At 54.7% G+C, this 57,671-nt stretch carries 51 protein-coding genes, 4 tRNA genes and 1 riboswitch (2 of these 56 running past the window's edge); of the genes, 17 read left to right on the forward strand and 38 right to left on the reverse strand.

Going from position 1 to position 57,671, the window contains the following annotated elements; genetic code table 11:
• The 19 genes from rpoB to LVJ83_RS12980 form a co-directional block, all read right to left on the reverse strand.
• On the reverse strand, positions 1–3,539 hold the 5' portion of the coding sequence (gene rpoB / locus LVJ83_RS12890; RefSeq protein ID WP_244785055.1) for a DNA-directed RNA polymerase subunit beta. Its footprint begins 643 nt before the window's first position; only the first 3,539 of its 4,182 coding nucleotides appear in the window; its start codon is at positions 3,537–3,539; its stop codon lies off the left edge, out of view.
• 163 nt (positions 3,540–3,702) lie between these two features.
• On the reverse strand, positions 3,703–4,077 hold the full coding sequence (gene rplL / locus LVJ83_RS12895; RefSeq protein ID WP_244785056.1) for a 50S ribosomal protein L7/L12: 375 nt from the start codon (positions 4,075–4,077) through the stop codon (positions 3,703–3,705).
• 59 nt (positions 4,078–4,136) lie between these two features.
• Positions 4,137–4,637 (reverse strand): 50S ribosomal protein L10, encoded by a 501-nt coding sequence (rplJ, locus tag LVJ83_RS12900; protein ID WP_244785057.1) that lies wholly within the window; start codon positions 4,635–4,637, stop codon positions 4,137–4,139.
• Positions 4,638–4,870: 233 nt separating this feature from the next.
• Positions 4,871–5,566, reverse strand: coding sequence for a 50S ribosomal protein L1 (rplA, locus tag LVJ83_RS12905; protein ID WP_244785058.1), 696 nt, complete (start codon positions 5,564–5,566; stop codon positions 4,871–4,873).
• Positions 5,566–5,997 (reverse strand): 50S ribosomal protein L11, encoded by a 432-nt coding sequence (rplK, locus tag LVJ83_RS12910; protein ID WP_244785059.1) that lies wholly within the window; start codon positions 5,995–5,997, stop codon positions 5,566–5,568. Before rplK ends, rplA begins: the two co-directional genes overlap by 1 nt.
• Positions 5,998–6,121: 124 nt before the next feature.
• Positions 6,122–6,655, reverse strand: a complete 534-nt coding sequence (gene nusG, locus LVJ83_RS12915; RefSeq protein ID WP_244785060.1) for a transcription termination/antitermination protein NusG — start codon at positions 6,653–6,655, stop codon at positions 6,122–6,124.
• A gap of 2 nt (positions 6,656–6,657) precedes the next feature.
• Complete coding sequence (gene secE, locus LVJ83_RS13670; RefSeq protein WP_342345078.1) at positions 6,658–7,107, reverse strand: preprotein translocase subunit SecE; 450 nt, start codon at positions 7,105–7,107, stop codon at positions 6,658–6,660.
• A gap of 67 nt (positions 7,108–7,174) precedes the next feature.
• Positions 7,175–7,250 (reverse strand) — tRNA-Trp (locus tag LVJ83_RS12925).
• Positions 7,251–7,256: 6 nt separating this feature from the next.
• On the reverse strand, positions 7,257–8,447 hold the full coding sequence (gene tuf / locus LVJ83_RS12930) for an elongation factor Tu (protein WP_244785051.1): 1,191 nt from the start codon (positions 8,445–8,447) through the stop codon (positions 7,257–7,259).
• Between the two features lie 49 nt (positions 8,448–8,496).
• A tRNA-Thr gene (locus LVJ83_RS12935) sits at positions 8,497–8,571 on the reverse strand.
• Between the two features lie 19 nt (positions 8,572–8,590).
• A tRNA-Gly gene (locus LVJ83_RS12940) sits at positions 8,591–8,664 on the reverse strand.
• Between the two features lie 37 nt (positions 8,665–8,701).
• Positions 8,702–8,785, reverse strand: a tRNA-Tyr gene (locus LVJ83_RS12945).
• Between the two features lie 99 nt (positions 8,786–8,884).
• Positions 8,885–9,136 carry a YfhL family 4Fe-4S dicluster ferredoxin gene (locus LVJ83_RS12950; RefSeq protein WP_244785061.1) on the reverse strand — a complete coding sequence of 84 codons (252 nt, stop codon included), beginning with the start codon at positions 9,134–9,136 and terminating at the stop codon, positions 8,885–8,887.
• 118 nt (positions 9,137–9,254) lie between these two features.
• Positions 9,255–9,818: a 16S rRNA (guanine(966)-N(2))-methyltransferase RsmD gene (gene rsmD, locus LVJ83_RS12955; protein WP_244785062.1), complete on the reverse strand. Its 564-nt coding sequence runs from the start codon at positions 9,816–9,818 to the stop codon at positions 9,255–9,257.
• 74 nt (positions 9,819–9,892) lie between these two features.
• A complete protein-coding gene (locus LVJ83_RS12960; protein WP_244787787.1) occupies positions 9,893–10,273 on the reverse strand; it encodes a helix-turn-helix domain-containing protein in 381 nt (126 codons plus the stop codon).
• A gap of 113 nt (positions 10,274–10,386) precedes the next feature.
• Complete coding sequence (gene topA / locus LVJ83_RS12965) at positions 10,387–12,696, reverse strand: type I DNA topoisomerase (RefSeq protein ID WP_244785063.1); 2,310 nt, start codon at positions 12,694–12,696, stop codon at positions 10,387–10,389.
• Between the two features lie 196 nt (positions 12,697–12,892).
• On the reverse strand, positions 12,893–13,348 hold the full coding sequence (locus tag LVJ83_RS12970) for a Smg family protein (protein WP_244787788.1): 456 nt from the start codon (positions 13,346–13,348) through the stop codon (positions 12,893–12,895).
• Positions 13,349–13,376: 28 nt separating this feature from the next.
• Positions 13,377–14,534, reverse strand: coding sequence for a DNA-processing protein DprA (gene dprA, locus LVJ83_RS12975; RefSeq protein WP_244785064.1), 1,158 nt, complete (start codon positions 14,532–14,534; stop codon positions 13,377–13,379).
• A 268-nt stretch (positions 14,535–14,802) separates the two neighbouring features.
• On the reverse strand, positions 14,803–16,083 hold the full coding sequence (locus LVJ83_RS12980; protein WP_244785065.1) for a LysM peptidoglycan-binding domain-containing protein: 1,281 nt from the start codon (positions 16,081–16,083) through the stop codon (positions 14,803–14,805).
• A gap of 166 nt (positions 16,084–16,249) precedes the next feature.
• On the opposite strand from LVJ83_RS12980, the gene def reads away from it, so the two are divergent.
• Genes def through LVJ83_RS13010 form a run of 6 tightly spaced genes read left to right on the forward strand, consistent with a single transcriptional unit; the run spans position 16,250 to position 22,917 of the window.
• A complete protein-coding gene (def, locus tag LVJ83_RS12985) occupies positions 16,250–16,753 on the forward strand; it encodes a peptide deformylase (RefSeq protein WP_244785066.1) in 504 nt (167 codons plus the stop codon).
• A gap of 22 nt (positions 16,754–16,775) precedes the next feature.
• Positions 16,776–17,699 (forward strand): methionyl-tRNA formyltransferase, encoded by a 924-nt coding sequence (gene fmt, locus LVJ83_RS12990; protein ID WP_244785067.1) that lies wholly within the window; start codon positions 16,776–16,778, stop codon positions 17,697–17,699.
• Entirely contained in the window at positions 17,696–18,955 is a 1,260-nt protein-coding gene (gene rsmB / locus LVJ83_RS12995; RefSeq protein ID WP_244785068.1) for a 16S rRNA (cytosine(967)-C(5))-methyltransferase RsmB, read from the forward strand. The genes fmt and rsmB overlap by 4 nt, the downstream gene beginning before the upstream one ends.
• On the forward strand, positions 18,921–19,514 hold the full coding sequence (locus LVJ83_RS13000; protein ID WP_244785069.1) for a DUF4390 domain-containing protein: 594 nt from the start codon (positions 18,921–18,923) through the stop codon (positions 19,512–19,514). Before rsmB ends, LVJ83_RS13000 begins: the two co-directional genes overlap by 35 nt.
• Positions 19,515–19,517: 3 nt before the next feature.
• On the forward strand, positions 19,518–21,650 hold the full coding sequence (locus LVJ83_RS13005; protein ID WP_244785070.1) for a sensor histidine kinase: 2,133 nt from the start codon (positions 19,518–19,520) through the stop codon (positions 21,648–21,650).
• Positions 21,637–22,917 (forward strand): sigma-54-dependent transcriptional regulator, encoded by a 1,281-nt coding sequence (locus LVJ83_RS13010; protein ID WP_244785071.1) that lies wholly within the window; start codon positions 21,637–21,639, stop codon positions 22,915–22,917. Before LVJ83_RS13005 ends, LVJ83_RS13010 begins: the two co-directional genes overlap by 14 nt.
• A gap of 950 nt (positions 22,918–23,867) precedes the next feature.
• Here LVJ83_RS13010 and LVJ83_RS13015 read toward each other — a convergent pair.
• On the reverse strand, positions 23,868–25,559 hold the full coding sequence (locus tag LVJ83_RS13015; protein WP_244785072.1) for a choline/carnitine O-acyltransferase: 1,692 nt from the start codon (positions 25,557–25,559) through the stop codon (positions 23,868–23,870).
• A 564-nt stretch (positions 25,560–26,123) separates the two neighbouring features.
• Positions 26,124–26,218, forward strand: a riboswitch (TPP riboswitch).
• A gap of 98 nt (positions 26,219–26,316) precedes the next feature.
• On the opposite strand from LVJ83_RS13015, the gene thiC reads away from it, so the two are divergent.
• Complete coding sequence (gene thiC / locus LVJ83_RS13020) at positions 26,317–28,185, forward strand: phosphomethylpyrimidine synthase ThiC (protein ID WP_244785073.1); 1,869 nt, start codon at positions 26,317–26,319, stop codon at positions 28,183–28,185.
• Between the two features lie 124 nt (positions 28,186–28,309).
• Here thiC and LVJ83_RS13025 read toward each other — a convergent pair whose 3' ends face one another.
• Together LVJ83_RS13025 and LVJ83_RS13030 are read right to left on the reverse strand one after the other, a co-directional pair.
• Positions 28,310–28,981, reverse strand: a complete 672-nt coding sequence (locus tag LVJ83_RS13025; protein WP_244785074.1) for a nitroreductase — start codon at positions 28,979–28,981, stop codon at positions 28,310–28,312.
• A 181-nt stretch (positions 28,982–29,162) separates the two neighbouring features.
• Entirely contained in the window at positions 29,163–29,615 is a 453-nt protein-coding gene (locus LVJ83_RS13030) for a YiiD C-terminal domain-containing protein (protein WP_244785075.1), read from the reverse strand.
• A gap of 341 nt (positions 29,616–29,956) precedes the next feature.
• Between LVJ83_RS13030 and LVJ83_RS13035 the strand changes: the two genes are divergently transcribed.
• A complete protein-coding gene (locus tag LVJ83_RS13035; RefSeq protein WP_244785076.1) occupies positions 29,957–31,381 on the forward strand; it encodes a cryptochrome/photolyase family protein in 1,425 nt (474 codons plus the stop codon).
• 73 nt (positions 31,382–31,454) lie between these two features.
• Positions 31,455–31,742 (forward strand): hypothetical protein, encoded by a 288-nt coding sequence (locus LVJ83_RS13040; protein ID WP_244785077.1) that lies wholly within the window; start codon positions 31,455–31,457, stop codon positions 31,740–31,742.
• 276 nt (positions 31,743–32,018) lie between these two features.
• On the opposite strand, the gene rpmE is transcribed toward LVJ83_RS13040, so the two are convergent.
• From rpmE to LVJ83_RS13100, 12 genes are all read right to left on the reverse strand, one after another.
• Positions 32,019–32,234, reverse strand: a complete 216-nt coding sequence (rpmE, locus tag LVJ83_RS13045) for a 50S ribosomal protein L31 (RefSeq protein WP_244785078.1) — start codon at positions 32,232–32,234, stop codon at positions 32,019–32,021.
• A gap of 353 nt (positions 32,235–32,587) precedes the next feature.
• Positions 32,588–33,118 (reverse strand): superoxide dismutase family protein, encoded by a 531-nt coding sequence (locus LVJ83_RS13050; RefSeq protein ID WP_244785079.1) that lies wholly within the window; start codon positions 33,116–33,118, stop codon positions 32,588–32,590.
• A 416-nt stretch (positions 33,119–33,534) separates the two neighbouring features.
• The gene (cysS, locus tag LVJ83_RS13055) at positions 33,535–34,941 is read right to left on the reverse strand and encodes a cysteine--tRNA ligase (protein WP_244785080.1); all 1,407 of its coding nucleotides are present in this window, start codon (positions 34,939–34,941) and stop codon (positions 33,535–33,537) included.
• A 20-nt stretch (positions 34,942–34,961) separates the two neighbouring features.
• Entirely contained in the window at positions 34,962–35,126 is a 165-nt protein-coding gene (locus LVJ83_RS13060; protein ID WP_244785081.1) for a hypothetical protein, read from the reverse strand.
• Between the two features lie 30 nt (positions 35,127–35,156).
• On the reverse strand, positions 35,157–35,528 hold the full coding sequence (locus LVJ83_RS13065; protein WP_244785082.1) for a hypothetical protein: 372 nt from the start codon (positions 35,526–35,528) through the stop codon (positions 35,157–35,159).
• Between the two features lie 11 nt (positions 35,529–35,539).
• On the reverse strand, positions 35,540–36,691 hold the full coding sequence (obgE, locus tag LVJ83_RS13070; RefSeq protein ID WP_244785083.1) for a GTPase ObgE: 1,152 nt from the start codon (positions 36,689–36,691) through the stop codon (positions 35,540–35,542).
• 295 nt (positions 36,692–36,986) lie between these two features.
• Positions 36,987–37,400 carry a L,D-transpeptidase gene (locus LVJ83_RS13075; RefSeq protein ID WP_244785084.1) on the reverse strand — a complete coding sequence of 138 codons (414 nt, stop codon included), beginning with the start codon at positions 37,398–37,400 and terminating at the stop codon, positions 36,987–36,989.
• Positions 37,400–37,861: an outer membrane protein assembly factor BamE gene (locus LVJ83_RS13080; protein WP_244787789.1), complete on the reverse strand. Its 462-nt coding sequence runs from the start codon at positions 37,859–37,861 to the stop codon at positions 37,400–37,402. The genes LVJ83_RS13075 and LVJ83_RS13080 overlap by 1 nt, the downstream gene beginning before the upstream one ends.
• A gap of 68 nt (positions 37,862–37,929) precedes the next feature.
• Positions 37,930–39,369 carry a YadA family autotransporter adhesin gene (locus tag LVJ83_RS13085; RefSeq protein ID WP_244785085.1) on the reverse strand — a complete coding sequence of 480 codons (1,440 nt, stop codon included), beginning with the start codon at positions 39,367–39,369 and terminating at the stop codon, positions 37,930–37,932.
• A gap of 454 nt (positions 39,370–39,823) precedes the next feature.
• Entirely contained in the window at positions 39,824–40,513 is a 690-nt protein-coding gene (locus LVJ83_RS13090; RefSeq protein ID WP_244785086.1) for a histidine phosphatase family protein, read from the reverse strand.
• A 119-nt stretch (positions 40,514–40,632) separates the two neighbouring features.
• Positions 40,633–42,330, reverse strand: coding sequence for a single-stranded-DNA-specific exonuclease RecJ (gene recJ, locus LVJ83_RS13095; RefSeq protein ID WP_244785087.1), 1,698 nt, complete (start codon positions 42,328–42,330; stop codon positions 40,633–40,635).
• A gap of 419 nt (positions 42,331–42,749) precedes the next feature.
• Positions 42,750–43,736: a hypothetical protein gene (locus tag LVJ83_RS13100; protein WP_244785088.1), complete on the reverse strand. Its 987-nt coding sequence runs from the start codon at positions 43,734–43,736 to the stop codon at positions 42,750–42,752.
• Positions 43,737–44,029: 293 nt separating this feature from the next.
• Here LVJ83_RS13100 and LVJ83_RS13105 point away from each other — a divergent pair, with 293 nt between their 5' ends.
• Positions 44,030–45,343: a M23 family metallopeptidase gene (locus LVJ83_RS13105; RefSeq protein ID WP_244785089.1), complete on the forward strand. Its 1,314-nt coding sequence runs from the start codon at positions 44,030–44,032 to the stop codon at positions 45,341–45,343.
• Positions 45,344–45,898: 555 nt separating this feature from the next.
• Complete coding sequence (locus LVJ83_RS13110) at positions 45,899–47,038, forward strand: FUSC family protein (protein WP_244787790.1); 1,140 nt, start codon at positions 45,899–45,901, stop codon at positions 47,036–47,038.
• A 69-nt stretch (positions 47,039–47,107) separates the two neighbouring features.
• On the opposite strand, the gene LVJ83_RS13115 is transcribed toward LVJ83_RS13110, so the two are convergent.
• Positions 47,108–48,349 (reverse strand): aromatic amino acid transporter, encoded by a 1,242-nt coding sequence (locus tag LVJ83_RS13115; RefSeq protein WP_244785090.1) that lies wholly within the window; start codon positions 48,347–48,349, stop codon positions 47,108–47,110.
• Between the two features lie 118 nt (positions 48,350–48,467).
• Positions 48,468–49,211, reverse strand: a complete 744-nt coding sequence (pnuC, locus tag LVJ83_RS13120; RefSeq protein WP_244785091.1) for a nicotinamide riboside transporter PnuC — start codon at positions 49,209–49,211, stop codon at positions 48,468–48,470.
• 632 nt (positions 49,212–49,843) lie between these two features.
• Here pnuC and LVJ83_RS13125 point away from each other — a divergent pair.
• The 4 genes from LVJ83_RS13125 (at position 49,844) to secB (ending at position 54,542) form a co-directional block, all read left to right on the forward strand.
• Complete coding sequence (locus tag LVJ83_RS13125) at positions 49,844–52,012, forward strand: primosomal protein N' (protein WP_244787791.1); 2,169 nt, start codon at positions 49,844–49,846, stop codon at positions 52,010–52,012.
• An 87-nt stretch (positions 52,013–52,099) separates the two neighbouring features.
• The gene (gene dacB / locus LVJ83_RS13130; RefSeq protein WP_244785092.1) at positions 52,100–53,572 is read left to right on the forward strand and encodes a D-alanyl-D-alanine carboxypeptidase/D-alanyl-D-alanine endopeptidase; all 1,473 of its coding nucleotides are present in this window, start codon (positions 52,100–52,102) and stop codon (positions 53,570–53,572) included.
• A gap of 201 nt (positions 53,573–53,773) precedes the next feature.
• Entirely contained in the window at positions 53,774–54,043 is a 270-nt protein-coding gene (gene grxC, locus LVJ83_RS13135; RefSeq protein WP_244785093.1) for a glutaredoxin 3, read from the forward strand.
• Positions 54,044–54,107: 64 nt separating this feature from the next.
• The gene (gene secB, locus LVJ83_RS13140) at positions 54,108–54,542 is read left to right on the forward strand and encodes a protein-export chaperone SecB (RefSeq protein ID WP_244785094.1); all 435 of its coding nucleotides are present in this window, start codon (positions 54,108–54,110) and stop codon (positions 54,540–54,542) included.
• A gap of 728 nt (positions 54,543–55,270) precedes the next feature.
• Here the strand turns inward: secB and LVJ83_RS13145 are convergent.
• A complete protein-coding gene (locus LVJ83_RS13145) occupies positions 55,271–55,546 on the reverse strand; it encodes a hypothetical protein (protein WP_244785095.1) in 276 nt (91 codons plus the stop codon).
• Positions 55,547–56,041: 495 nt separating this feature from the next.
• Here LVJ83_RS13145 and LVJ83_RS13150 point away from each other — a divergent pair, with 495 nt between their 5' ends.
• Positions 56,042–56,473, forward strand: coding sequence for a pilin (locus tag LVJ83_RS13150; RefSeq protein WP_244785096.1), 432 nt, complete (start codon positions 56,042–56,044; stop codon positions 56,471–56,473).
• Between the two features lie 36 nt (positions 56,474–56,509).
• The gene (locus tag LVJ83_RS13605; protein WP_280515216.1) at positions 56,510–56,986 is read left to right on the forward strand and encodes a pilin; all 477 of its coding nucleotides are present in this window, start codon (positions 56,510–56,512) and stop codon (positions 56,984–56,986) included.
• 141 nt (positions 56,987–57,127) lie between these two features.
• Here the strand turns inward: LVJ83_RS13605 and rclC are convergent, their stop codons facing one another.
• Positions 57,128–57,671, reverse strand: the 3' portion of a protein-coding gene (gene rclC / locus LVJ83_RS13165; protein ID WP_244785097.1) for a reactive chlorine resistance membrane protein RclC. 38 nt of this gene lie beyond the right edge of the window; 544 of the gene's 582 nt are visible here — the last part of the coding sequence; the start codon falls outside the window, past its right edge; it ends in the stop codon at positions 57,128–57,130.

The raw sequence follows: 57,671 nt of genomic DNA on the forward strand, positions 1-57,671 counted from the left end.
ACTTTGCGCTGCTCTGCCAGCATACGGTCGATACGCTCGCCGATACCTTTTGCCGCCCAGCCCAGATGCACTTCGAGAATCTGGCCGATGTTCATACGCGACGGTACACCCAAGGGGTTCAGCACGATGTCCACCGGACGACCGTCTGCCATGTAGGGCATATCTTCGACCGGCAAAATGCGTGATACCACACCTTTGTTACCGTGACGGCCGGCCATTTTATCGCCCGCCTGCAAGCGACGTTTGATGGCGATAAACACTTTCACCATTTTTTGCACGCCCGGCTGCAATTCGTCGCCTTGTGTCAGTTTTTTCTTCTTGATTTCATAAAGAGCATCTGACTCTTCACGTTTTTGCTGCAGGCTGACTTTGATCAGCTCCATTTGTTTAGCCAACGACTCATCGCTCATGCGGATATCGAACCAATCGTGCTTACTCGGCAAACCGGCCAAATATTCGGTAGTGATGGCGCTGCCTTTGGCCAATTTCATCGGGCCGCCATTGGCTGTCTGACCGACAATCATGCGCTCGATACGGCTGAAGGCATCGTTATCGAAAATACGCAATTGATCGCTCAAATCTTGGCGGTAGCGTTTCAGCTCGGAATCGATAATTGCTTGGGCACGTTTGTCGCGCTGAATGCCTTCACGGGTAAATACCTGCACATCAATAACCGTGCCGCTCATACCGGTGGGCATACGCAGCGAAGTATCTTTCACATCTGATGCTTTTTCACCGAAAATCGCACGCAGCAGTTTTTCTTCCGGCGTAAGTTGGGTTTCACCTTTAGGTGTTACTTTGCCTACCAATACATCGCCGGCTTCGACTTCAGCACCGATATACACGATACCTGAATCATCCAAACGGTTTTGCATGCGCTCAGACAAATTCGGAATATCGCGGGTAATGTCTTCCGCGCCCAGCTTGGTATCGCGCGCCACCACATTCAATTCTTCAATATGGATGGAGGTGTAGCGGTCATCAGCGGCCACTTTTTCAGACAGCAGAATCGAATCTTCGTAGTTATAACCGTTCCACGGCATAAAAGCGATGGTCATGTTTTGACCCAACGCCAATTCGCCCAAATCGGTTGATGCGCCATCGGCAACCACATCACCGCGTTGCAACACGTCGCCGGCTTTCACCACCGGACGTTGGTTGATGTTGGTGGATTGGTTGGAGCGGGTGAACTTCACCAGATTGTAGATGTCCACACCCACTTCGCCGGCAGTCGCCTCATCATCATGCACACGCACCACCACGCGGTTGGCATCTACATATTCAACAATACCGCCGCGGCGGGCCACAATCGCAGTAGAAGAATCCACTGCCACAGCACGCTCGATGCCGGTACCGACCATCGGTTTTTCCGGGCGCAGACACGGCACGGCCTGACGTTGCATGTTCGCCCCCATCAAGGCACGGTTGGCATCATCATGCTCCAGGAACGGAATCAGCGAAGCTGCTACTGATACCACTTGGCCGGTGGCCACGTCCATATATTGCACGCGGTCAGGCGTGGCCATGATGGTTTCGCCTTTTTCACGACAGGTCACTAAATCACCGGTCAGCACGCCGTCTTCATCCAACTCGGCGTTGGCCTGTGCAATCACATAACGGCCTTCTTCAATCGCCGACAAATAGTCGATTTCATTGGTTACTTTGCCATCCGCAACACGGCGGTAAGGCGTTTCCAAAAAGCCGTATTCGTTGGTGCGGGCAAACACCGACAGCGAGTTAATCAAACCAATGTTCGGGCCCTCAGGGGTTTCAATCGGACATACACGGCCATAGTGAGTCGGGTGTACGTCGCGCACCTCGAAGCCGGCACGTTCGCGGGTCAAACCGCCCGGCCCCAAGGCTGATACGCGGCGTTTATGGGTGATTTCCGAAAGCGGATTGGTTTGATCCATAAATTGGCTCAGCTGGCTGGAACCGAAAAACTCTTTGATTGCAGCAGAAACCGGTTTGGCATTAATCAGATCGTGCGGCATCAGGTTTTCAGATTCCGCCTGATTCAGGCGTTCTTTTACCGCCCGTTCGACACGTGCCAAGCCGCTGCGGAACTGGTTTTCCGCCAATTCACCTACCGAGCGCACACGACGATTACCTAGATGGTCGATATCATCTACTTCACCATGGCCATTACGCAATTCAACCAGAGTGGCAATCGATGCCACAATGTCTTCTACGCTCAAAACATAACCGCCTTTTTCAGCAGCACCGGCAAAAGTTTCATTTAACAGACGGCCATACCATGATGCATTTTGCGCTTCACTTAATTTTTGCTCATAAGTGCGGGTATTGAACTTCATTCGGCCCACGCGTGACAAATCGTAGCTTTCCTCACTGAAGAACAAACGGTTAAACAACATTTCCACCGCTTCTTCGGTGGGCGGTTCGCCCGGGCGCATCATACGGTAAATCGCTACACGAGCCGCTTGCTGATCAGCAGTTTCATCTGTACGCAAGGTATTGGAAATATAGCCGCCCTGATCCAATTCATTGATATACAGAGTATCTACTTGCGTTACCCCGTGAATATCCAGTTTGGCCAACAACTCTTCGGTAATTTCCTCATTTGCAGTTGCCAATACCTCGCCGGTATCGGGAACAATCACATCACCCGCTAAAATCTTACCCAACAGGCTTTCCGCATCCACATCCAGGCGGGTCAGCCCGGCATTGGCGATATCACGGATATTTTTCGCCGTAATACGTTTACCTTGAGCTACCAGTACATTGCCGTCTTTATCTACAATATCGGCTTTTGCAGTTTCGCCTTTCAGACGGCCTGCGATTAAATCGGTTTGCACACCGTCTTTAGACAAATAAAAGGTTTCCTTGTCATAAAACGTGTTGAGAATCTGCTCATCGTTGTAGCCCAAGGCTTTCAACAAAATCGTTACCGGCATTTTGCGGCGGCGGTCGATACGGAAATACAGCAAATCTTTCGGATCAAACTCGAAGTCCAACCAAGAACCGCGGTAAGGAATGATGCGCGCAGAAAACAACAGCTTGCCTGACGAGTGGGTTTTACCCTTATCATGTTCGAAGAAAACGCCGGGAGAGCGGTGCAACTGAGACACAATCACACGCTCAGTGCCGTTAATCACAAACGACCCGCTCGGTGTCATCAGCGGAATTTCGCCCATGTATACTTCATTCTCGCGGATTTCTTTTACCACACCGGGCTTGGACGATTCTTTATCGAAAATTTTCAAGCGGATGCGCGCACGCAACGGCGCAGCATAAGTGATGCCGCGCAATTGGCATTCGGGAATATCAAACAGCGGCTCGCCCAATACATAATGCACAAACTCCAACTGGGCATAACCGTTATGGCTGACAATCGGAAAAATCGAGCTGAATGCAGCTTGCAGACCATCATCGCTGCGCTGGTCAAAAGGTTTTTCCAATTGCAGGAATTTAGCATAGGAATCCAGCTGGGTGGCCAGCAAAAACGGCACTTCCAATACATTGGCACGTTTTGCAAAGCTCTTGCGGATACGTTTTTTCTCGGTAAACGAATAACTCATGTGAAACTCCATAGAGAGGGAGACTTTTGATAATAAGCAATTGCTTACATTTATTTACAATAATTTTTTATACAACGGTAAATAAATGTAAATAATCAAATTTATACTTTCAGAAAGCGAAATAAGGCTGGCAGTAAACTGCCAGCCTTTAGCAAAAATCAAATTATTTGATTTCGACTTTAGCGCCTGCTTCTTCCAATTGTTTTTGGATGTCTTCAGCTTCAGCTTTAGAAACGCCCTCTTTAACAGTTTTCGGCGCACCGTCAACCATATCTTTGGCTTCTTTCAAACCCAGACCGGTAATGGCACGAACCACTTTGATCACGCCTACTTTTTGATCACCGGCAGCAGTCAGAACCACGTCAAACTCAGTTTTTTCTTCAGCAGCAGCGGCGCCGCCGGCAGCAGCACCACCGGCAACTGCCAAAGCAGCAGCAGAAACGCCGAATTTTTCTTCGAACGCTTTAACCAAGTCGTTCAATTCCATAACAGTTAAAGCACCAACGGCTTCCAAAATGTCTTCTTTAGTAATAGCCATGCTATTTAAACTCCTAAAATATTGATATTTAATGATTTATTAAAATAAATGCAAAATTGTTACGCAGCTTCGGTTTCTGCTTGCTTGGCTGCCAATGCGGCCAATGCGCGTGCAAAACCTGAAACAGGTGCTTGCATAACGCCCAGCAGTTTAGCCAACAGCTCTTCACGGCTCGGAATAGAAGCCAGCTCGGCAACACTTGCCGCATCCAGCAAATCACCGTTGTAAGAACCTGCTTTGATGATAATTTTGTCATCTTTTTTTGAGAATTGATGCAGTACTTTTGCTGCGGCAACCGGATCTTCAGATGCAGCATATACCAACGGACCAACCATTTGGTCTGCCAATGCTGCAAATGAAGTGCCTTCCACTGCACGACGAGCCAATGTATTTTTCAGAACGCGCAAATATACGCCTTCTTTACGTGCATTAGCGCGAAGCTCAGTCATGCTCGCAACACTGATACCGCGATACTCAGCAACGACCATAGTTTGAGCACCGGCAATTGCACTGCCGATCTCTTCTACGGTTGCTTTCTTGGTTTCAATATTGAGACTCAAGGTCCACCTCCCACTGTTTAAAAAAGAAATACCTCAATCAAGATATTTCACCAGCGCGGCAACCTAAATAGACATTTCACAAGCGACCTTGTTATTCGATTCAGGACTACCGTCTGCGTAGGGTTGTTTAGGATTAAATCTTGCGATCCCTACGGTCTTGGACATCTACTTAATGATTTAAGTAGCCCAACATTCAGACGGCCTCTCCAAGTGCAGGCCGCCTGAAAATTTCTTTAGTTGTTGATGCTGGAAGTATCCACACGCACACCCAAACCCATGGTGCTTGAAACCGATACTTTTTTCAGGTATTGGCCTTTTGCTGCAGCAGGTTTAGCTTTTACAACAGCATCCAGCAAAGCATCAAAGTTTTCACGCAAATCAGCTTCACCGAAAGAAGCGCGACCAATGGTTGCATGTACGATACCTGCTTTGTCGGTGCGGTATTGAACCTGACCGGCTTTCGCATTTTTTACTGCTTCTGCCACATTAGGTGTTACTGTGCCTACTTTCGGGTTCGGCATCAATCCGCGCGGGCCTAAAATAGTACCCAGCTGACCTACAATACGCATCGCATCCGGAGAAGCAATTACCACATCAAAATTCAGATTACCGGCTTTTACTTCGGCAGCCAAATCTTCAAAGCCTACGATATCAGCACCGGCTTCTTTGGCTGCATCAGCATTAGCACCTTGGGTAAACACGGCAACACGGGTCGTTTTACCAGTACCCTTCGGCAGCACAACCGAACCACGGATAACCTGATCGGATTTACGCGGATCAACACCCAGGTTGAAAGACACATCAACAGACTCGTCAAATTTGGCGGTAGCCGCACCTTTCACCAAGGTAATGGCTTCATCAATTGCATACAGTTTGTTAGCATCAACAGAATCACGCAAAGTTTTTAAACGTTTAGATACTTTAGCCATTACACGCCCTCCACTTCCAAGCCCATTGAGCGAGCGCTACCGGCAATAATACGCACGCATGCATCCAAATCAGCACCGGTCAGATCAGGCTGTTTGGTTTTGGCAATTTCTTCCAATTGCGCGCGGGTAACCGTACCAACTTTATTGGTCAGCGGATTGGCGCTGCCTTTTTGCAAACCTGCTGCTTTTTTCAGCAAAATAGATGCCGGCGGTGTTTTCATCACAAATGTGAATGATTTATCTGCAAACGCAGTAATCACCACAGGAATCGGCAAACCCGGCTCCATGCCTTGGGTTGCAGCATTAAATGCTTTACAGAATTCCATAATATTCAAACCACGCTGACCCAAAGCCGGGCCCACGGGGGGAGAAGGGTTGGCTTTACCTGCAGGAATCTGCAGCTTAATGTAGCCTACGATTTTTTTTGCCACTTGTCGCTCCTAAATTAACGGGTATAACGCGGAGATCCGCTTCCCAGAAAACAAGCCGATGATTATAAAATCTTTCCGGCTTTTATTCAAGCAAAACAATCACTCAATTCAAAAAGTGTTGCTTTTAAATTTTTTCAACCTGATTAAACTCAAGCTCTACCGGTGTTTCACGGCCAAAAATCTGTACCGATACACGCAACTTATTGCGCTCATAGTTCACTTCATCAACTACGCCATTGAAATCTGCAAACGGACCCTCATTAACACGAACCGGCTGCCCCACCTCAAATTCAACTTTAGGCTTGGGTTTTTCCACGCCCGACTTCACTTGCTGCAAAATAGCATCTACTTCGCGCTGTGAAATAGGCATGGGCCGATTGGCGGTGCCGCCGATAAAACCGGACACCCGCGGCGTACTCTTAACCAAATGCCAAGAGTCATCGCTCATTTCCATTTCGACCAATACATAGCCCGGAAAAAACTTGCGTTCGCTAATGGTTTTCCGGCCATTTTTAATATCCACCACCTCTTCAACAGGAACCAGAATTTGACCAAAATATTCATCCATCCCCTCACGCACAATGCGCTCTTTCAAGGTTTTTTGAACATTCTTCTCAAAGCCCGAATAAGCCTGAACGACATACCACCGTTTTGACATTTTTATCCCCTCTTCAACAACACATCATAAAACAGCCACGAAATCACACTATCGGCCATATAAATAAATGCTGCCAAAATAGTTACAAAGATAATAACAAACACCGTCATCCGAAAGGCATCATTACGAGCCGGCCAAACGACTTTCTTAAATTCCGTTACGGAATCACGCACATAAGCAATCAGCCTGCGGCCAAAACCACACCAGTAAAAAACAATCAGCAAACCCACAACAACACCGAACACCGGAGCCAGGATACGCAGATACGAGGGCAGAGAAAGTGCATTATAAAAAACCCAAATGCTTCCGGCCACCACCGCTGCCGCAATGCACAGCTTAAACATATCCGCCGCATTTGAGGCCGGCTTGACTTCCTGATCAGAGGCACGCCGAACCGGCTTTACAGCCTGCTCCTGCTTGGTTTCATTACTTTGTGGTGTATTTTTAGTCATTACGCACCCGATATTACTAAATATGATAAAAAAATTAACCGGCACCCGGGCCGGTTAATTTTTTATTTGGCAGGCCAGGAGGGTCTCGAACCCCCAACCCTCGGTTTTGGAGACCGATACTCTACCAATTGAGCTACTGGCCTCTAAACTTAAGCGATTACAGAAGATACCACACCGGCACCTACAGTACGGCCGCCTTCGCGAATCGCAAAGCGCAAACCTTCTTCCATGGCGATCGGGGCAATCAGCTCTACGGTGATGGCCACGTTTTCACCCGGCATTACCATTTCCACGCCTTCGCCCAAGGTTACCGCGCCGGTAACGTCGGTGGTGCGGAAGTAGAATTGCGGACGGTAGTTGGCGAAGAACGGGGTATGACGACCACCTTCTTCTTTGCTCAGTACGTATACTTCGGCTTTGAATTTGGTGTGCGGGGTAATGGTGCCCGGCTTGGCCAATACTTGACCGCGCTCTACTTCTTCGCGCTTGGTACCGCGCAGCAATACGCCCACGTTGTCACCGGCCTGACCTTCGTCCAGCAATTTGCGGAACATTTCCACACCGGTACAGGTGGTTTTTTGGGTGTCTTTCAGACCAACGATTTCGATTTCGTCGCCTACGTGGATGATACCGCGCTCTACACGACCGGTTACCACGGTACCGCGGCCTGAGATTGAGAATACGTCTTCAATCGGCAGCAGGAAGGGTTTGTCTACGGCACGTTCCGGTGTCGGAATGTAGCTGTCCAGTGCATCAGCCAAAGCGAAGATGGCAGGTTCGCCGATGTCTGAAGTGTCGCCTTCAAGGGCTTTCAGAGCGGAGCCTTTGATGATCGGGCAGTCGTCGCCCGGGAAGTCGTAGCTGCTCAGCAGGTCGCGGATTTCCATCTCAACCAATTCCAGCAACTCTTCGTCGTCAACCATGTCGCATTTGTTCATGAACACGAGGATATAGGGTACGCCTACTTGGCGGGCCAACAGGATGTGTTCGCGGGTTTGCGGCATGGGGCCGTCGGCAGCAGAACATACCAAGATTGCGCCGTCCATTTGAGCGGCACCGGTAATCATGTTTTTAACGTAGTCGGCGTGACCCGGGCAGTCTACGTGAGCGTAGTGGCGGGTTTCGGTTTCGTATTCTACGTGTGAGGTATTAATGGTAATACCGCGGGCTTTTTCTTCCGGGGCATTGTCGATTTGGTCGTAGGCTTTGGCCGCGCCACCGAATTTTTTTGACAAAATGGTGGTCAATGCTGCGGTCAATGTGGTTTTACCATGGTCAACGTGACCGATGGTGCCAACGTTTACGTGCGGTTTGCTCCGCTCGAATTTTTCTTTAGCCATGGCAATTCTTCCTATCCTAAGCTTTGGTTTGAGTGAAAAATAATCTGGATGGTGCCCATGGGCAGAATTGAACTGCCGACCTCTCCCTTACCAAGGGAGTGCTCTACCCCTGAGCTACATGGGCCTAATTGTATAATACTTAATGGAGCGGGTGAAGGGAATCGAACCCTCACCGTAAGCTTGGAAGGCTTCTGCTCTACCATTGAGCTACACCCGCACTTACTTTTCTCTGCTCCAATATTAAGATTGGATTTTGGTGGAGGGAGAAGGATTCGAACCTTCGAAGCTTACGCAACAGATTTACAGTCTGCCCCCTTTGGCCGCTCGGGAATCCCTCCAAAAGAGAAACGCAATATTATAGACCGGATGATGTGCCGTCAAGCATATTTTTTAATTTTTCTTGAAATCAGATGCAACTTGATAATTTTTAAATATTTTTATTTTTCAGCAATAATCCGCTCATATTTAGCCTGCAAATCCGCTTCGCTTTCGGGATGCTCTTCATCAATTAAAATACAGTCGACAGGGCATACCTGCTGACATTGGGGCTCATCATAATGACCGACGCATTGGGTGCACAGATTAGGGTTGATTTCATAAATCTCTTCACCCTGATAAATGGCATCATTCGGGCATTCGGGCTCGCATACGTCGCAGTTGATGCACTCGTCGGTAATAAAGAGTGACATTGTGCTTTTCCTTTTAGTGTGTTTTCAAAACCGATAACCCGAGATTATAGCATAAACTGCATTTCCGCCTGTTTCTTTATCATCCTTTTCACTCTGATAATAATTCTTAAACACTATTCTATTCAGCCACTTGCACATACAGCCGCAACTCAAAGCGGCTTATACCCGCCTTGCCCTGCCGATGCGCCGTGAGCCAGGACGGCATTTCAGGCAAACGGCCCGCTTCAATGTAAACCATGGCTCCGTTTTTCAGACGGCCTTGTAATAAATCGAACAATTGTGGCCATTGCTGCCAGGCAAACGGCGGATCAAGAAACACCACATCAAACTGCTGCTGTGTTTGCTGCAAATACAACAGGCCGTCTGAAACTACTATTTCCACCTGCGGCAACGCCAGTGTTTGCCGCGCCTGCTGCAATATACGCGCAGTTTGCCGGTTGCTTTCCACCATCACCACCTTAGCCGCACGGCGTGATGCTGCTTCCAACCCCAACGCACCGCTGCCGGAAAATAAGTCCAACACGCTTTTACCGGTGAGATCCTGCCCCAGCCAATTGAACACCTGCTCACGCACCCTGTCGGGCGTAGGGCGCAAGCCTTCGGCATCGGCAAACGCCAATTTGCGGCCGCGATGTGTGCCGCCGACAATGCGGACTTGGTTGCTGTATTTGCTACTCTTCATTCCTTGCTTTCATCAAAATAGGCCGTCTGAAAGCCAATACGCTTTCAGACGGCCTATTTTACCAATCAAACGACTTAATTATCCATACCGGCCATTTTGCGTAACAGCTCGATCTCCTTATCTTTTTGCGCCAATAATTCTTGATAATGAGCCAATTGCAGCTTCAACACCTTTATTTCAGCTGAATTATCCCCTATTAAATAAGAAATATCGCCACCACTCTCATCCCCTTCATTAATTTGCAGCACCAATCCCCCTTTGCCAGCATGAAACAAGTCCCACATGCTGACATTGAAAATCTTGGCAATCTGCTCCAAACGCGGAATATTCAATTGCGTTTCACCCCGCTCGATTTTGGCATAACCACCCGCCGACATTTCCAGCTTTTCCGCCATATCCTCTTGCGACCATTTATTCAACTCGCGCATCAGGCGGATTTTTTCGTGGGTTTCCATGATTAAACTTTCTGTCTTCAGTTGAATTTTAGCAGCAGGGCACATCGCACCCTGCCCTACTTGCCGATAAAGACTGTCTGAGACTTATTTCAGACGGCCTTCTTCTACCTTATTTACTCTTTCGGCGCTGGCGGTTCGATTTGTTCTTTCCAACCGCATTCTTTCTGCGGGCACACTTTTTCCACGCCCCAGCGTTTGGTGGTTTTGATGGTCAAAACCGGCCAATGGCAGTTCGGGCATTCTTCTGCAATCGGCGGATTCCAAGTGGCGTAGTTGCAGTCGGGGTAGGTGCTGCAACTGTAAAAAAGTTTGCCGTAGCGGGATTTGCGTTCAACCAGATGGCCTTTGCCGCATTGCGGGCAAACCACGCCGGTATCTTTGGGCTTTTCCAAGGGCTCGATGTGTTTGCACTTGGGGTAGTTGGCACAACCGATAAATTTGCTGCCGGTGCGGCTGTATTTATACACCAGGCCGCCGCCGCATTTGGGGCATTCGCGGCCGGCCAGCTCGGCTTGTTCGGCTTCGTCTTTGGCCTGGCGTTCGGCGGCTTCTTCGGCGGTTTCGTTGGCGTTGCGGGTGTAGCTGCATTCAGGGTAGCCGGCGCAGGCGATGAAGCGGCCGTTGCGGCCGAATTTGATTTGCAGTTTGTGGTTGCCGCATTTCGGGCAGATTTCGTCCAGCTCTTCGGTGGTAAATTTGGCGCGCTCGATGCCTTCTTTTTCTTTTACCTGTTTGTCGAAGCCTTTCCAAAATTGGCTCATCACGGGCACCCATTGGCGTTTGCCGCTGGCGATGTCGTCGAGCTGGTCTTCGAGTTTGGCGGTGAAGTGGTAATCGACATATTGGGCGAAGTGTTCGGTGAGGAATTTATTCACGATGTCGCCGGTGTCGGTGGGCATAAAGCGTTTTTGCTCAAGGGTAACGTATTCGCGGTCTTTGAGCGTGGAGATGATGCTGGCGTAGGTGGAGGGGCGGCCGATGCCGAATTCTTCCAATGCCTTTACCAGCGTGGCTTCGTTGAAGCGCGGCGGCGGGCTGGTGAAGTGTTGTTCGCCGTAAAGCGCATCAACAGGCAGGGTTTCGCCTTCTTTCATCTCGGGCAGTTTTTTGTTGTCTTCGCTTTCATCGCTGTCGTCGGTGCCTTCTTCATACACACTCAAAAAGCCGGCAAAGGTCTGCACTTGGCCGGTTACGCGGAATACGCCCTCGCCTACGGCGATATCGACGGTGGTTTGGTCGAATTTGGCCGGGGTCATCTGGCAGGCAACAGTGCGCTGCCAAATCATTTGATAAAGCTTGAATTGGTCGGCGCTCAGAAAGGGCTTCACGCTCTCGGGCGTGCGGTAAACCGAAGTCGGACGGATGGCTTCGTGGGCTTCTTGAGCATTTTTGGATTTGGTTTTGTATTGTTTGGCCGATGAGGGCAGATAATCTTTGCCGATTTTATTTTCAATGTAGTGGCGGATTTCGGTGAGGGCTTCATCGGAAAGGGTCACGCTGTCGGTACGCATATAGGTAATCAAACCGATGGCGCCTTGGCCGACATCCATGCCTTCATAAAGTTGCTGGGCGGTGCGCATGGTGCGGTCGGTGGTCATGCCGAGTTTGCGCACGGCATCTTGCTGCATGGTGGAGGTGGTAAACGGTGCGGCGGGGTTGCGGCTGCGTTTTTTCTTTTCGATGGCGGCCACTTGCGCCTCTTTGCCCTCAAGCGCTTTCAACGCATCGGCTTGGGCGGCTTCGTCGGGCAGGGCGAATTGTTCGAGTTTGTCGCCTTTATATTGCACCAGTTTGGCGCTGAATTTGCTGCGGCCTTTGTGGCTGTCGAGATGCACCGTCCAATATTCTTGGGTTTCAAAGGCGCGGATTTCGTTTTCACGCTCGCAAATCAGGCGCAGGGCGGGGCTTTGTACGCGGCCGGCGCTCAAGCCGCGGCGGATTTTTTTCCACAACAGCGGCGAGAGGTTGAAGCCGACCAGATAATCCAATGCGCGGCGCGCCTGCTGGGCGTCTACCAGATTCACTTCCAATTCGCGCGGGTGGGCAATGGCGTCGAGCACAGCGTTTTTGGTGATTTCGTGAAATACGACCCGCTGCGGTTTGAGGTTTTTCAGGCCGCGTTTGGATTTGAGGATTTCCTGCAAGTGCCATGAAATGGCCTCGCCTTCTCTATCCGGGTCGGTGGCGAGATACAGGTTTTCTGCCTCCTTGGCCGCAGCCACGATGGCATCGACGTGTTTGCTGTTGCGGGCAACCAGCTGGTATTTCATGGCGAAATCGTTTTCCGGATCGACTGCGCCGTTTTTCGGCACCAAATCACGCACGTGACCGTAGGAAGCGAGGATTTCAAATTCGCTGCCGAGGTATTTTTTCAGTGTTTTGGCTTTGGAGGGTGATTCTACAATCAACAGGTTTTTTGCCATTTTTTTCTCTATAAATGTATGGGTGTATTGCGTTTCAGACGGCCTGAAGATAAATATGGCCGTCTGAAAAACGGTATGTTGCTGCTGCCCTGCCCGCTTGCAATATAGCGGCATGAAGAAAACAGTGGGCCAAGGCAGCAAGGCCTTAGCGCTTTTTGATTCATTTCACGATAGCTTCGGCAAACGGCTTTCTGTATTAATGCATCACGGCTTTGCCGTGCAGCGCCATCATCAGCTCATCGCCGATCAGCACCGGCAATTCTGACTTATGCGCCCACAACACCAGCAAAGTGAGCACTTTGGCCATGTCTACGCTGATTTCTTCAGACGGCATGTGCAACAGCGCATGCACCACAAATTCACGCTGCTCGCCGTTGACGGCGCCGGCTTTTTCCAAAAAATGCAGCAGGCCCAACACTTCTTGCGGCAGCGCATCCAGCTCTTCCGGGCCGTAAATCCGCATCGCATCGGCACGGTATTGGGGTGCGGCCATACCCGGCCCTTCGCGCAATACGTCGAGCAGCATCAAGGCGTTGCCGATATCCACATCGTCAAAACCGACATCTTCGAGAATCTGCCCCAAATCATCTGACGGCGGACAGGCATCGAAGTCTTGGAAGTGTTCAATTAAAAAGGCGATGACTTCTGCCATTTCTGCCATGGTGTTTCCTTAATTTTTCTTAAATACGTTGATAGCGACCGCCGGGCATGGCTGCAACAGCCCCCTCGAGCTCAAGCTCCAGCAGTCGGGCATAAACATCGGCGGCGCTCAGTTGCAGCTGCTGTGCCAAACTGTCGGGATGTATCGGGTCATAACCCATTGCTTCCAGCAGCGGCGCATCTTTCGGCACCGGCGGCGCAGCCGATTGCTTGACCTGCTCAGAAGGTTTATCGAAAGATTTTCTGCCGGCCGGGGCTTCTTTATATATAGCATATGATGACATGGGTTGCTTTTGCAACAGTTGCGGGCACTCTTGCACAATATCATCCAAACATTCCACCAGTTTTGCACCTTCTTTAATCAATTTGTGACAGCCTTTGCTGTGCGGATTATCAATCGAGCCGGGCACCGCCATCACTTCGCGCCCCATTTCGGCAGCCAGCCGGGCAGTAATCAGCGAACCGGATTCGGGCGCGGCTTCCACCACCAGCGTGGCTTGTGCCAATGCGGCGATGATACGGTTGCGGCGTGGAAAATTACCGGCCAGCGGGCGGGTGCCGAGTGGAAACTCGCTCACAATCAGGCCCTGTTCGGCGATTTGATAAGCCAAGGGTTTGTTACCGGGCGGATAAATGCGGTCGATACCGGTGCCCCACACCGCGATGGTGCCGCCACCGGCCTGCAAAGCGCCTTGATGGGCGGCGGTATCGATGCCCGCCGCCATGCCCGACACCACGGCAATGCCGCGCCCGCCCATGGCTTCGCCGAAATCTTTGGCAATCCGCATGGCTTGCGGGGTGGCATGGCGGCTGCCGACCACGGCCACCGAAGCTTGGTGCAGCAAATCGGCATTCCCACGCAAAAACAACAACGGCGGCGGCGTCATCCCCTCGGTCAACATCACCGGAAAATCATCGTCACACAGCAACATCACCCGGCAACCGTCTTGCGCCGCCCAAACCATGGCTGCTTCGGCGGCCGCAACCGCTTGACGGTTATCGCCCGCCCATGCGGCCAAAGCCTGTTTGTGGTGCAAACATTCGCGCACTGCATCGGGCGGTGCGGCCAATGCGGCTTGCGGGCTGCCGAAACGCTGCAACAGCAATAAAAAACTTTCTGCGCCCACATAAGGTGTCAGCGCCAATTGTATCCAGGCAAAACGTTGGTCATCATTCATGACGGATTCCCCTTCAATAACTTTCATACTCATTCATAAAAATCATCTAACACCGTTGACCCGTCTCGCCGCCGGTGCCGCCTTATTAGCTGGCTTTTATGGGTGGGTTTCAGACGGCCTCAAACCGCGGCATCACTCCACAACGCCTTATGACATTTATTTATGGCATATTTTAACTGCGCGCGCAAATACTTGCCGATCCTATAGCACCGTTTGCTCCATCAAGAAAAGCACACATTGCTGTGTGCTTTCTTTCAGACGGCCTCAATCAATACAGATTGATATTGCTGCGGAAATTATATTCGTTGTTTTCGGTATCGTGCGGCTCTTGCGGCGCATTTTTCACATGCGGTACATCATCGGCCATATTATCCAAATCACGCCCCGGCTCCGAAGCCACATCGCCGATATTGATGTTGGTCAGGCTTTCCAGAATAATGGCCGAAGCCAGATGCTCACTGGTGCGGTATACCATCGCCAAGCCTGCTTCTTCGGCCGGAATCGATACGTATTTCACCACGCTGCGGCGGCCTTTGGCGCCTTCTTCCAAATCCACACGGGTTTGGCGGCTGCGTTTATACAGGCTCAACACCGTGCCTTTATCCAAACCGTCGGCCTCGCCTTTGTTGAGCGTGATGGTTTGAAACTGCCCCGCTTCACTCACACCGTCGAAAATCGACACCACTTTGGCGTTAACACGCACCGCCGGCGCATGGGGCATCATTTGGAAACTGTCGCCCTCATCGGTCATTTTCAGCAGAAAATCGCCTTTGCGGATTTCCGACACCGCCTCTTCCACCACCATCGGCCGGGCGGTTTGGGTGGGGATTTTTACCAGCGGGTGCAGGCGGGTGTAGTATTCGCCTTCCGGCAGATAGCGGGCATCGTTTTCACTGCGCGCATCCAGTGCGCTGTTGGTATAGGGCAAAGTGCTTACCACCCCGCTGAATACCACTTCCTGCCCCAAATATTTATTAGTGTCGGGGTCGAGAATATCTTTGCGGGCACGATACACCAGATAGCGGCCCGGCTCGGTGATGTTGTAGGCATAAACGCGGTCGCCCCTGCTGTAGAGCATGCGGCTGTCGGGGCCTTCAATCAGGCGCGGCGCATCTTGGGTCTGCATTTGTGCAATCACCTGCGGATGCTGCATAAACATGCGGTAAAAATTCATGTTGAGCGTTTGGATGCCATAACCCGACGACATTTCACGCACACGCGGCGTCAGCTTCACCACCGGAATGCCGTCGCGATATGAGGCGGCGCCGTCAAACGCCAAGCGCGGCCGGCCGTTCACATAATGCAGCACCAGCACCTGGCCCGGATAAATCAAATGCGGATTGCGCACGGCGCTGCGGTTGGCGCCCCACAAACGGCTCCATTGCCACGGGCTGTAAAGATATTTGCCCGAAATACTCCACAAAGTATCGCCCGGCTTCACCGTATAACGGGCTGGCGCATCGGCGCGCAGCTTCAGCCCGGCAGCAGATGCTTGGGCGGAAATTGCCAAGCCAACAGCACAAAGCAAGGTTATAATACGTTTTTGCATGACATGTTCCCCTTGAAAACGATCCAGACTGTCATCATTAAAATAAAATAAAACCGACAAAAAAACAGGCAGCTGTGTCTGCCGAAAACTAACGCATCATTTTACCACCGAATGTTGTTGGCATCATAGCGCTAAAACCGCGCACCTCATCAATGAGATTATTATTATGGCATTACTGAATATTTTAAAATACCCCGACGAGCGCCTGCACACCGTTGCCGCGCCCGTTGCCGAAATCGATGGCCGCATCAAAACCCTGGTGGCCGACATGTTTGAAACCATGTATGCCTCACACGGCATCGGCCTGGCCGCCACACAGGTAGACGTGCACGAGCGCGTGGTGGTGATGGATCTCACCGAAGAGCACAACGAGCCGCGCGTATTCATCAACCCCACCATCACGCATAAAGACGGCGAAACCACTTACGAAGAGGGCTGCCTGTCGGTACCCGGCATTTACGACACCGTAACCCGCGCCGAACGCGTTACCGTAGAAGCCTTTGATGAAAACGGCGAAAAATTCACCCTCGAAGCCGACGGCCTGCTGGCCATCTGCATCCAACACGAGCTCGACCATCTGATGGGCAAAGTGTTTGTCGAATACCTGTCGCCGCTGAAACAAAACCGCATCAAAACCAAATTGAAAAAACGTGCCAAACACGACCTCTAAACCTTTTCAGACGGCCTCCAATATGAACGTGATTTTCGCCGGCACACCCGATTTTGCCGCCGCTGCCCTTAAAGCCATCGCCGCTGCGGGTTTCCAAATACCGCTGGTGCTCACTCAGCCCGACCGCCCCAAAGGCCGCGGCATGCAGCTGCAAGAGAGCCCGGTCAAACAGGCGGCGCTCGAATTGGGCTTAAGCGTGGCTCAACCTGCTTCATTGCGCCACGAAGCAGCACAAGCCTTATTGCGCGAACAAAACGCCGATGTGATGGTGGTGGCCGCCTACGGGCTGATTCTGCCGCAAGCCGTGCTCGACACGCCCAAACACGGCTGCCTCAACATCCACGCCTCTTTGCTGCCGCGTTGGCGCGGTGCGGCACCGATTCAGCGCGCGATTGAAGCGGGCGATACCGAAACCGGCGTCTGCATCATGCAGATGGATGCAGGGTTGGACACCGGCGATGTGGTCAGCGAACACCGCTACAGCATCCGCCACACAGACACTGCCAATGAAGTGCACGACGCTTTAATGCACATCGGCGCACAGGCGATTGTTGCAGATTTACAACAACTACAGCAAACAGGCCGTCTGAACGCCACACCACAACCCGAAAACGGTGCAACCTATGCACAAAAACTCAGCAAAGAAGAAGCCAAAATCGATTGGCACGAACCCGCCACAGTGATTGAACGCAAAATCCGTGCCTTCAACCCCGTGCCCGGCGCTTGGACCGAATATCAAGGCAAACCACTGAAAATCTGGCAGGCAGAAGTGGTCGCCCAAAGCGGCGAACCGGGCACCGTATCGGCCATATCTTCAGACGGCCTCATCGTGGCCTGCGGCGAAGGCGCCTTGAAAATTACCGAATTGCAGCCCGCCGGCAGCAAACGCATGCCGATTGCCGCCTTCGCCGCCGGCCGCAGCATCGCAAAAGGCACACAATTATGAGCATGGCACGCGCCCAACAACTGGCTGCCCAAAGCATTGCCGCCGTGGCTGAAGGCCGCAACCTGCAAGATGCACTGGCCGACATCCGCGCCGCCCATCCCGACTTGAGCGCACAAGAAAACGGCGCCCTGCAAGACATCGCTTACGGCGTGCAGCGTTATGCCGGCAGCCTGCGCTTTATGCTGGCACAAATGCTCAACAAGCCCATCACCAACCTACAACTTGAAAGCCTGCTGCTGGCGGCCATGTACCAACTGCACCACAGCCGCAACGCCCCCCACGCGGTGGTCAACGAAGCCGTAGAGAGCATCGCCAAAATCGGCAAAGGCCAGTTCCGCTCGTTTGCCAACGCCGTTTTGCGCCGCTTTTTACGCGAGCGAGACCAATTGGCGGCCGCCTGCAAAAAAAACGATGTCGCCAAACACAACCTGCCCGAATGGTGGATTGCCTATTTGCGCCACCACTACCCGAAATATTGGCACAACATCCTCACCACACTGCAAACCCACCCGCCGATGACGCTGCGCATCAACCGCCGCCGCGGCAATGCCGAAAGCTATCTGGCCACGCTGGCCGAAGCCGGCATCGCCGCCAAAGCGCTCGACGATTACGCCGTGCAACTGGCCGAACCGCTGCCCGTTGCCCAACTGCCGGGTTTTTCAGACGGCCTGGTATCGGTGCAGGATTTCGGCGCACAACAAGCCGCCTACCTGCTCAAACCGCAACACGGCGAACGCATACTCGATGCCTGCGCCGCCCCCGGCGGCAAAACCGGCCACCTGCTCGAATTGGCCGACTGCCGCGTAACCGCGCTCGACATTGATGAAACCCGTTTGGCCCGCGTACAAAGCAACCTCGACCGCTTAGGTTTTCAGACGGCCTCTTTGGCCTGCGCCGACGCACAAGACCTGAGCGCGTGGTATGATGGCAGACCGTTTGATGCCGTTTTGGCCGACGTACCCTGCACCGCCTCGGGCGTAATACGCCGCAACCCCGATATCAAATGGTTGCGCCGGCCCGGCGATGCCGCCAAAACCGCCCGCCAGCAAGAAGCCCTGCTAGACGCTTTGTGGCAAACCCTGACAAAAAACGGCAGAATGCTGCTGGCCACCTGCTCGATTTTTGAAGAAGAAAACGCGCAGCAACTGCAAAAATTTTTAACCCGCCATGCCGATGCCGAGCTGCTCGAATCGCATGTGCTCTTACCCGGCAAGCACCAAGATGGCTTTTATTACGCGCTTATTCAAAAGCAGTAAACTGCTGCTGTTGCCCATTCTGCTGGCTTGGTCTTTTCAGACGGCCGCAGAAGGCATCGGCACAACCCGCGCACAAGCCAAGCTCACCGCTTCCGGTCAGCTGCTCATCAGCAGCCGTTTCCAAACCGAGCTGCCCGACCAGCTCCGGCAGGCGCTCTCACAAGGTGTGCCGCTGAATTTCACCCTGAGCTACCAGCTTTCCGCCCCCACAATTGCCGCCTACCGGTTTAAAATCAGCCAAATCGTCAGCAGCGACAACCAAGTGCAATACAAGCTTTCCTACCATCCGCTCACCAACCGCTACCGCGTTACCGTCGGCACCTTTTCCACCGAATACAACGCCCTGGATACCGCCTTGCGCGGTATCGGCGCCATCGCCAACTGGCGCGTGCTCACCGAAGGCACGCTCAGCGGCATTTCCGCCAACGAAGCCAAAGCGGAAATCCGGCTGGTGCTGAGCACTTCGCAGCTGCCCAAGCCCTTCCAAATCAACGCGCTCAACTCAAGAAGCTGGCAACTCGATTCAGGCTGGAAAACCTTGAGCATCACACAGGAATAAACCATGCGGCGCTTCTTGCTTATCGCCGGCTTCCTCGCCGTTGTTTCGCTCTACACCCTCACGGTGGCCACCGGCAATGCCAGCAAACTCGCCGATTATTTCTGGTGGATTATCGCCGCATCCGCCATCTTGATTACCGTATTGCTGATGGTGTTGCTGCGCTACGTATGGCTGCTGATGCGCGACAGCCGCCGCGGCATTTTCGGCTCGCAAATCGCCCGCCGCCTCGCCGGCATGTTTACCCTGGTGGCAGTGCTGCCCGGGCTGTTTTTATTCGGCGTATCCGCCCAATTTATTTCCAACAGCATCAACTCATGGTTTGGCAACGACACCGAAGAAGCGCTCGAACGCAGCCTCAACCTGAGCAAATCCGCCCTCAACCTCACCCTCGACAACACCGTGCGCAAAGCCACGCCGGTGCAAATCGACTTAATCAGCGCCGCCTCACTCGATAACGACCTGGGCGAAGCATTGCGCCACTCGCCCACCGCCGCAGAATTCAGCCAACTGGCTATTTACAACCTGAGCAACAACCGTATCGAAGCCGAACGCAACCCCTACCGGCTGCCCGCCCCCGTGCTGGAGCAAACCACCCGCGAGCTGATCGGCCAATCCGGCTCCGCCCGCAGCATAGAAAACATCAACAACGTATTGTATGCACAAGGCTGGCTGTATTTGAACGACATCCAAAACCACACCTACGCCCTGTTTTTCCGCCAGCCCGTGCCGGCCAATGTGGCCAAAGACGCCACCCTGATTGAAGCCGCGCGCGCCAAATACGCCGAATTGAGCTATGCCAAACAAGGCCTGCAAACTTTCTTTCTGGTAACGCTGCTGGTTGCCGCCCTGCTGGCCATTATGCTGGCGCTGGTATTGGCGCTTTATTTCGCCCGCCGTTTTGTCGAACCCATCCTCTCGCTGGCCGAAGGCGCCCGCGCCGTGGCACAAGGCGATTTTTCACAACGACGGCCGATTTTCCGCAACGATGAATTGGGGCGGCTGACCCATCTGTTCAACCACATGACCGAACAGCTTTCCATCGCCCAAGACGCCAGCGAACACAACCGCCAGCAGCAGGAAGCCGCCCGCCACTATCTCGAATGCGTGCTCGAAAGCCTCACCACCGGCGTGATTACCGTTGATGATACAGGCCGCCTGAAAACCTATAACCGCAGCGCAGAAGAGATTCTAGACACCTCACTGGCGCACATGCTCGGCAGCAGCTGGTACGACTGGGCCGATCAATCGCCGCAGCAAGCCATTTTGGCCGAAACTTTCGCCGCCATCACCGACACCGCCGCCACCGGCAAAGCCATCGAGCTCAGCTACGCCGCCCCTGATGATGCCCGCATTCTACTGGCCAAAGCCACCATCCTGCCCGAAGACAACGGCAGCGGCATGGTGATGGTATTTGACGACATCACCGCCTTAGTGCGCGCCCAAAAAGACGCCGCCTGGGGCGAAGTGGCCAAACGGCTGGCACACGAAATCCGCAACCCGCTTACCCCGATCCAGCTTTCCGCCGAACGGTTGGCATGGAAATTGCAAGGCAAGCTGGGCGAACAAGATGCCCAGATTCTGATGCGCTCCACCGACACCATCGTCAAGCAGGTGGCCGCGCTCAAAGAAATGGTGGAAGCCTTCCGCAATTATGCCCGCGCGCCCTCCCTCCGGCCCGAAAAACACGACCTAAACCGGATTATTGAAGAAGTTTTACTGCTGTATGAAGGCAGTGCATGTACTTTTTCGGCCAACTTAAGTAATATACCGTTGTGGATAGCTGCCGACTCCGGTGCCATGCGGCAGGTATTGCACAATATTTTCAAAAATGCAGCCGAAGCCGCAGAAGAAGCCCCCTCACCACACGTCCGCATCGAAACACGGCAAAGCGACAACCGCCAAGCCCTGTTGACCGTAGCCAATAACGGCAAAAAATTCAGCAAAGAAATGCTGCATCACGCGTTTGAACCCTACGTTACCGACAAGCCCGCCGGCACCGGCTTGGGTTTGCCCGTAGTGAAAAAGATTATTGAAGAGCACGGCGGCCGCATCAGCCTGAGCAATCCTGCCGAAGGCGGCGCATGTGTCAAGATTGCCTTACCCGAACTGGTAGAAGAAACTTATGCGCAGCAGTGATATATTGATTGTAGACGACGAAATCGGCATCCGCGACCTCCTCTCGGAAATCCTCCAAGACGAAGGCTACACCGTTACCCTGGCCGAAAATGCCGAAGAAGCCCGCCAACTCCGCCACCAAACCCGGCCGGCAATGGTGTTGCTCGACATTTGGATGCCCGACTGCGACGGCATCACACTACTCAAAGAATGGGCAAAAAACGGCCAACTCAACATGCCCGTGGTGATGATGAGCGGCCACGCCAGCATCGACACCGCCGTTGAAGCCACCAAAATCGGCGCCCTCGATTTTCTCGAAAAACCCATCGCCCTGCAAAAGCTGCTCTCCACCGTCGACCGCGCACTCAAATACAGCGAAATGCAGGCCGCATCCGGCCTCTCGCTCGACAAACTGGGCAACAGCCCGGCCATTCAGGCGCTCAACCGCACCCTCGAAGCCGCCGTCAAACAAAACGGCTCGGTATTGCTCAACGGCGAACGCGGCTCCCCCTTCGAGCTGGTTGCCCGCTATTTCCACAAAAACGGCACCCCCTGGGTAGAGCCCGGCAAAACCGAACACATCGTCGATACCCCGCTCGAATTATTGCAAAAAGCCGGCGGCGGCATACTCTATCTCGGCGACATCGCCCAATACAGCAAAAACATCCAGCAAGGCATCGGCTTTCTGCTGAGCAAGGCAGACCGCTACAACGTGCGCATCATCTGCGCCGGCAGCCCGGCCGAAACAGCCGACAGCACCAACCAAGACACCCGGCTGATTGAATCGCTCTCAGCACTTACCGTCAACATCCCGCCGCTGCGCAGCCAGCCCGACGACATTATCTTTCTGGTCAACCAGATTCTGACCGAATTGGCGGAAACCCAAAAAATCGCACCGGTCAAATTCAGCACCGCCGCCCTCAACATCCTGCGCCAATACGACTGGCCGGGCAATCTCGAGCAATTGCGCAACGTCGTCAAAAGCCTCACGCTGACGGCAGATGAAGAAGAAGTCAACGAAGCCGCCGTGCACGCCGTTTTAGGGCAATTCTCACAAACACCGGTATCTGAAGTCGTGGGCGGTTTCAACTTCAACATGCCGCTGCGCGAGCTGCGCGAAGAGCTGGAACGGCGCTATTTCGAATACCACATCGCCCAAGAAGGCCAAAACATGAGCCGCGTGGCACAAAAAGTGGGGCTGGAACGCACCCACCTTTACCGCAAACTGAAACAGCTCGGCATTCATTTTTCCCGCCGCGGCAACAATGATAAAGGCAGCGGCGAATAAATACCGCCCGCCCGCAGATGAGGCCGTCTGAAACTTTCAGACGGCCTCATTTTCTTCCATAAAAGCAAGCTTACCCATTCATGAAAGTAAGCTGACCAGGCGGCGAGCCGAAGGCAGCACAAGGGTAAGACGAGCCAACGCTGCTATAGATTCGGCAATTTTAATGCTAAAAATCTTTTGTTAATTTCTTTTTAAAACAATTAGATTTATTTAAAAAATTCAGTTATTCAATTGCCGTTTCTATCGGTTATTTTTGCAAATAACATGAGTGGCTCACACAACAAAGATTGCCCGGTATACGCCGAGGTGTTGGCGAGGCAGCTGAAGTGGGAGTAGAAACAGGCCGTCTGAAAATGATGGTGATGGAATGCGCAATGAAGCAAACCTGCGGTTTGCCGCCCTCTCCCCAACCCTCCCCCACAGGGGAGGGAGCCAGATTGCTGAATCGGTGAGATTGGCGGGAAAAACAAACGCCGGCCAAAACGTGCAACGGCAAACACAACAGCAACCGAATTCCCTTTCCCTTTCCCTTGGGCGCGGGTTAGGGAGAGGGCATAAGCCACGAAGCTTGAATAACGGTTAGGCCGTCTGAAACCCATTCACAACAGTAAGCTGGCCAGGCCGCGAACCGAAGACAGTACACACATATGGGGCTAGTTGACTTCGCGCTTCAGCGCCTTAGCAAAACCAATCCTCTTCGAGCTCAGGCGAGCCAACGCAATTAGGTTATCTTTGTGAATGGGTATGACTTTTGTGAACAGCTAGGGTGTCCTGATGTGTCGTTTATGAGGGGATTTTTGTTCCTGGAAACGCAGATGCAAGGCAAAAAACACAGCAAGATTGGGCATCTTGCGAGGCTTTTTAACGCAGCAGATGTGCTTTTAGCGCAAAAAAGATGATGATATATGACACATCATGACACCCTAGCAGCCTGTTTTGATAAATCAACCTCAATCAAACGCCAATGCCCACAATTTTCGCGCACCCTCGGTAAAGGCCGTCTGAAAATTTTCTACGGCCTCAGCTTGCCCATCGGTGTAGCTCACCGTCAGCAGCCACGACTGCGGCAACATGGTGTAATTGATGCCTAAGCCGCCGGGGCTGGTGGGGGCAAAGGCAAAATTACGGATAATTTCACCGTCGCCCAATGTAGAAGTGGATAAAAAATCTTCGCACAACAATCCATAAGCCTTATCGTCAAACCATGCCGGCACGCTGCCCCGCTGCTGAGCCATCAGCTTCAAACCCAACAGATGCCGGTTGACACCGTGGCCGGTTTTGCAGGCTTTGACCCGGTTTTTATGTTCGACCAAAGCCGCCTGCAACACAGCCTTATCTGCCGCACCTTCTGCCAACGCCTGCACCAGGCACAAGGATGCCATCGACAGCGGCCGGATACATTCGGTGCGGCCGCTTTGGAAATGGCTGACATCAACCGCTTCATAAGTGTTGCGCACCCTGCCCCAAGTGCGCAGTTGGGCATATTGCAGGGCAAACTGAATCAGCGCATCTTGGCTGATGCCTTTTTGCGCTGGCTGCGGCCAACTGATTTCGCAACTGCTCACGCGCATGGCGGCGGCCTGATCGGCATACTGCGCCTGCCATTGCGGCCAAGCCTGCTGTTGTGCCGCGGTCAGCACCCATTCCTTTCGGCTCGGCGCCAATTCTGCCACCGCCACACCGGCAGGGTTTGCCAACTGCTGCAAAATCCGCGCCACCATGCCTTTAATCATGCCGCCGTCGGGCCAAGTGTGTTCGCAATGCACCGCCAGATGGCCGCCGGCCAAATTGTAGCGGTAGCCCAAAGGTTTATACACCCAACCGCCGCTGTTGAACGTGGCGGCATGCAATTCCTCATCTTCACTCAAACCGGGCATGTCTTGCAGGCTGATGTGAAACAAATCCTCCCGCATCTGTGCCAGCAGTTCGGCGTTTTGCGAAACCTGTGCCAACGCATGGCAAACTGGAGCTCCACGTTTGCTGCCGAGCAAGGCCGGCGTAGCAACGGGATACGGATTTTCTGCCGTATCGGCGATAATCTGTAACAAGGCCGTCTGAAACGCTTCCGCCGCATAAGGCCTGCCTTGCCCATCCAATGCAGGCAGGCGGTAATAATAGCCATGCCAAAAAACGCCGATGCACCGCCCCTCAGCAGCCGCTGCGGCAAATTCATAGCGGTCGCAATCGGGCGCAGCCACCCGCACCGCCCCCTGCAACACCCGCCATTGCCGCAGACATACTGGCTGCCCTTGCGGTGTTTGCGCCGCTTCAATGCGCCCGTGCAGATAATCGGCATGCACCGCCGCTGCGGCCGCCACCCAACGCGCCAAGCCTTCCACCCCTTTCAGACGGCCTTGATGCTCGACGGCAAAACCCACGTTAGACACCAACGGCAACGGTTCGCGGCCGGCCAGATAGCTTTGCAGCCAGGCATCAATCAGCCAGCTCGAATTTTGCTTCTCTGCGGCAAAACGCAACAGGTCTTGTTGCAATTGTGCCCCTTCATGCGCCACAAACTGCGTCGTCAGCGCTTGCGTATGGGCAAATTCCGCATCATCCAACAGCGGGCGCACCCATTGCAGATAACGTTCGGCCGTTTCAGCCAACGGCGGCACAGGCAATAAAGGCGTGCTATTCATCATATTTTCCTCTTAAAACCGCTTTCAGACGGCCTAGGGTGTCCTGATGTGTCGTTTATGGAGGGATTTTTGTTCCTGGAAATGCAGATGCCAGGCAAAAAACGCAGCAAGATTGGACATCTTGCGAGGCTTTTTAACGCAGCAGATGCGCTTTTAGCACAAAAAAGATGATGATATATGACACATCAGGACACCCTAGGGTGTCCTGACCTTCTCATATAAACTTTAACATAAATTAAAAAAATAGAACATTTTGTTTTCAGACGGCCCCGTCTTCCTGCCGATACAAACAATCACAGCCTGCTGTGCAAGAGGCCGTCTGAAAAATGTCATCTCATTTGAGAAAACAAACCGGTATTGGGGCATCTTTACCATTTGTTTTCAGTGGCAAAAAACACCCGCAAATCAAATGGTCAGGCTCCCCGAAACCATCCCACGTCACCACCATGCGGCGCGGCGGGCCGCAGACGGTACGGCGGAGCAAGACAACGCAGTCTGATGACCCGGGTTGCTTTTACAAATGGATATTATTGATTGAAAAAGCCGCCGCTTCATGTTCTAATCAAACCGACGAAACAGGGGTGCTGCCACATGGCGGCTGAGAGTTACCCTTTACACCCGAACAAGATAATACTTGCGTGGGGAGTTTTCAGCGTATTTCTTTTCAGACGGCCTCAAACCATCCGATGCCGTCTGAAAAACCCAAATGCTCCTGTTTTCTTTCATTCCACCGAATTTATAAAAAACAGGAGCAACTTTCATGGCCGGCAAACCCACCGAATCGCAGCAACTCGACCAACTTTCGCACGACTTGGGCATCCAGTTTGCCTATCCGAATTCCGACAAAATCTATGTGCAAGGCAGCCGCGCCGATATGCGCGTGCCTTTGCGCGAAATCAGGCAGGACGACACCTTGTCGGCACAAGGCAGCGAGCCGAATCCGCCGATTCCCGTTTACGACACCAGCGGCCCCTACGGCGATTTGAATGCCGCCATCGACCTCAAACAAGGCTTGGCGGCGGTGCGCAACGCGTGGATTGCCGAGCGCGGTGACACCGAGCAGCTGGCCGGATTGTCGAGCGAATACGGCCAAGCACGGGCGCACGACCCGAAAACGGCGCATTTGCGTTTCAATCAAATCACCCGCCCGCTGCGTGCCAAAGCAGGCAGCAACGTTACCCAGATGCACTATGCGCGGCGCGGCATCATCACGCCGGAAATGGAATTTGCCGCCATCCGCGAGCGCATGAAGTTAGATGAACTGATGCGCGATGCACGTTATGAAAAGCTGCTCAAGCAACACGCGGGCGAAAGCTTCGGCGCCAACATTCCCACCCATCCCGACCACATCACGCCCGAATTCGTGCGCAGCGAAGTGGCCGCCGGCCGCGCGATTATCCCCGCCAACATCAACCACCCCGAGCTGGAACCGATGATTATCGGCCGCAATTTCCGCGTTAAAATCAACGGCAACCTCGGCAATTCGGCGGTAACGAGCTCGCTCACTGAAGAAGTGGAAAAAATGGTGTGGTCGTTGCGTTGGGGGGCCGACACCATTATGGATTTGTCGACCGGCGCGCATATTCACGAAACGCGCGAATGGATTATCCGCAACGCGCCCGTGCCCATCGGCACCGTGCCGATTTATCAGGCGCTGGAAAAAGTGGGCGGCATTGCCGAAGATTTAACCTGGGATTTGTTCCGCGACACCTTAATCGAGCAGGCCGAACAGGGCGTGGATTATTTCACCATCCATGCCGGTGTGTTGCTGCGCTATGTACCGCTCACCGCCGGGCGCCTCACCGGCATCGTGTCGCGCGGCGGCTCGATTATGGCCAAGTGGTGTCTGGCGCACCATCAAGAAAATTTCCTTTACACCCGCTTTGACGAAATCTGCGAAATCATGAAGGCTTATGATGTCTCGTTTTCACTCGGCGACGGCCTGCGCCCGGGCTGCATTGCCGATGCCAACGATGAAGCGCAGTTTGGTGAATTGCACACGCTGGGCGAACTCACCGCCAAAGCCTGGCAGCATGATGTGCAGGTGATGATTGAAGGCCCCGGCCATGTGCCGCTGCAACGGGTGAAGCAAAACATGACCGAAGAGCTGCAACATTGCTTTGAAGCGCCGTTTTACACCCTCGGCCCCTTGGTTACCGACATTGCGCCGGGCTACGACCACATCACTTCCGGCATCGGCGCGGCCAATATCGGCTGGTATGGCACCGCCATGCTTTGTTATGTTACCCCGAAAGAGCATTTGGGCCTGCCCGACAAAGAAGACGTGCGCACCGGCATCATCACCTACCGCATCGCCGCCCATGCCGCCGATTTGGCCAAAGGCTGGCCGGGCGCGCAATTGCGCGATAATGCCTTATCGAAAGCACGGTTTGAATTCCGCTGGCGCGACCAGTTTCGCCTGGGCCTCGACCCCGAACGCGCCGAAAGCTACCACGACCAAACCCTGCCTGCCGAGGGTGCGAAAATCGCCCATTTTTGCTCGATGTGCGGCCCCAAATTCTGCTCGATGAAGATTACGCAGGAAGTGCGCGATTATGCCGCCGCACAACAAGGCATGCAGGAAAAAGCGGTGGAATTTGTGGAAAAAGGCGCCAAGCTTTACAGCTGAAGCGTGCGCAATCTCTGTTCATACAATAACCTGCCGGCATTGGCACAGGCTTTTATTGGATGAATAGATATAATGCTACAGGCCGTCTGAAAGCTTTCAGACGGCCTGTAGCATTATCGGTCGTTTATTCGTGTAAAAACACACTTTCCGACAACGGCGCGCGTGCCGAGCGCCATTGGTTGATCACCGCATCATAATCGGGGCGGCCGAACGAAATGCCGAACAACAGCTTCCATTCAGGCGCGATACCCAGCGTTTCACGCACCACATCGGCATAATAGCCGAGATAGGTCTGCGGCACACCGCCGAAGCCGTGAGCGGTAAGCGAGAGCAGAAAGGTTTGCCCATACATGCCGACATCGCCGGCCACGCGCACATTGTCGGCCACCGAGGGCATAAACAGAAACGCCGCATGCGGGGCGCCGAAAAAGCGCAGGTTCTCCAGCCATGATTCGCGCCGGCCGGCTTTATCGTTGCGGTCGAGGCCGATGGCGGCAAAATAAGTTTTGCCCAATTCTTTCATGCGCGCGGTATTTTCGGCCGGATATTCTCTGTCGCCATACGGGAAATCAGGCTTGGGGTTATCGGCGGCGGCCACCAGCGCGGCGGCCAGTTTATCTTTTGCCGCGCCCGACACAATATGCATTTTCCACGGCTGGGTGTTGCTGTTGGAAGGGCTCAGCTGCGCCTCTTCCAACACCAGGTTTAATTCTGCACCGGTGAGCGGCTCAGGCAGAAATTTGCGGACAGATTGCCGTTGGCGCACAGTTTCTGAAAACGTTTTGTCAATCATCATCACTTCCTTTCCATTACCAAACATGTTTGAAGCCGCCCGATTGCGCAGCTGTGCATTCGATTATGGCACAAACTTGCGGGCATTCACACCTAGGGTGTCCTGACAATTCAGCCATCATACGAGACGGCAGGCTGACGCCATCAGATAATTGTCAGTGAATGGGTATTCAGTTAAACGACTGTCAGCCGCCAAACGGCTGATCCGCCGCAAAGGCTACATACTTTGCGCCGAACACCGCCACTTGTACGCCTTCGCTCCACAAGCCGCATTCCAGCGCCAAACGGGCGCGTTTGCTCCGTTGCAGCGCCTGCCCGAACGTCGAGCGCGTTGTTTCGTCTATGCGGCACACGGCCGTCAACGCGCCTTTGGCCGGCTTTAAGTAGCGGATATGGCTTTCCTGAATCACAATATTGGCATTGTCAAAACCGGTTTGCGCAAACACCGCCGCCCAACCGCACACCGTGCCGGCCAACACCATGCTGCCGCCAAACACGGTGTTGTGATGATTACGGTTGGCGGCAAACGGCAGCTGCAACACCAGCTTTTCAGGCCGGCTCTCGAGCACGGCAACGCCCAACGCTGCGGTTGCGGGAATGTGGTGGTGCAAAAAAGTTTGCAGTTCGGTTGCAGTCATCGCCAAACGCCTGTCGGTTGTCATGCCGCCATTATATCGGCAACTGCGGGCGGCGGCACAGCCGGTTTGCTTTCTTTCAAACGGCGCTCCGGCAACGAATAGCGGCACAATCTGCGGGCAATACCGCCGATATGGTTTCAGGCCGTCTGAAAGCACGTTACAATAAGCCGTTACCGGCTGTCGGCAATATGCCGCAGCATACCCGCTATCTTGATGCGCAAACATAAAAATGTTGCCACGCTTTTACCCAAGGGCAGCCTGACCATTTTAAATGCACAGCATGCCCGACAACGCAGCCGGTTATTTTGATTAATCAGGTTTCAGACGGCCTCAGGACAGCTATGCCCGCTCCCATTACTTTGGTTTGGTTCCGCCGCGATTTGCGCCTGTTTGACCACACCGCCTTGCAAACCGCCATACGGCGCGGCCTGCCGCTGGCCGGCGTGTTTGTGTTCGACACCGATATTCTTGACTCCCTGCCCGCCGACGACCGCCGCCTGAGTTTTATCCACGACAGCTTGGCCGCGCTGAAAGCCGCAATGGCCGCAAAAAACCTGCCGCTGTGGGTGCTGCACGGGCGCGCCGTCACCGAAATCCCCCGCCTGGCCGCCCGGCTCAATGCCGCCGCCGTAGTGTGTGCCGAAGATTATGAGCCGCAAGCCGTCGAACGCGACAATCTTGTGTGGCGCCGGCTCGATGCCGACAACCGCACGCTGGTGCGGGTGACCGATCAGGTAGTGCTGGCCAAAGCCGCGGTGATGACGCAGCAGGGCCGCCCCTACACCGTGTTTACCCCTTACAAAAAAGCCTGGTTGCAAACCTGGCGGCAGCAGTTTTCAAGCTGGCAGCCCGCCGATGATTGGGCGACACTGGCCGCACTGCAAACCCGCCTGCCCGAAGCCGCCCGCGCCCCTTTGCCCCTGCCCGCACTCGAAAAGCTCGGCTTCCACCGCCAACACGCCGTGCCGCCCGGCGGCGAAGCGGCCGCACAAGCGCAACTGGGCGATTTCCTGCCGCGCTTGGCCGAATACCACCTCGCCCGCGACTTTCCCGCCAAAAAAGGCACTTCTTACTTATCGCCCTATCTGCGTTTCGGCATGCTCTCGCCCCGCCATTTGGTGTATTTGGCGCAACAGGCCGACAATGAAGGCGCCGCCGCCTGGCTGAACGAGCTGATTTGGCGCGAATTCTACCAGCAGTTTCTTTACCACCACCCCCACGCCGCCCACCAAAGCTGGCGCCGCGAATACCGCAATCTGGCTTGGGAGCACCATCCCGAGCGGCTGGCACGCTGGCAGCAAGGTCAAACCGGCTATCCGATTATCGATGCCGCCATGCGCCAGCTCAAACACAGCGGCCAGATGCACAACCGCCTGCGCATGATTACCGCCAGTTTTTTAAGCAAAGACCTGCTCCTCGACTGGCGGCTGGGCGAAGCCTGGTTTGCCGCACAACTGCTCGATTTCGACTTGGCCGCTAACAACGGCGGCTGGCAGTGGGCTGCCGGCACCGGCTGCGATGCGCAACCTTATTTCCGCATTTTCAACCCGGTGCTGCAATCCCAGAAGTTCGACCCCCAAGGCCAGTTTATCCGCCGCTATGTGCCCGAACTGGCGCATTTGAGCGCCGAGGTCATCCACGCGCCCTGGCGTGCCAAATCCAGCATCGACACCCACGGCTATCCGCCGCCCATCGTTGATCATGCCGTGCAGCGGGAAAAAGCGCTGGCCTTGTTCAAACAGGCAGAGAGGCCGTCTGAAAGCTGACGACACAGCCTGTCGATATCGCAATGCCCCTTATAGCGCCTATCCGAAAACCATTCACCAGCGATGATTCCATATGCCGACACCGCCTTACCTGCTGACCCCGCAACCCTACCGCAACCTCGCTGCCTTTATCGCCGTTATCGGATCGCTGCTGCTGTGGCGCCATTATGCCGGCCAAGGCATAGCCGCTTTTGCCGCCGTCATGCTGCTGTTTGCCGGCGCACTTTGCGCCATGGCCGCAGTGGTGCTTGCCCTGCACCTGCGCGACAACGGCACCGCCATTCAAAGCCTGCTGCTGATGCTGTGGCAGATTGGTTTTCCGTTAATCTTGATGTCGCGCCTGTATCATCAGGCCGTCTGACACTCATTCACAAAAGCAAGCGAACAAGGCGGCGAATCGAAGGCAGTATCGAGTGTTGACTTGGCGCTTTAACGCGCCTTAGCAAAACCGCTTTTCTTCGCGTTCAGGCCAGCCGCACCGTTAGCTTATTTTTGTGAATGGATGTATCAGTGAAAAACAAGCCGTGCGGCGGGAGAAAGGCGGCGCCAAGCATACAACGGAGCAAACCGGCTTGCGTTTCAAACAAATATAAAAAAGGCTGCCGAAGCAGCCTTTTTTAACAACACCATGCCCAAATTAACGTTTGAACATATTGCCGAATTTTTGGTTGAACTTGTCCACACGACCGGTGCTGTCAACAATTTTTTGCTGACCGGTGTAAAACGGATGGCACTCAGAGCAAACCTCAATAGAGAAAGCTTCTTTTTCCATCGCAGATTGGGTGGTGAATTTGTTACCGCAAGAGCAAGTTACGGTGATTTCGTGGTAGTTGGGGTGAATACCTTGTTTCATGATGCTTCCTTTCAATTAAGCGGGCATAGGGGTTTTGCCTATGCTTCAAACAAACCTGTTGACAACAGGCAAGTTGGGTATTATCGCAAAATCCCGTTGTTTTAGCAAGCGTTATCCAGCATAGCCGGCCGACAGAGGCCGTCTGAATATTTCATACCCATGCATAAAAGTAAGCTGACCAGGCCGCGGCTGAAGCAAGTAAATATGTACGGAGCCGGTTGCATGGGCGCTTCAGTGCCTTAGGATGTCCTAACGAAACCTACCCTCTTCGAGCTCAAACAGGTCAACGCCGTCAGATTATTTTTGCACAAGGTATCAGACGACCTTATCCGCCCTGCCAACCATGCTTGTTTTCAGCGGATAACCCCGCAAATCATGCGCGCTCCGCCGCCGCCGAGCGCTGCCGGTTTATCGCTGTAGTTATCGCCGCCTTCATGAATCATCAATGCGTGGCCGTGCAGGTGGTGGATGTTTTTAATCCGCGGCGCCGTCACCGCTTCGCTGCTGCCGTCGGCCGCCACCGTCAGCACCGGCAAATCGCCCAAATGGCCGCCTTCATCGAAAGGGCCTTTGTGGGCGCCGGTTTTCAGCGGATCCCAATGACCGCCGGCCGCCTGACCCGCCGCCAGCACGCCCTTGTTGTTTAAGGCCGGCTCGCAGCTGGGGAATTCGTGCACATGAAAGCCATAGCTTCCCGGCGCAACGCCGTTGAGCTTGGCCGCAAATACCGCGCCGTCCGGGCTCTGGCTGATGCGCACTTCACCGGCGGGCCGGTTGCCTTTGAGCACATCAAGGTGCGACATCGGCACGATAATATCGTCAACAGGTGCGGCATATGCGCCTGCCGCGGCGCAGCACAATAAAGATATCAGCAATGTTTTCATCGGGTTTCCTCCTGTTTTACCGTTGCAACACAACAAAAATAATCCCCATCTCACTGAAAAGCCAAACCGACGGCGCGGGAGCTATAGTGGCATAAGGAAAGAAGTGAGACCAGGCAAGCAAGCCGCAGGCACTACAGCAACGCCGTAGCACTTTTTGATTCATGTCGCTATATAGCAAATATTAACGGATACCGGCATATTATACCCATTCAAACCAGCGGGCAAAGCAGCGCGCCACAGGCTGTCTGAATCTTTGATTTCGGCCTATCGGCCCATTCGCTATCGGGAATGGCTTCACAACAAAACACGAACCAGCCGACAATACCCATTCACCAAATACTTCAGGCCGTCTGAAAACCCATTTTCAGACGGCCTGTTTTTCTATGAGCAAGTGCGCCAACAGCCTCAACCCGCCATCAGCTGCGCCGCCAGGTGGTGCCGCCGGCTCCGTCTTCGAGAATGATGTTTTCAGCATTGAGCAGATCGCGGATGCGGTCGGACTCTGCCCAATTTTTATCCGCACGCGCCTGTTTGCGCTGCGCAATCAATGTTTCGATTTCTTCGCCGCTGAGGCCGTCTGAAACACCGCTTTGCAAAAATTCAGTCGGCTCGCGTTGCAGCAAGCCGATGATGCCGGCCAGCGCTTTCAGGCAGCCGGCCAGTTGCACATCGTTGGTTTTATTGATTTCGCCGGCCAGTTCAAACAACACGGCGACGGCTTCTACCGTGCCGAAGTCATCGTTCATGGCGGCGAAGAAACGGCGGGTGTAGTCGTTGCTGGTTTCACGCACATCGAATTCAGACGGCGCGGTATTTTTCAGCGCGGTATACAGCCGGGTGAGCGCACCTTTGGCGTCATTCAGATGCGCATCGGAATAATTCAGCGGGCTGCGGTAATGGGCACGCAGAATAAAGAAACGCACCACTTCGGGGTCGTATTTTTGCAGCACTTCGCGGATGGTGAAAAAGTTGCCCAGCGATTTGGACATTTTTTCGTTGTCGACACGGATAAAGCCGTTGTGCAGCCAATATTTAACGTGGCTTTCGATGGTTTTGCCGTGTTCGTGGTGGGTGCAGCCGCCGTGGGCGCCGCAGCTTTGGGCGATTTCGTTTTCATGGTGGGGAAACTGCAAATCCGCGCCGCCGCCGTGGATATCGAAAGTGTTGCCGAACAATTCTTCACCCATGGCCGAGCATTCGATGTGCCAGCCGGGGCGGCCGTTGCCCCACGGGCTTTCCCACGCCGGTTCGCCTGTTTTGGCGGCTTTCCACAACACAAAATCGAGCGGATCGCGCTTGAACGAATCCACTTCCACCCGCTCGCCGGCACGCAAATCATCGAGCGATTTGCCCGACAATTGGCCGTAAGCGGCAAATTCGCGCACGGCATAATACACGTCGCCGTTGGTGGCCGGATAGGCTTTGCCGTTGGCAATCAGGCGCTCGATCATGGCAATCATCTGCGCGATGTGCTCGGTGGCCTTCGGCTCCACATCGGGGCGGATAACCCCCAGCGCATCGGCATCTTCATTCATGGCCTGAATAAAACGCGCGGTCAGCTCGGCAATGGTTTCGCCGTTTTCCGCCGCGCGGGCGATGATTTTGTCGTCGATATCGGTGATGTTGCGCACATAAGTGAGCGGATAGCCGCTCTGGCGCAACCAGCGCGCAATCATGTCGAACACCACCATCACGCGGGCATGACCGAGGTGGCAGTAGTCATAAACCGTCATGCCGCACACATACATACGCACGTTTTCGGGATTGAGCGGAATAAAGGTTTCTTTTTGGCGGGTGAGGGTGTTGTATACGTTAAGTGTCATGGTGTTTTCATTAAAAATCATCAAAGAAAAGGCCGTCTGAACATTAGGGTGTCCGGACAATTCGATTTACGGGTGTATTTTGCCCCTGAAAACGCATCTGCTGCGTTAAAAAGCCTCGCAAGATGGCCAATCTTGCTGCGTTTTTTGCCTGGCATCTGCATTTTCAGGAACAAAAATCCCCTCATAAACAAATTGTCCGGATACCCTAGGACACCCTAAGGCATGCGCCGTAATTGCCAGCCTTGGCGGCTGTGTTGCAAACGGATGTTGCCGTCTTTCGAAGCATAGCCGCCTTTTACGGCATCTAAAACGGTGTTTTCCGGCACATCGGCGGCGAAGATTTCGGCTTGTGCTTTGTCTGCCGAAAAAATCACATACACGGCCAAGGTATTGTCGGCAGGGTCGTCAAGCTTGAGGTCGGCAGCTTGCCACGGTTGCACGCATGCTTGTTTCAACACCGACCAACTTTGCCCGGCCGAGCCGATGCAGCCGCGAGTATCAAGATCGCCACCCACTAATGGTGCAGACGGCGCGACACAGGCGCTGAGGGCAGTGGCGGCGACGAGGGCGTTAAACGTGTTTTTCATTTCAGACGGCCTTATTCGGCTTTAAATACCGAAGTATCGGTTTTCACCTGTTCGGCAGGCGCTTCGGTTTGTGCGGCCTTAGCGGCTTCTGCGGCTTCGGCTTCCAGGCGTTTTTTCTCGTTGAGGTAGCGGTTGATTTGATACACCAGCTCCTGTGTGCCTTGATGGGCAAGTGCGCTGATTTTAAACAGGCGCGGGGTGTTCATGTCGAAGTGATAGCGGTCGTCGGGCTGCGGATGATGCCAACCGATGGCTTCGAGAAAGGCGGCGGCGCGTGTTTCGGTTTCGGCTTCATCAAGCATATCGAGCTTGTTGAGCACCAGCCAGCGGGGTTTGTCAAACAGCGCTTCATCGTATTTGCGCAATTCTTCTGCCAATGCCAGCGCTTCATCGGCGGGGTTGACGGTTTCGTCAAACGGCGCCAAATCGACCACGTGCAGCAGCAGGCCGGTGCGCGACAGGTGTTTCAAAAACCGGTGGCCGAGCCCGGCGCCTTCGGCCGCGCCTTCGATCAAACCGGGAATGTCGGCCATCACAAAACTGTGGTTTTCATCAATGCGCACCACACCGAGATTGGGATGCAGGGTGGTAAACGGGTAGTTGGCGATTTTGGGCCGGGCGGCGGATACAGCCGTAATCAGGGTGGATTTGCCGGCATTGGGCATGCCCAACAGGCCGACATCGGCCAATACTTTCAGCTCGAGTTGCAGGGTGCGCATTTCGCCGTCTTCACCGGGTGTCGACTGGCGGGGGGCGCGGTTGACCGAGGATTTGAAATGGATGTTGCCCAAGCCGCCTTTGCCGCCGCGCGCCAGGCAGACTTTTTGGCCGTGGTGGGTCAGGTCGGCAATGATTTCTTCGGTGTCGATGTCGCGTATCAGCGTGCCCACCGGCATGTGCAGCTCGATATCGTCGGCGCCTTTGCCATAGCGGTCGGCACCGTGGCCTTTTTCGCCGTTTTTGGCCTGATAGCGTTTGACGAAGCGGTATTCCACCAAGGTGTTGATGTTTTCATCTGCCACGGCAAACACGCTGCCGCCTTTGCCGCCGTCGCCGCCGTCGGGGCCGCCGCGGGGTACGAATTTTTCACGGCGGAAGCTGCTGGCGCCATTGCCGCCTTTGCCTGCCACCACTTCGATTTTTGCTTCGTCGATAAATTTCATAGTTTTCTCAGTCGTTTTCAGACGGCCTTGATTTAAGGCCGTCTGATACCCATTCACAAAAGTAAGCTAACAAGGCGGCGAGCCGAAGACAGTACAGCTAGTACGGCAAGGCGAGCCAACGCTGTTAGGTTATTTTTGTGAATGGGTATGAAATGGGTATTCAATAGACTGATATTATAAAGGATATGTCAAGAGGCCGTCTGAAAAGTTTGGCGGGCGGGTGCTGCGGCCGTCTGAAAAGAAAAATGGAGCGGCGGCTCCGTCGGATTCAGCAGGCATGAATGGTCAGGACATCCTAACGGATTTCCACAACAAAATACGCTTTCAGCTTTTCATACACCTCATCGGTCACATTGATGCAGCCGTGGGTGATGTGGCGGTCGGCCGGGTTGGGCGAGGCGATGCGCTGCATGCGCCGCTCTTCGGGCTTGAGCGTCCACACGCGGTGGATGGCGTAAAGATATTTTTTGTCTTCTTTGAATTTCATCACGTCGCCGCCATAACCGCGACGGTTGGTTTTGACGATATTGAGGTCAAACGTGCCTTTTGGGGTGTCTTTGCCGACCAATACGGGATAGCAGCGGCTTTCCAGGCACAATTCGGCTTTTTCGGTATCCACCACCACTTTGCGCTCGCGCAGATTCACGCCGAAAGCCTGAGCACAAAGGCTCAGGCTGATCAGGGCAAGGCATGCGGTTTTGCCGTTCATTACTGGCGGATGGCCTTCGGCGAGGTTTCCACTTCGCGGATAATCACTTCGCGTACCGGTGCTTGCGGTTGCGGGGCGCAGCCTTCGGGCAGCCAGTAAAACGATTGGGCATTCATGTCTTTATCAAACAGGATTTTGTATTGGCAGGTTTTGTGTTCGCCGTTTTCGCGGTAGTTAAACAGATAATCCCATTCACGCACGCCGTAGAGGCCTTCCTGAAAATGCGGGCGGCCGATTAATTCGTAAATCTGGTCTTTGTTCATACCGGCTTCAATCATGCGCACATTATCCCAATTCGGCCACGAGCCATGCTGGCTGCCGTTGTGGCGCAAGGTGGTTTTTTCGGGATTCGGCCATACCGGGTTGTCGGTGCTGCCTTCTTTGCTTACTTTGCTCAAGTTGCCGCAGGCGGCCAATGCCAACGCAGCGGCCAGCGGTAAGATTAATTTTGAAAATTTCATCATCTTGTTATCCTTTATTTTTAAGTGGCACACAGGCCGTCTGAAATCTTTCAGACGGCCTGACGGATTTACCATTGATAACCGACGCTGCCGCCCCAGTTGACATGTTTCTGCGTGTTAACGCCCACGCCGACTTTGGTCGACCATTTGTTGTTATCGGCATTACGCGCATAGCCGACAGCCAAGGCCTGTTCGCCGCGATAACCGCCTACCGCCATAGAAACCATGCTCTTGCCCGCTTCATTGGGGCGTTGCAGGAAAGCAATCGCCGTGGCGCCTGCAATACCGGCACGCAAATCTTTATCGACATTGTCGATGCGGTTGTTGACGTTGGTAATCTGATCGCCGTAATCATCGATTTGGGTGTTGATGTTGTTGATGGCGGTGGTGTTGTTGGCGATATTAGTGGCATTGGTGCCTACCTGGCCGGCCACTTGATAGAGCTGGCTGCCGTTGATGGCATCGGTGCTGGCAGATGTGATGCGGCCGGCGGCCACATTGGTTACCGTGCGCTCGCTGCCGCTGCTGCCTACGCTGACGGTGGATGCAGGCGCAGTGCCGGCAAAACCGTTGTAAGACACGCCGTTAACCGTTGCGGCATTTGTGCCGACTGCGGCTGCGGTAGTCGAATATGCACCCAGCGCTACCGAGCTGTCTTGTGTGGCTGATGCACCGCGGCCGATGGCAACCGATTGTCCGGCGCCGGCAGCAGCCTGCAAACCGAAAGCCGCGCTGCCGTTACCCGAAGCGCTCGCTGCCGTGCCCACAGCGGTGGCGTTTTGCGCCGTGGCCGCCGCACCGGAACCTACCGCAGTCGCCGCACCACTGCCGGCAGTAGCCTGGCGCCCTAAAGCTGTGGCGCCATTGGCGGTCGCAGCGGCACCGCTGCCGAATGCGGCAGAGGCAATTCCGGTGGCTTGTGCAGTAGAACCCACGCTGGTGGCGGCTTGGGCAGAGGCCTGTGTATCTGCGCCGATTGCGGTGGCGGTATCGGCCGAAGCAGCAGCCCCCGTGCCGGCAGCCAGCGATTTATTACCGCCGGCCGCAGAGCCTGCACCGAATGCAGAAGACAGCGCGCCGGAAGCAATCACACCGGAGCCCACCGCCGTGCTTTGCCCGCCGCTGGCCTGCGATTGGCGACCCAAAGCAGTATCGGCATTGCGTTCGGCCACAGACTGCTCGCCAAGGGCAACAGACGATACGCCGTTTGCCTGGGAAACTGCGCCTACCGCCACCGCACCTTGTGCGGAAGCGGCGGCACGGGAGCCCATTGCCGTGCTGGTGAGGCCGGAAGCTTCCGCCCAAGTACCGACCGCAATGGCATAGCCGCCGGTTGCACCGTCGTTATCGTAATTCGGGCGGGTGGTATCGCCGTTTTGATTGATGCTGACATAATGATCAGCCGCCACGGCCGCCAACGGCGACCATGCCAAGCCGGCGAGCATCAGCGTGAGGGTAGTCTGCCGTTTGGCAAACCCCGACAGGGAAACAGAGCGGTGGTGATTCATAATACTCTCCTGATTATATTGGTTACGATGAATACAGCCTGCCCCGGTAATGTTTTTTCATTTATGAATATAATGAATATGGTTTCATCAGGTGCCGTATCGGATGGCGCGTTTTCCCCGATGCTTTCATCATATGCGTCTATTTTGACATTTCATTAATGACATACCTTTTTAAAGCATGGAAGATATTGTTTTATCAGTTATATTTATATTTGTTTTTAATTAAATGGCATTAAATGTTTCACATGAGCTGTGATTTGCTGTTTTGATGTGCCAATAGCCTTTGTTGTGCATCTATATTTTTCACCCAACCGACAAACAAAAAAAACCGCCGTTTATCCGGCGGTTTTTTCATGCAACTTATCGCTATTTAGCGGTTTGAAAAGTGTCGCAAATGCGCTAATGCTTACTCAAATAAATATTACCCGTTATTGCAAGGTTTCGTTCCGGGCGCTTACAACACCCCTTTGATGCCGTTTCCGGTCAACGATGTATCGCCGACGCCCAGCACTCGCCATACACCATTTTCATAATCCAGCCGCGTCACCGACACATTGGGCACGCTTTGGTATAAGGTGCTGGCCGGGTCGATGCTTTTTAAAATGGCGGTAATCGACATCCCGTGCGACACCAGCAACACCTTGCCATCAACCGGCGATTGCGCCGCCAATTCGGCCATGCCCTGCCGCAGCCGGGCGACAAATGCCGCTTCGGTTTCGGCCTGCCCCTGCGGATCAATGGCGCTGACGGTTTCGGCCAGCAGGTTATGCCCGGCGTGGCGGTATTGCGCCAACCAGGTTGCCACATCGGGCAAGCCGCGGTGCGCCATCACTTTTTCGTGTACCGCGGTGATTTTCTCGCCCTCAAAACTGCCGAACGAATATTCGCGCAAATCGGCCAGCTGCTGCACCGGCAAATCAGGTTGGCCGCCGGCATCGAGAATCAGTCGGGCAGTGGTAACGGCGCGTGGGCTGGTGCTGCAAAACGCAGCATCGAAACGCACCACCTCACGCAACCCGCGGCCGAGTATCACCGCCGCTTCTCTGCCCTCGGGCGTCAGCGGGGCATCGCTCCAGCCTTGCAGACGGCCGGCGGCGTTGTATTCGGTGCGCCCGTGGCGCACGAGGTAAAGATTTAATGCCATATCGTTCCTTTGCCGCTTGGGCGTTTTCAATTGTTTTCAGACGGCCTGTATTTTTCAGACGGCCTCTTGCTATATTTTCTATATCTATAATATTGATAGATGGTCAAACGATAAGGGGTTCAGGCCGCTTCCCAATAATCGATATAAAGCTGCAATTCGATATTGTTGCGCCATTCATTGGCCACAGGGCGGTACACCGTGCGGATGCGGGCGGGAATATCGTCGGTGCAGCGCCAAAACATGGCTTCAAATTCGTAACCTTCTTTTTGCAGCCATACTTTTTTATGGTTTACGCCCATCGGCTGCTGCCGCACCACGGCGAATTCATCGGTAAAGCTCGGCGGTGCGAAACCCTGCCCCCATACCTGCCGCGCCAGATTCTGCGCTTGGGTGAGCGTGATTTCGGCGGCGGGCAGGCTGCCGTCGGTGATATAGGTTTGCGACAAATCGTCTTCGTGCAGCAGGCTTTTCACCACTTGTTCGAAGGCCGTCTGAAAGCGGCCGATATCGGTTTGGCGTATGCTCAAGCCTGCCGCCATGGCATGGCCGCCGAATTTCAAAATCAAATCGGGCTGCTGCTTGCTGATGATATCGAGCGCGTCGCGCAGATGCAGTTTCGGAATCGAACGCCCGGAGCCGCGCACCTCACCGTTGTCGGCCGGGGCAAACACAATGGTGGGGCGGTAAAAGCGGTCTTTCAGACGGCTGGCGACAATGCCGACTACGCCCTGATGAAAATCATCGCGGTAGGCCACCACAGTGGTTTGCCCCGGCGGCAAGGTTTCGGGAAAAGCGTTGAGCGCATCTTGCAGCATCGATTGCTCGATTTCGCGCCGCTCGATGTTCAAATCATTGAGCCGTGCGGCCAGGCTTTGCGCGGCCGCATCATGTTCGGCCAGCAGGCAGGCAATGCCCACCGACATATCGTCCAGCCGCCCGGCCGCATTGATGCGCGGCCCCAGTGCAAAGCCCATATCAAACGGCTGCGCTTTTTTCCAATCGCGCTTGGCCACTTCAAACAACGCCCGGATACCGGGGCGCATTTTGCCCGCACGCATCCGTTTCAAGCCTTGCGACACCAAAATGCGGTTGTTGTGGTCGAGTGCCACCACATCGGCCACCGTGCCCAACGCCACCAAATCCAACAGCCCGCCCAAATTCGGCTCGGCCATCCGCCCGTCTGCAAAATAGCCGCGCGTGCGCAGTTCGGCACGCAAGGCGGTCAATACATAAAAAATCACCCCCACACCGGCCAGGCTTTTGCTGGCAAACGTGCAGCCTGCCTGATTGGGGTTGACGATGATGCACTCCGGCACGGTGTCTGCCGGCAGATGATGATCGGTCACAATCACATCCAGCCCCAGCGCCTGCGCCCGCGCCACACCGGCACAACTGGCGATGCCGTTGTCGACCGTTATCAGCAATTGCGCCCCTTGCGCTGCCGCCATTTCGGCGATTTCGGGGGTAAGCCCGTAGCCGTGTTCAAAGCGGTTGGGCACCAAAAAATCCACCGTCGCACCCATTGCGCCCAAACCGCTCACGCCCACCGCACAAGCCGTGGCGCCATCGGCATCATAGTCGGCCACAATCAGAATACGCTGCTGTTTTTGCAACGCATCAGCCAGACGGGCGGCGGCTTCAGTGCAGTTTTTCAAGCTTTGATACGGCAACAGGCCGGCCAATTTATCTTCCAATTCAGCCGGCGTGGCTACCGCACGGGCAGCGCACAGCCGTGCCAGCAGCGGGTCGGCGCCGGCGGCAATCAGGGTTTCGCAAACATGGGGGTTGATGGTACGGGTTTGGATTTTTACAGACATAAATACACTTTTAATTGAGCGGAATCACAGAGCATTCCATCATCGGGCGGCTGTTATTGTAGCGCTAAAAAGCCCAGGGTGTCCTGATGTGTTGTTGATGAGGAGATTTTGGTTCCTGAAAATGCAGATGCCGGGCAAAAAACGCAGCAGCTGCGCTTTCAGGGGCAAAAATCCCTCCATAAACGAATTGTCAGGACACCCTAGGGTGTCCTGACAATTCAGAATTATTCAGATTTTTTGTGATAAAAGTGCAGATGCAAGGCAAAAAACGTAGCAAGATTGGGCATCTTGCGAGGCTTTTTAACGCAGCAGATGTGCTTTTAGCACAAAAAAGATGATGATATATGAATTGTCAGGACACCCTAGCAGGTACAATTTTCAGACGGCCTCAACGCAGAGCAGACAAAACACGGCATGCCTCACCCGGTCATTTGCCCGGCAAATCTGCGCTTCGGCTTCCAAAACGCGCGTCCGGCTTTGGCTTTCAAGCATAATTCACCGCCGTTATCGCCGTCGGTTACTACCTTCAAGCGGTTCAGACGGCCTGACTTTAACGCCTGCCACAGCGGCGCAAACCAGCGGGTTTCCCAATCTTGCAACGTTTGCACATATGCTCCGGTGTCGCCGGTGTGGGCACAGGCCTGCAAATCATCCAGCCATATCAGGCCGTCTGAAACTACGCCCGCTTCCGCTGCCAGATGCTGCCAGGCAGCAAAATCATAAGGCGCATCACACCGTTTGCCCGGGTAAAACTGCGCCCACGGGCTGTCGCAAGCCAACAGCGGTGCTTCGGTTTGGCCGCCTTCCAAATCCTGCCACAACCACACGCCGTTAACCGCCGGCACGCCTGCAGCCGTGCGGCTGTGATTGAGCGGATGGCTGTGCAGCCACATCTGAATTTCGGTTTGTTTTTGCAGCCATTCGCGGCTGTCGCGCCCCTGCGCCCGCACCGAACCATCGGCCCGGCCAAGCACATCAGGCAGCGGCGGCACCTGCCAATCCGGCGCCGCCGGCAACCCGACCAGCCATAAATCGGCGCGCAATGCCTCGAAACACCAGCCTTCCTCACGATAAAAACTGCTTAAGCCGCGGCACCATTGCTCGGCTTCATCCAGGCCGATGCCGATGTCGGCACCACCCAACATGTCCATATGGTTCATGCCCATCTGCTGCCACACCGGCGAAGCAAGCACCGCCGCCCGCTCTGCGGGCATGCCCAACTGCTGTTTGGCCGATGCAAGCAGGCTGCCCCGCCACAGATAACGAGCCAGAAAAGCCGAAGCCGGCAAGGGCTTGCGGATCAATGTGCCAAAACGCAACATTTGGTTGAAAGCGGGCAAATCAGGCAACGGCAGCGGTGTGCCGTCACTGTGGTTCAAACCGGGTAAGGCAAGGGTCAGATTCATGGATGCAGGCAAAATAAAGGCGATGCGCCCTATTTTACGCTAAATTTTCAATGCCTACTGATGTAAGTCAACACCTGCCGAGGCTTAGGCAGCCATTTTATGGTAAACTGTTCAATTAGGTAAAACTCAGAAAATAGCGGTGTAAATCAAAGCAATAGCACCGATAATAGCGCCTGCTCCGCACTTGTGGGCCTCAATGCCGTCTGAAAGAACGGCTCTTAATATTGATGAAACACCCGGCCGGCGCCACAACAATAAAACCTGCGCCCGCCCGCTTTAAGGACTTGACAGCAGTGACGAAACAAACCTTTTCCCTCTTAGGCCGCTTTTGGCAAAACAAACCGGTGCGCTGGTCTTTACTCGGCATTTTGCTGCCTGTTTCCGGCGTGATGACCGCCTACGCCGTAACCGAGCCGCTGCCGCAACCCGCGCTTTACCAGGCCGAACGCATTACCGAAGAGCTGCCGGCCGTTTATATCGACAACGGCTCATTTCAAGGCAGCTACTGGACCGAAGAAGCGGTAGAGCCCGGCGACACCCTCACCGAAGTGCTCACCCGCCTGGGCGTGCCGCAGGCGAGCATTAAAAAAGTGCTGGCCAAAAGCCCCATCGACACCAAGCTCAAACAGCTGCGCGCCGGCCAAACTGTCAGCGTGCGCCTCGATTCCAGCGGCGACATTACCGACATTCAGTTTTTTAACGACGACGACAACGGCGAACGCAATCTGGTGGCCATCGAAAAAGTCAACGGCCAATGGCAGGCATCGGCCTCGGCTGTTGAAATGGAAACCATGCCCTCGCTGCGCTCCGTCATCGTGCGCACCTCCGCCCGCGGCGCCATGGCGCAGGCCGGCATTCCGGTTGAAATCCGCGAATCGCTGAGCGAAATTTTCAGCGGCAGCCTCGACATCGGCAGCCTGAGCAGCGGCGACACCATCCGCCTGCTCTACAACAGCATGTATTTCCGCGGTCAGGAAATGGCCACCGGCGACATTTTGGCCGCCGAAATCGTGAAAAACGGCAAAACCTACCACGCCTATTATTTCGGCCAAGACGACGACCAGGGCGGCAGCTATTACGACCAAAACGGCAAATCACTGTCTAAAGGCGGCTTCAGCACCCAGCCCGTGAGCTACACCCGTATTTCCTCACCTTACGGCGTGCGCTTCCACCCTGTGCTGCGCACCGTGAAAATGCACACCGGCATCGATTACGCCGCCCCCACCGGCACCCCCATCAAAGCCCCGGCCGACGGCGTGATGACCTTTAAAGGCTGGAAAGGCGGCTACGGCAACACCGTGGTGCTGCAACACAGCAACGGCGTGGAAACCCTCTACGGCCACATGAGCGCCTTTTCGCCGGCCGGCGGCAGCGTGCGCGCGGGCGACATCATCGGCTATGTGGGCAGCACCGGCCGCTCCACCGGCCCGCACCTGCATTACGAAGCCCGCGTCAACGGCCAGGCAGTCAACCCCGCTACCGTTGCCCTGCCCACCCCCAAGCTGAGCCAGACCGACATGGCGGCTTTCCGCAAACAGCAACAAACTGCCGGCAACATTCTGGCCACCGTGCGCGATTTGCCGGTTACCGTGGCGCAGCTGGATTAAACGCAGACGGCATCAAAACAACACGGCGGGCAGATAGGCCCGCCGTTTTTTCGGCATCTGTTATACCCATGCAAAAATCATTTTCGGGTTTCAGACGGCCTGACCGTTATTCAATTCAAGCTTCGCAGCTTGCGCCCGCTCCCTAACCCGCTCCCACGGGAGAGGGAACTCGGTTGCCGTTGTTTTACCGTTGCACGTTTTGGCCGACGTTTGTTTTTCCCGCCAATCTTACCGATTCAGCAACCCGGCTTCCTCCCCTGTGCAGGGGAAGGTGGGAAACGGGCGGCAAAGCGCAGGTTTGATTTATCGCATATTCATCATCACTTTCAGACGGCCTATTCTTGTCCACTCCGGCTGCTCGCCAACACCGCCGGGTTGTTTTTTCAATCGGTATCACCACAAACTTAATCCAACACAAACCGCCGCCGCCCGTGATATGTTCCAATATTGCCTGCCCGGCAACGGGCTTATCTGCAATAAAGTTGCAGCACAACCCTACCGCTGTTTTACCCTTGCGGCCGCAGAGGCCGTCTGAAAGCCGAAAATATGGCCGACATGCTCCGACAGTTTTTTGCCACCCTGGCCGAGCGCTGGTTCAACCCCTACAAACGCTACCGCTACCACCGTCTGATACACGCCGTGCGCCTGAGTGCGGCGGTGTTGCTCGCCACGCTGATCGGCCGTGGCTTTCAGCTGCCGCACAGTGAATGGATCAGCATTACCGTGTTTGTGGTGTTGGGCATGTTGCAGTTTCAGGGCGCAATTTACGCTAAAGCCTTCGAGCGCCTGCTCGGCACCTTTATCGGCCTGGGCGCAGGCTTGTTGCTGCTGTGGCTCAACCAGCATTATCTGCACAACGGCTCGCTGTTTTATCTTGCCATCGCCCTGCTCAGCGCTTTTGCCGGCTGGAGCGCACTGGGCAAAAGCGGCTATATGGCCATGCTGGCAGGGCTGACCATGTGCATGCTGCTGGGCGAAGAGGGCAGCAACTGGCTGGGCGGCAGCATGATGCGGGCGCTCAACGTGGTTATCGGCGCCTCGATTGCGCTGGCTGCCGCCCGCTTGGTGCCGCTCAAATCTACCCTGATGTGGCGCTTTATGCTTTCCGACAACCTCACCGCCTGTAGCCGCCAACTGGCCGAGCTGACCAGCGGCAAAGCCGTCGGCCGCCAACGCTGGTTTGCCCTGCTGGAACAGCAAAAAGCCATCAATACCCGCCTGGTCAAAAGCCGCCCGCTGCTGGCGGCCACGTCGCAAGAAAGCAAAATCAGCAAGGGCGTGATGGAAAGCATCCAACACAGCCACCGCACCATCGTCAGCAGCATCGATTTGCTGCTGCACGCCGTGCCCACGCTGCCCAAACCACGTATCAGCCCCGATGAAGAAAAGCTGCTCGCACAACACTTTTTCAGCCTCCAGCACGATTTGCGCCTGACCGCCCACCTGCTCAAAGGCAGCTACGCCCGCCACTTCCAGCCCGATGCCGGCAGCGAAGAAGCCATCCGTGCCTTGGCGGCCAAGCTGCCGTTTGAATGGCAGGGCTTTATCTGGCTGAGCCTCAACATCCGCCTTGAGCTGTTTACCCTGGTTACGCTGCTGCAACACAGCCGCGAACGCTGGCTGGGCCGGCGCGAACGGCAACGCTATCATGCCAAAAGCCACGGGCACTCCGGCCACCCCAATCAAACGGCGTAACAAAATCATCAAGGCCGTCTGAAAACCATTTTCAGACGGCCTTGATGATTAGGATACCCTAAACAAACCTCAACCTTTAAACACCGGCACTTTTTCCAGCTGGCTCAAAATTTGGGCGGCGATATTGATGACGCCGAAGGCAAACACCCACACAATCAGCCACATGCCGCCATAGACGCGGTAGCCGCGGCTGTCGGGAAATTTCTTGCGCGCTTTGTGGAGCAGCATGGCAGGAATCAGCGCCGTCCACACCGCGGCGGCCAAGCCGACATAACCGATGGCGGTCACAAAGCCGGTGGGAAACAGCAGGCAGGCCACCAGCGGCGGCAGAAACGTAAGCGCTGCGGTTTTGCTGCGGCCGGCGGTGCTGTCGTCCCATTTGAACATATCGGCCAGATAATCAAACAAGCCCAGCGTCACCCCCAAAAACGAGGTGGCAATCGCCAAATAGGCAAAAAACGACAGAATTACCCCCATGCTGCCGGTGGGCACAAAATGGGACAGCGTTTCAATCAACACCGACACCTGCCCCTCGGCAGCAATCACCGGTGCGAATTCATGGCGCGGCAGATTGCCTTGAATGGCCAGCTGCCACACGACGTAGATAACCAATGCAATCAGCGTGCCCAACCACAATGCCCGCGCCACTTTCGGAGCATTGCCGTTGAAATATTTGAGCAGGCTCGACACATTGCCGTGAAAGCCGAACGAAGCCAGGCACACCGGCAAAGCGGTGGCGGCATAAATCCAGTAGCGCGAGCCCTCGGCCGCCCCGCTGTCGAGCAACACCGGCAGCTGCACATGGGTAATCAGCCCGCCGGTGGCCCAGAAAAAGGCGATAATCATGCCGCCGATTAAAATACTGGTCAGGCGGTCGACCAGACGGGTGGAAGCCCACACGCAAAACGCCAATACCACAAAAAATACCAACTGCCCGGCAGGCAGGCCGACCCCGCCGCCGACCAGCCGGCTCAAGCCCTGCGCCGTCAGATCGCCGCCGACAAAAATATAGGCATAGGTGAGCAGATACAGCACAAACGCCACCGCCAAGCCGTTAACCGCATTCCAACCGCGGCCGAGCAAATCTTTCACCATGGTATCGAAGCTGGCGCCGTGCGGATAATGAGTGTTGACTTCCAGCAGCATCAGGCCTGAAGAGAGCATCGAAAACCACGTATACAGCAACACCAGCAGCGAGCCGGCAAACCACACGCCCGAAGTGGCCGTGGGGTTGGCAAACATGCCGGCACCGATAACAGTGCCGGCGATAATCAATGCGCCGCCGAGCAGCGAGGGAGGGGTGGCAGACATAACAATTCTTTCTGGCCGTCTGAAAAAGACCGGCGGTTGGCGGAAAACTTAATCAAGCCCGCATATTATACCCATTCGCAAAAGTAAGCGAACAAGGCGGCGAACCAACGCCGTGAAGTTATTTTTGTAATGGGTATGATGCCGTCTGATGCCGCTGCACCAGGCGCGTCCAGTTATAATAACCATACACCGAATTGCACAAATACATCACATACATCAGCAACAGCGGCAGGCTGGTTTCATGGTGGTGCAGCCACATACCCGTCCACAGCGCAATGGTGAGGATGTTGACCAAAATCCACAACACCCACTGCTCGCGGTAACGCAACACCATCAACAGCTGCGCCACCATCGAAATCACCACCGTGGCGCCATCGAGCGCCGGCAGGGCGCTGCCGAGCGATTTGAGCAGCTCGATATAGGCCAGCGTGCCGATTACCGTGCCCACCACCACGCAGGCCCACTGTTTCACACTTAACGCTTTGGCCATCACTTCCGGCGCATTGTTGCGGCTGAGCGTGTTTTCACGGGTCATGTGGCGGCGCCACATTGCAAAGCCGATAAACTGCACCGGCACATAAACCAGCAGATTCAGCATCATCTCACCATAAAGCTTGAAGGTGTACGACACATAAGCATAAAGCGACACCGATATCAGCCCGAAAAAATAATTGCTGATTTTGCCCTTGCCCACAAACACCACACACAAAATACCGCAGACAGCGGCAATACTGGCCGCCGGCGAATCGGGCTGAACAATAAACACCGCCGCCTGAATCGCCACAAACAACCCCAGCCAGCCGGCTTCAAACTTCGTCCAGCCGTCAAACAGTTCGTGTTTCAGCCATTGCATAATGTTCATTCGGTTTCTTCTTTGCCGGTGATGATGAGATTGCGTAAACAGAGATTATGCCCAAAATGTAAGTGACTGCAAAGGCCGTCTGAAAATATTATTTTCAATATAATTTCTTATGTAGGTAAAGGTAAATATAGGCCGCAGCATCAAATACTGATTTCAGACGGCCTAGGGTGTCCTGATGTGTTGTTTATGAGGGAATTCTTGTTCCTGGAAACGCAGATGCCAGGCAAAAAACGCAGCAAGATTGGACATCTTGCGAGGCTTTTTAACGCAACAGATGCGCTTTCAGGGCAAAATACACTCTTAAAACGAATGGTCAGGACACCCTAGGGTGTCCTGATGTGTTGTTTATGAGGGGATTTTTGTTCCTGAAAATACAGATACCAGGCAAAAAACGCAGCAAGATTGGACATCTTGCGAGGCTTTTTAACGCAGCAGATGCGCTTTCAGGGCAAAATACACTCTTAAAACGAATGGTCAGGACACCCTAAGGTACCCAACCCATCCGACAGCATCGGCCTGTGTCAGCGCACAAAAGCTATCGCTTTTGCCCGCCGCCTTGCCGGCTTGCTTTTGTGAACGGCTATTATTTTATGCATTGGTATGACTGCCCCGCGGTGCCTTATAATAGCCCCATGATCTACCACCACATCGCCATCAACGTGCCGCTGGCCGGCGGCCTGCTTACCTACAGCCACCCCGAAGCCCTACCCGCAGGCACGCGGGTGGCGGTGCCGTTTACCAACAAAACCGTGGCCGGCATTGTGTGGCAAAGCGGCGTTACCCCCACCGTCGACACCCGCAAAATCCTGCCGGTGCATACCGTTTTCGCCCATGAAGCGCCGCTGCCCGAAAGCTGGCGGCGGCTGCTTGAATTTACCGCCCGCTATTACCACTACCCGCTCGGTCAGGCCGTGGCCGCCGCACTGCCGCAGGGTTTGAAAGAAATCCGCCCGGCCGCCCAACCCGAACCGCCGCAGTTTTACACGCTCAACGCCACCGGCAGGCAGCAAACCGCACCGCCGGCGCACCACCGCAAAAAACAAGCCTTGTGGCAGGCTTTGCAGTCCGGCAGCCCCGCCATGCCGGCCTTGAAACAGCTGCACCCGCAAGCGCCCAAGCTGGTTGAAACATGGGCGGCACAAGGCTGGATAAGCCGCCACAGCGCCGCCGCGCCCGTGTTGCAGCCGTCTGAACACCACCTCAACCCCGACCAGCAGGCCGCCGCCGCAGCCGTGTCCGCCGCCTCGGGCAGCTTTCGGCCGTTTCTGCTTTACGGCATTACCGGCAGCGGCAAAACCGAAGTGTATTTCGACGTGATGGCCAAAGTGTTGGCCGCGGGGCAGCAGGTTTTGTTTCTGCTGCCCGAAATCAACCTCACCCCGCAACTGCTCAAGCGCGTGCAGGCGCGTTTCGCCGATGTGCCCACCGCCGTATTGCACAGCCAAACCGCCGCCGGCGCCCGCACACAAGATTATCTGCGCGCCCGGCTCGGCCAGGCCAAACTGATTATCGGCACCCGTCTGGCGGTGTTTACGCCGCTGCCTGATTTGGGGCTGATTGTGGTCGATGAAGAGCACGACACCTCGTTCAAGCAAGAAAACGAATTGCGCTACCACGCCCGTGATTTGGCGGTGTGGCGAGCACAACAGGCCGCCTGCCCGATCATACTCGGCAGCGCCACCCCCAGCCTGGAAAGCTGGCACAAAGCGCACAGCGGCGCATACATGCTGCTTGAGCTGAGCCGGCGCGCCCACACCGCCGCACAACTGCCGCAGGTGCAGATTCTCGACATACGCCGTCTGAAACTCGACAACGGCTTTTCCACGCCGGCGCTCAAGCTGCTGCACGACAACTTCCGTCAGGGCGGCCTGTCGTTGGTTTACCTCAACCGCCGCGGCTTTGCCCCCGCCCTGTTTTGCAGCGACTGCGGCCACACATTCGGCTGCCCGCGCTGCTCCGCCAAAATGGTGCTGCACCAACGCGCGCGCCAGTTGCGCTGCCACCATTGCGATTACCGCCAAGCCATACCCCGCCAATGCCCCGACTGCGGCAACCAAGATTTGACCGCCGTCGGCCACGGCACCCAGCGGGTGGAAGAAACCCTGCGCCAAGCCCTGCCGCAAGCCCGTATCGAGCGGGTCGACCGCGACAGCACCGCCAACAAAAACGATTGGGCCAACTTATACCGCCGCATCAGCGAACACAGCATCGACATTCTGGTCGGCACGCAGATGCTGGCCAAAGGCCACGATTTCGCCCGCCTCAATCTGGTGCTGGTGCTCAACGCCGACGGCAGCCTCTACAGTGCCGATTTCCGCGCGCCCGAGCGATTATTTGCCGAGCTGATGCAGGTGTCCGGCCGCGCCGGCCGCGCCGAATCCGCCGGCCGCGTGCTGATTCAAACCCAACTGCCCGACCACCCCGTGTTTGCCGCCGTGCAAATGCAAGATTACCGCCGCTTTGCCGATGAAGCGCTGGCCGAACGCCGGCTGTTTGCCATGCCGCCCTACGGTTTTCAAGCGGCCATCCGCGCCGATGCGCCCGATATCGGCACCGCCCTGCAATTTCTGCACGACATCAAAGCCGAAGTGGCGGAGCAGCTGCCCGACACCGTATCGCAAATGGGCCCCGCGCCGATGCTGATGGTGCGGCTGGCCGAGCGCGAGCGGGCACAGCTGTTTCTTGAAAGTCCCGACCGCCGCGCCCTGCATCAGGCGGTGGCACAATGGCTGCGGCTGCTGCAACATCACAGCCATCATAAAGTGCGCTGGTCGGTAGACATCGATCCGCAAGAAGTATAAAAAAGAGCGTCCGTCTGCCCAGCATTTTGCCAACGCTTTCAGACGGCCTGTAATATCCGTTGACCAAACAATCTAACCCGCCGCCTCATGATTTTTTTGCCCTACACCACCATGAACACGATTAAGCCCAGGCCGTCTGAAATGCTCCGCACCCTCTTGATAACCGCGCTGCTGGCGCTGTCTGCCCATGCCGCCGCGCTGGATTTCGGCCGCATCCGCACCGACGAAGTTGCCGTGTATGCGCAAAACTTGGCCAGCGGCGAAGTGATTGCCGCCCACCGCGCCGATGCAGCAGTCAACCCCGCTTCCACCATGAAACTGGTGACCACCTTTGCCGCCCTGCGCGCATTGGGCGATGATTACCGCTGGCTCACCGAATGGAAATCCGATGCCGCCGTCCGCAACGGCGTGTTGGAAGGCGATATTTACTGGGTGGGCAGCGGCAACCCCGTGCTCGACCAAAACGACTTGCTCGACATGCAAAGCCAGTTGCGCACACAAGGCATCCGCAACATCAGCGGACAACTGGTGCTCGACCGCAGCGTGTGGCAAAGCACAGGCAGCGCCGATGATTTCGACGACGATGCCGGCGAAACCTTCGCCACCGCGCCCGACCCGCAGATGCTGGCCTATAAAGTGGTGTGGGCCAAACCCGAACGCAACGCGCTCGGCAACCCCGAGATCTCGCTCAACCCGCCGCTGCCGGGCATCCCCCTGCAAAACCGCAGCACCATTACCGCCGGCACCACGGCCTGCCGATCGCTGAAACCCTATCTGCAAGCCCGCTATCAAAACGGCACCTTATGGTTTGACGGCCAAATACCCGCAAGCTGCCTGGGGCAGGAAATCTTTATCAATATGCTCGACCCGACGGCCTTTGCCGGCAAAAGCTTTATCAACCACTGGCGCGCCGCGGGCGGCGGCATTGCAGACGGCTGGCGCACCGGCCGCGCACCCCGGCACGCCACCACCGTGGCCGCCAACCAATCAAAGCCGCTGGCCGCAGTGCTCGCCGACATGAACAAACATTCCAACAACATCATCGCCCGCAGCTTGTTTCTCACCTTGGGCTCAACCGCCGGCAACCCAAGCACCGCGCGACGTGCCGAAGCCGAAGTCCGCCGCCAATTGGTACAGGCAGGCATCGATGATGAAGCGCTGGTGCTGGAAAACGGCTCCGGCCTCTCGCGGCGCGAACGGCTCACAGCGCGCATGCTGGGCCAAATACTCGCCAACGCCTGGCACAGCCCCTTTCAGACGGCCTTTACCGACAGCCTGCCCGTTGCCGGTCACGACGGCACCCTCAAAAACCGTTTCAAACATATCGGCCGCCCGCTGCACCTGAAAACCGGCACCCTCAAAAACGTGCGCGCACTGGCCGGCTACTGGCTGCCGCAAACCGCCACACAGCCCCCACTCGCCCTGGTGGTGATTATCAACAGCGATCGCTCGCCCGACTATCTGCCCGATCTCGACAAACTGCTGACCGATCTCCTGCAAGCAGCCGGCGTGTATGGCGCAACAGCGCACCTTTCAGCAAGGCCGTCTGAAACCCATTAAAAACAAATCCTTGCCGACACCCGGTCCGCAACAGCATACCCGCGCACTTTTACAAAAACCGCAAGCCTTGTAAAATCGAAGCCGCGCCCACATATTGGGGCTTCGTAACCATTCGATTCGATGAATGAGTATTTGCCTCATACACGAATGGCCGCCAACCCCGGCCGACCAAACCGCACAACCGAAAGCAAACGCCCCCTTATGCAACCCGTCAAGCTCTACTCCGGCCCCTACTGCCCTTATTGCACCATGGCCAAACAATTTTTAAAATCACTCGGCGTTACCGGCATCGAAGAAATCCGCGTCGACCGCGACCCCGCCGCCTATGCCGAAATGCAGCAGATTACCGGCCAGCGCAGCGTGCCGCAGATTTTTATCGGCACCACCCACGTCGGCGGTTTTACCGATTTATACAGCCTGCACCGACAAGGCGGCCTAAACGAGCTGCTGAACGGCGAGCCGCAAGACTGAAACACAGCACCCGATATCCTTTGCTGCAAACGCAGCCCAACCCCTCCTATAGAGAGAAACCCTTATGAGCGAAGAATTACAACCCGTATTCAGCATCGAAAAACTGTATGTAAAAGATATGTCGCTGGAAGTGCCGCATGCCCCGCGCATTTTTCTGGAGCAAAGCGAGCCGGAAGTCGACATGCGCGTTTCCACCGAGAGCAGCAAACTCGAAGACGAATTCTATGAAGTGAGCGTAACCGTAACCGTAACCGCCAAGCTCGAAGACGAACGCGTGATGTTCCTCAACGAAGTATCGCAAGGCGGCATTTTCCGCCTCGCCAACATCCCCGAAGAAGACGTGCAACTGCTGCTGGCCGTAGCCTGCCCCAACATCCTCTTCCCCTACGCCCGCGAAGCCGTGTCCAACACCATCACCCGCGCCGGCTTCCCGCCCGTGCTGCTCGCCCCGATTAACTTCGAAGCCATGTATCAGCAAAACCAAGAAGGCAACGCCTGATATCAAAGCACCACACAAAGGCCGTCTGAAACCCGCATCTGCAAGCGTTTCAGACGGCCTTCAGCATATATTCAGCGTATAGATAGCCAAGACAAGCCAACGCAATCAGGTTATTTTCACATTGGCTGCCGACAGCCCTTTACTGTTTTGCCCTAACCCGTTGGCACGGGAGGGAATGGTGTTGCTGAACATTCAAACTTTTGGTGGAACAAGTGTGGCAGGCGCAGATCAGATACTTGTATCCGACAAATCGTTCGAGATTCTTATTGATACCAAATGATTTCAGCCGTCTGAAAATGTCAGATTCAAACATCCGACCCACATCGTGTATCGCATGAATTCTGCCCACGAAAACCCTGCGCATACAAAGGCCGTCTGAAAAAACATGCTTTCAGACGGCCTTGTTTACAGAATAATATCCATTCATAAAAGTGAGCGGATAAGGCAAACCGATGCAGCCAGGTGATTTTTGTAAAGGGTATGCGCGAAGAGCAGCAATGCAGCAGGCTTACAGCGCAACACTCGGGCACGGAGCCAATCATCACGGGCTGCCGGGCTGATGGATAACGGAAATGAAATTATCCGCCGGCGTTCGATTACCGTTCGGGTGGTTCGGTCAGCGTTTGATGAGCGCTCTGTCGGCAGCGCGGCACTCCGTTCCCTGCTCCACGGGAGCAAAACATAACCCGCCCCGCCCGACACTTCAACAAACTCAGCCGCCCGCTTTTTCAAGCCGCCCCGAAAAAACCCAGCAGCAGCGGCAAATAACCGCTGCGCTCCAACACCACCCAAGCCACACCTCCCGCCACCGCCAACCAGCCATACAGCATCAGCAAAGCCTTGGCATAATTGACCTTACTCGGATTGGTATTGCGCCCAAACAGCCAAAAACAAGCAGCAAGCAGATTCAGCGGCGGCAGCATCATCACCGCCACCGCCCACAACCATTCCCCCGGGCGGACCACAGGCGCATATTTCGGTTCATCAAAAGGCGTACGCATCATTCACACAGCCGGCATAAATTAGAAAGGCTCGGATAGTAACATAACAAGAATAACTTTCAAAATAACAGAAAATGCCAAAAATATTATCTTGCCGCCTACCCTTTTCCGCTCACAGACAGCCGCCTCCGGCAACCGGCTTGTTATGCCGAAAAAATACACAAAATGCATGACAAAAAACGCCAAAACTGACAAAATGCGGCAGCCTGTTGCCACGCCTACCGTTTCAGGCCGTCTGAAACGGTAGGCTTTCAAAAGCCAAAAATATAAAAATTAATATAAAACAATTTATTATAAAAACTCACCGCTGTTTTAAATATTTGGCATGGCAGATGCTTGCTACCACTCATCCGCCACCCACGTGCCGAATCAGAGCAGCGGCGCGGCAAGGGCGGAAAGCTGTTTATTCCTTCTTCGTTTTGCTATAAACATGCCGAACACATTACGGTTTTATACTAAAAATTATTCACATTTCATTTATTTTGGAGTTTTAAGAACATGAAAGCAACCCAAAAAGGCTTTACTTTAATCGAGCTGATGATTGTTATTGCCATTATCGGTATTTTGGCTGTCATCGCTTTGCCGGCTTACCAAGACTACACTGCACGCGCTCAAGTATCTGAAGCCTTCTCTTTGGCTGAAGGCCAAAAAGCAGCCGTTACCGAATTCTTTGCCGATCGTGGTGAATGGCCGGATGATAATGCAGACGCAGGCGTAGCAGCGCCGACGGATATTAATGGCCGTTATGTAGAACAAGTGACGATTGGTGGTGAGGGTGTTATTACTGCAACCATGCGCGAAACAGATACAAATGCCGATATCCGAGGCAGAACCTTAACACTTACGCCGACTCAACAAGGCGGCTCCTTTACTTGGGCTTGTAATGGCACCATTGACGCCAAATTCCGCCCTGCATCTTGCCGCGAGTAAACAGGCACGATAATCAAAGTTAAAAAAGCGGGGCTTATGCCCCGCTTTTTCTATGAAAATATTCAAGGGGCGGCTATGCTATCTAACCATCGAACAAAAGGATTTACGTTAATTGAACTGATGATTGTGATAGGTATCATCGGCATATTGGCGGTAATAGCTTTACCTGCCTACACAAATTATGTTGCCCGTGCTCAAGTATCGGAAGCCATTCAATTGGCCGCAAGTTTAAAAGTTGAAGTAGAAGCTGCTTATGCGGATACCGGTAGCCTCCCCATCAATGCAGCCATCTCTCAAAGAGGGGGTAATGCGGGTAATTATGTGGATAGGATTAACGTAGATAACAATAGCGGTGTTATCACCGCCACCATCTCCCAGCAAGCTGCTACCCCCATCCAGGGATTAACCGTTACCTTAACGCCCGGGTTTACCGTAAATGACCAGCAAGGGAACACCTCTTGGGTTTGCGGCGGCACCGTACCTGATAATTTCCTGCCGGTTTCTTGCAAATAAATGGCCAACTCACAAACCGTGCAGCTATTGTAGCGTCATCGCTGCCCACACAACCCACCCACAACCGCCTAACAAATCCAGCATAAAATCAGGCCGTCTGAAACAGTTTTCAGACGGCCTGATTTTATTGCCGATCAAAGCTTATGCCGCAACCGCATCAGCCGATTGTTTGCGGATGGCTTTGGCCGAATCCACCATGGCTACGAAGCCGCAGGCCAGCATCATGATGTCTTTCAATACCAAACGCCCGGCACCGGAAAGGTAGGGAAAGCCGGTGTGCGCATCGGCGCCGTGCACCCAGGTTTCAGGTGTGAACAGCAAAAACGTGAAGGTCACAAACGGGGTTAAAAAGCACAGCAAGGCGCCGAAAAAGCCGACTTTGGGCGAAAGATAGTGCGACAGCAGCAGCAGCGCAAACGCAATTTCAACCACGCCCAGGCCGTTGGAATAGCCGTAGGTGTTGTTGGCTTCGTGCCAAATGCGGTGTTCGGGTATCAGCGCGCCTTCGTGGTTCATATATTGCAGATAGTTGAGCGGGTCGTTATACAGCCACGACATAAACGGGCTGTTGGCCACAAACGGCACGATGCTGTCGGCTTCGTAAGGAATAAATTTCAGCCAGCCTATCCACAAAAACACCACGGCGATAGCAATCCGGCATAAATGCACACCCAGTTGCTCTGAG

It is taken from the genome of Uruburuella testudinis, assembly GCF_022870865.1.
Taxonomy (GTDB): domain Bacteria; phylum Pseudomonadota; class Gammaproteobacteria; order Burkholderiales; family Neisseriaceae; genus Neisseria; species Neisseria testudinis.

What these genes read in the sequence shown, in the direction of transcription:
- LVJ83_RS13050 (WP_244785079.1), bottom strand. Translation starts at nt 33,118, where the DNA reads ATGAAAACATTGCTGATATCTTTATTGTGCTGCGCCGCGGCAGGCGCA.
- LVJ83_RS13145 (WP_244785095.1), bottom strand. Translation starts at nt 55,546, where the DNA reads ATGATGCGTACGCCTTTTGATGAACCGAAATATGCGCCTGTGGTCCGC.
- tuf (WP_244785051.1), bottom strand. Translation starts at nt 8,447, where the DNA reads ATGGCTAAAGAAAAATTCGAGCGGAGCAAACCGCACGTAAACGTTGGC.
- secE (WP_342345078.1), bottom strand. Translation starts at nt 7,107, where the DNA reads ATGACTAAAAATACACCACAAAGTAATGAAACCAAGCAGGAGCAGGCT.
- LVJ83_RS13025 (WP_244785074.1), bottom strand. Translation starts at nt 28,981, where the DNA reads ATGATGATTGACAAAACGTTTTCAGAAACTGTGCGCCAACGGCAATCT.
- fmt (WP_244785067.1), top strand. Translation starts at nt 16,776, where the DNA reads ATGAACGTGATTTTCGCCGGCACACCCGATTTTGCCGCCGCTGCCCTT.
- thiC (WP_244785073.1), top strand. Translation starts at nt 26,317, where the DNA reads ATGGCCGGCAAACCCACCGAATCGCAGCAACTCGACCAACTTTCGCAC.
- rpmE (WP_244785078.1), bottom strand. Translation starts at nt 32,234, where the DNA reads ATGAAACAAGGTATTCACCCCAACTACCACGAAATCACCGTAACTTGC.
- LVJ83_RS13150 (WP_244785096.1), top strand. Translation starts at nt 56,042, where the DNA reads ATGAAAGCAACCCAAAAAGGCTTTACTTTAATCGAGCTGATGATTGTT.
- LVJ83_RS12980 (WP_244785065.1), bottom strand. Translation starts at nt 16,083, where the DNA reads ATGCAAAAACGTATTATAACCTTGCTTTGTGCTGTTGGCTTGGCAATT.
- def (WP_244785066.1), top strand. Translation starts at nt 16,250, where the DNA reads ATGGCATTACTGAATATTTTAAAATACCCCGACGAGCGCCTGCACACC.
- rplL (WP_244785056.1), bottom strand. Translation starts at nt 4,077, where the DNA reads ATGGCTATTACTAAAGAAGACATTTTGGAAGCCGTTGGTGCTTTAACT.
- LVJ83_RS13030 (WP_244785075.1), bottom strand. Translation starts at nt 29,615, where the DNA reads ATGACTGCAACCGAACTGCAAACTTTTTTGCACCACCACATTCCCGCA.
- LVJ83_RS13065 (WP_244785082.1), bottom strand. Translation starts at nt 35,528, where the DNA reads ATGAAAAACACGTTTAACGCCCTCGTCGCCGCCACTGCCCTCAGCGCC.
- LVJ83_RS13085 (WP_244785085.1), bottom strand. Translation starts at nt 39,369, where the DNA reads ATGAATCACCACCGCTCTGTTTCCCTGTCGGGGTTTGCCAAACGGCAG.
- LVJ83_RS13080 (WP_244787789.1), bottom strand. Translation starts at nt 37,861, where the DNA reads ATGAAATTTTCAAAATTAATCTTACCGCTGGCCGCTGCGTTGGCATTG.
- LVJ83_RS13015 (WP_244785072.1), bottom strand. Translation starts at nt 25,559, where the DNA reads ATGATGAATAGCACGCCTTTATTGCCTGTGCCGCCGTTGGCTGAAACG.
- LVJ83_RS13115 (WP_244785090.1), bottom strand. Translation starts at nt 48,349, where the DNA reads ATGTCTGCCACCCCTCCCTCGCTGCTCGGCGGCGCATTGATTATCGCC.
- LVJ83_RS13605 (WP_280515216.1), top strand. Translation starts at nt 56,510, where the DNA reads ATGCCCCGCTTTTTCTATGAAAATATTCAAGGGGCGGCTATGCTATCT.
- LVJ83_RS13110 (WP_244787790.1), top strand. Translation starts at nt 45,899, where the DNA reads ATGCTCCGACAGTTTTTTGCCACCCTGGCCGAGCGCTGGTTCAACCCC.
- nusG (WP_244785060.1), bottom strand. Translation starts at nt 6,655, where the DNA reads ATGTCAAAACGGTGGTATGTCGTTCAGGCTTATTCGGGCTTTGAGAAG.
- rsmB (WP_244785068.1), top strand. Translation starts at nt 17,696, where the DNA reads ATGAGCATGGCACGCGCCCAACAACTGGCTGCCCAAAGCATTGCCGCC.
- topA (WP_244785063.1), bottom strand. Translation starts at nt 12,696, where the DNA reads ATGGCAAAAAACCTGTTGATTGTAGAATCACCCTCCAAAGCCAAAACA.
- recJ (WP_244785087.1), bottom strand. Translation starts at nt 42,330, where the DNA reads ATGTCTGTAAAAATCCAAACCCGTACCATCAACCCCCATGTTTGCGAA.
- LVJ83_RS13060 (WP_244785081.1), bottom strand. Translation starts at nt 35,126, where the DNA reads ATGAGGGGATTTTTGTTCCTGAAAATGCAGATGCCAGGCAAAAAACGC.
- LVJ83_RS13100 (WP_244785088.1), bottom strand. Translation starts at nt 43,736, where the DNA reads ATGAATCTGACCCTTGCCTTACCCGGTTTGAACCACAGTGACGGCACA.
- LVJ83_RS13005 (WP_244785070.1), top strand. Translation starts at nt 19,518, where the DNA reads ATGCGGCGCTTCTTGCTTATCGCCGGCTTCCTCGCCGTTGTTTCGCTC.
- secB (WP_244785094.1), top strand. Translation starts at nt 54,108, where the DNA reads ATGAGCGAAGAATTACAACCCGTATTCAGCATCGAAAAACTGTATGTA.
- LVJ83_RS12970 (WP_244787788.1), bottom strand. Translation starts at nt 13,348, where the DNA reads ATGGCAGAAGTCATCGCCTTTTTAATTGAACACTTCCAAGACTTCGAT.
- LVJ83_RS13075 (WP_244785084.1), bottom strand. Translation starts at nt 37,400, where the DNA reads ATGAACGGCAAAACCGCATGCCTTGCCCTGATCAGCCTGAGCCTTTGT.
- pnuC (WP_244785091.1), bottom strand. Translation starts at nt 49,211, where the DNA reads ATGAACATTATGCAATGGCTGAAACACGAACTGTTTGACGGCTGGACG.
- rsmD (WP_244785062.1), bottom strand. Translation starts at nt 9,818, where the DNA reads ATGAAGAGTAGCAAATACAGCAACCAAGTCCGCATTGTCGGCGGCACA.
- LVJ83_RS13040 (WP_244785077.1), top strand. Translation starts at nt 31,455, where the DNA reads ATGCCGACACCGCCTTACCTGCTGACCCCGCAACCCTACCGCAACCTC.
- dacB (WP_244785092.1), top strand. Translation starts at nt 52,100, where the DNA reads ATGATTTTTTTGCCCTACACCACCATGAACACGATTAAGCCCAGGCCG.
- obgE (WP_244785083.1), bottom strand. Translation starts at nt 36,691, where the DNA reads ATGAAATTTATCGACGAAGCAAAAATCGAAGTGGTGGCAGGCAAAGGC.
- LVJ83_RS12950 (WP_244785061.1), bottom strand. Translation starts at nt 9,136, where the DNA reads ATGTCACTCTTTATTACCGACGAGTGCATCAACTGCGACGTATGCGAG.
- LVJ83_RS13035 (WP_244785076.1), top strand. Translation starts at nt 29,957, where the DNA reads ATGCCCGCTCCCATTACTTTGGTTTGGTTCCGCCGCGATTTGCGCCTG.
- rplA (WP_244785058.1), bottom strand. Translation starts at nt 5,566, where the DNA reads ATGGCTAAAGTATCTAAACGTTTAAAAACTTTGCGTGATTCTGTTGAT.
- grxC (WP_244785093.1), top strand. Translation starts at nt 53,774, where the DNA reads ATGCAACCCGTCAAGCTCTACTCCGGCCCCTACTGCCCTTATTGCACC.
- LVJ83_RS13125 (WP_244787791.1), top strand. Translation starts at nt 49,844, where the DNA reads ATGATCTACCACCACATCGCCATCAACGTGCCGCTGGCCGGCGGCCTG.
- LVJ83_RS13090 (WP_244785086.1), bottom strand. Translation starts at nt 40,513, where the DNA reads ATGGCATTAAATCTTTACCTCGTGCGCCACGGGCGCACCGAATACAAC.
- LVJ83_RS12960 (WP_244787787.1), bottom strand. Translation starts at nt 10,273, where the DNA reads ATGGAAACCCACGAAAAAATCCGCCTGATGCGCGAGTTGAATAAATGG.
- dprA (WP_244785064.1), bottom strand. Translation starts at nt 14,534, where the DNA reads ATGAATGATGACCAACGTTTTGCCTGGATACAATTGGCGCTGACACCT.
- LVJ83_RS13000 (WP_244785069.1), top strand. Translation starts at nt 18,921, where the DNA reads ATGGCTTTTATTACGCGCTTATTCAAAAGCAGTAAACTGCTGCTGTTG.
- LVJ83_RS13010 (WP_244785071.1), top strand. Translation starts at nt 21,637, where the DNA reads ATGCGCAGCAGTGATATATTGATTGTAGACGACGAAATCGGCATCCGC.
- cysS (WP_244785080.1), bottom strand. Translation starts at nt 34,941, where the DNA reads ATGACACTTAACGTATACAACACCCTCACCCGCCAAAAAGAAACCTTT.